Annotated in this window: 54 protein-coding genes (2 of these 54 running past the window's edge); 21 read left to right on the top strand and 33 right to left on the bottom strand. The window is 69.0% G+C overall.

Annotated features, from left to right (window positions below; translation table 11 throughout):
- Positions 1 to 171, bottom strand: the 5' portion of a protein-coding gene (locus AW274_RS13275) for a type II toxin-antitoxin system RelE/ParE family toxin (protein ID WP_062431301.1). It extends 210 nt beyond the left edge of the window; the window shows 171 of its 381 coding nt (coding positions 1–171); its start codon is at positions 169 to 171; its stop codon lies beyond the left edge, outside the window.
- Between the two features lie 932 nt (positions 172 to 1,103).
- Between AW274_RS13275 and AW274_RS13270 the strand changes: the two genes are divergently transcribed.
- The 3 genes from AW274_RS13270 (at position 1,104) to AW274_RS13260 (ending at position 2,870) form a co-directional block, all read left to right on the top strand.
- Complete coding sequence (locus AW274_RS13270) at positions 1,104 to 1,334, top strand: DUF433 domain-containing protein (protein WP_062431300.1); 231 nt, start codon at positions 1,104 to 1,106, stop codon at positions 1,332 to 1,334.
- Positions 1,222 to 1,698: a DUF5615 family PIN-like protein gene (locus AW274_RS13265; protein WP_369408628.1), complete on the top strand. Its 477-nt coding sequence runs from the start codon at positions 1,222 to 1,224 to the stop codon at positions 1,696 to 1,698. Before AW274_RS13270 ends, AW274_RS13265 begins: the two co-directional genes overlap by 113 nt.
- A 626-nt stretch (positions 1,699 to 2,324) precedes the next feature.
- Positions 2,325 to 2,870, top strand: coding sequence for a hypothetical protein (locus tag AW274_RS13260; RefSeq protein ID WP_062431298.1), 546 nt, complete (start codon positions 2,325 to 2,327; stop codon positions 2,868 to 2,870).
- 104 nt (positions 2,871 to 2,974) lie between these two features.
- Here AW274_RS13260 and AW274_RS13255 read toward each other — a convergent pair whose 3' ends face one another.
- Positions 2,975 to 3,271: a hypothetical protein gene (locus tag AW274_RS13255; protein ID WP_062431297.1), complete on the bottom strand. Its 297-nt coding sequence runs from the start codon at positions 3,269 to 3,271 to the stop codon at positions 2,975 to 2,977.
- Between the two features lie 67 nt (positions 3,272 to 3,338).
- Here AW274_RS13255 and AW274_RS13250 point away from each other — a divergent pair, with 67 nt between their 5' ends.
- From AW274_RS13250 to AW274_RS13240, 3 genes are all read left to right on the top strand, one after another.
- Complete coding sequence (locus tag AW274_RS13250) at positions 3,339 to 3,761, top strand: inositol monophosphatase family protein (protein ID WP_083974097.1); 423 nt, start codon at positions 3,339 to 3,341, stop codon at positions 3,759 to 3,761.
- 393 nt (positions 3,762 to 4,154) lie between these two features.
- Complete coding sequence (locus AW274_RS13245; protein ID WP_062431295.1) at positions 4,155 to 4,517, top strand: hypothetical protein; 363 nt, start codon at positions 4,155 to 4,157, stop codon at positions 4,515 to 4,517.
- Position 4,518: 1 nt separating this feature from the next.
- Positions 4,519 to 6,975, top strand: a complete 2,457-nt coding sequence (locus AW274_RS13240; protein WP_062431294.1) for a DUF4132 domain-containing protein — start codon at positions 4,519 to 4,521, stop codon at positions 6,973 to 6,975.
- A gap of 436 nt (positions 6,976 to 7,411) precedes the next feature.
- Here the strand turns inward: AW274_RS13240 and AW274_RS13235 are convergent, their stop codons facing one another.
- Together AW274_RS13235 and AW274_RS13230 are read right to left on the bottom strand one after the other, a co-directional pair.
- Positions 7,412 to 7,801, bottom strand: a complete 390-nt coding sequence (locus AW274_RS13235; protein ID WP_062431293.1) for a VOC family protein — start codon at positions 7,799 to 7,801, stop codon at positions 7,412 to 7,414.
- A 915-nt stretch (positions 7,802 to 8,716) separates the two neighbouring features.
- Positions 8,717 to 9,082, bottom strand: coding sequence for a DUF4279 domain-containing protein (locus tag AW274_RS13230; protein ID WP_062431292.1), 366 nt, complete (start codon positions 9,080 to 9,082; stop codon positions 8,717 to 8,719).
- Positions 9,083 to 9,192: 110 nt separating this feature from the next.
- Between AW274_RS13230 and AW274_RS40225 the strand changes: the two genes are divergently transcribed.
- On the top strand, positions 9,193 to 9,663 hold the full coding sequence (locus AW274_RS40225; RefSeq protein WP_157520114.1) for a hypothetical protein: 471 nt from the start codon (positions 9,193 to 9,195) through the stop codon (positions 9,661 to 9,663).
- 151 nt (positions 9,664 to 9,814) lie between these two features.
- Here AW274_RS40225 and AW274_RS13225 read toward each other — a convergent pair whose 3' ends face one another.
- Genes AW274_RS13225 through AW274_RS13215 form a run of 3 tightly spaced genes read right to left on the bottom strand, consistent with a single transcriptional unit; the run spans position 9,815 to position 12,376 of the window.
- Positions 9,815 to 10,807 carry an ABC transporter ATP-binding protein gene (locus AW274_RS13225; protein ID WP_083974093.1) on the bottom strand — a complete coding sequence of 331 codons (993 nt, stop codon included), beginning with the start codon at positions 10,805 to 10,807 and terminating at the stop codon, positions 9,815 to 9,817.
- Entirely contained in the window at positions 10,804 to 11,505 is a 702-nt protein-coding gene (locus AW274_RS13220; protein WP_062431290.1) for an ABC transporter permease, read from the bottom strand. The genes AW274_RS13225 and AW274_RS13220 overlap by 4 nt, the downstream gene beginning before the upstream one ends.
- Before the next feature lies 1 nt (position 11,506).
- Positions 11,507 to 12,376 carry an ABC transporter substrate-binding protein gene (locus tag AW274_RS13215; RefSeq protein WP_062431289.1) on the bottom strand — a complete coding sequence of 290 codons (870 nt, stop codon included), beginning with the start codon at positions 12,374 to 12,376 and terminating at the stop codon, positions 11,507 to 11,509.
- A gap of 62 nt (positions 12,377 to 12,438) precedes the next feature.
- Here AW274_RS13215 and AW274_RS13210 point away from each other — a divergent pair, with 62 nt between their 5' ends.
- Positions 12,439 to 13,356, top strand: coding sequence for a GntR family transcriptional regulator (locus tag AW274_RS13210; RefSeq protein ID WP_062431976.1), 918 nt, complete (start codon positions 12,439 to 12,441; stop codon positions 13,354 to 13,356).
- Between the two features lie 4 nt (positions 13,357 to 13,360).
- Here AW274_RS13210 and AW274_RS40220 read toward each other — a convergent pair whose 3' ends face one another.
- The 3 genes from AW274_RS40220 to AW274_RS13195 all read right to left on the bottom strand — a co-directional run bounded on the left by AW274_RS40220 (position 13,361) and on the right by AW274_RS13195 (position 15,912).
- Positions 13,361 to 14,092 carry a barstar family protein gene (locus AW274_RS40220; RefSeq protein WP_157520111.1) on the bottom strand — a complete coding sequence of 244 codons (732 nt, stop codon included), beginning with the start codon at positions 14,090 to 14,092 and terminating at the stop codon, positions 13,361 to 13,363.
- 61 nt (positions 14,093 to 14,153) lie between these two features.
- The gene (locus tag AW274_RS13200) at positions 14,154 to 15,299 is read right to left on the bottom strand and encodes a hypothetical protein (protein WP_062431288.1); all 1,146 of its coding nucleotides are present in this window, start codon (positions 15,297 to 15,299) and stop codon (positions 14,154 to 14,156) included.
- Between the two features lie 70 nt (positions 15,300 to 15,369).
- Entirely contained in the window at positions 15,370 to 15,912 is a 543-nt protein-coding gene (locus AW274_RS13195) for a hypothetical protein (RefSeq protein ID WP_062431287.1), read from the bottom strand.
- Positions 15,913 to 16,013: 101 nt separating this feature from the next.
- Here AW274_RS13195 and AW274_RS13190 point away from each other — a divergent pair, with 101 nt between their 5' ends.
- Together AW274_RS13190 and AW274_RS13185 are read left to right on the top strand one after the other, a co-directional pair.
- Positions 16,014 to 16,610, top strand: a complete 597-nt coding sequence (locus AW274_RS13190; protein ID WP_198169161.1) for a TetR/AcrR family transcriptional regulator — start codon at positions 16,014 to 16,016, stop codon at positions 16,608 to 16,610.
- Between the two features lie 54 nt (positions 16,611 to 16,664).
- Positions 16,665 to 17,366: a hypothetical protein gene (locus tag AW274_RS13185; RefSeq protein WP_062431285.1), complete on the top strand. Its 702-nt coding sequence runs from the start codon at positions 16,665 to 16,667 to the stop codon at positions 17,364 to 17,366.
- On the opposite strand, the gene AW274_RS13180 is transcribed toward AW274_RS13185, so the two are convergent.
- The gene (locus tag AW274_RS13180) at positions 17,332 to 18,288 is read right to left on the bottom strand and encodes a DUF1152 domain-containing protein (protein ID WP_062431284.1); all 957 of its coding nucleotides are present in this window, start codon (positions 18,286 to 18,288) and stop codon (positions 17,332 to 17,334) included. The two genes, AW274_RS13185 and AW274_RS13180, sit on opposite strands and share 35 nt — an antisense overlap.
- A gap of 60 nt (positions 18,289 to 18,348) precedes the next feature.
- On the opposite strand from AW274_RS13180, the gene AW274_RS13175 reads away from it, so the two are divergent.
- Genes AW274_RS13175 through AW274_RS13165 form a run of 3 tightly spaced genes read left to right on the top strand, consistent with a single transcriptional unit; the run spans position 18,349 to position 20,216 of the window.
- Positions 18,349 to 19,029 (top strand): NADPH-dependent F420 reductase, encoded by a 681-nt coding sequence (locus AW274_RS13175; protein WP_062431283.1) that lies wholly within the window; start codon positions 18,349 to 18,351, stop codon positions 19,027 to 19,029.
- A 9-nt stretch (positions 19,030 to 19,038) separates the two neighbouring features.
- Positions 19,039 to 19,425, top strand: coding sequence for a hypothetical protein (locus AW274_RS13170; protein WP_062431282.1), 387 nt, complete (start codon positions 19,039 to 19,041; stop codon positions 19,423 to 19,425).
- A gap of 56 nt (positions 19,426 to 19,481) precedes the next feature.
- Positions 19,482 to 20,216 (top strand): dienelactone hydrolase family protein, encoded by a 735-nt coding sequence (locus AW274_RS13165; RefSeq protein ID WP_083974091.1) that lies wholly within the window; start codon positions 19,482 to 19,484, stop codon positions 20,214 to 20,216.
- Here the strand turns inward: AW274_RS13165 and AW274_RS13160 are convergent.
- Both AW274_RS13160 and AW274_RS13155 read right to left on the bottom strand, forming a co-directional pair.
- Complete coding sequence (locus AW274_RS13160; protein WP_062431280.1) at positions 20,213 to 20,629, bottom strand: HIT family protein; 417 nt, start codon at positions 20,627 to 20,629, stop codon at positions 20,213 to 20,215. The two genes, AW274_RS13165 and AW274_RS13160, sit on opposite strands and share 4 nt — an antisense overlap.
- A complete protein-coding gene (locus AW274_RS13155; protein WP_062431279.1) occupies positions 20,626 to 21,438 on the bottom strand; it encodes a sugar nucleotide-binding protein in 813 nt (270 codons plus the stop codon). Before AW274_RS13155 ends, AW274_RS13160 begins: the two co-directional genes overlap by 4 nt.
- Before the next feature lie 67 nt (positions 21,439 to 21,505).
- Here AW274_RS13155 and AW274_RS13150 point away from each other — a divergent pair, with 67 nt between their 5' ends.
- The 3 genes from AW274_RS13150 to AW274_RS13140 are packed head-to-tail and all read left to right on the top strand — an operon-like array spanning position 21,506 to position 23,817.
- Positions 21,506 to 22,396 (top strand): aminoglycoside phosphotransferase family protein, encoded by an 891-nt coding sequence (locus AW274_RS13150; protein WP_062431974.1) that lies wholly within the window; start codon positions 21,506 to 21,508, stop codon positions 22,394 to 22,396.
- A 42-nt stretch (positions 22,397 to 22,438) separates the two neighbouring features.
- The gene (locus tag AW274_RS13145) at positions 22,439 to 23,134 is read left to right on the top strand and encodes a HEAT repeat domain-containing protein (protein WP_083974089.1); all 696 of its coding nucleotides are present in this window, start codon (positions 22,439 to 22,441) and stop codon (positions 23,132 to 23,134) included.
- The gene (locus AW274_RS13140) at positions 23,131 to 23,817 is read left to right on the top strand and encodes a phosphatase PAP2 family protein (protein WP_062431277.1); all 687 of its coding nucleotides are present in this window, start codon (positions 23,131 to 23,133) and stop codon (positions 23,815 to 23,817) included. Before AW274_RS13145 ends, AW274_RS13140 begins: the two co-directional genes overlap by 4 nt.
- Here the strand turns inward: AW274_RS13140 and AW274_RS13135 are convergent.
- Entirely contained in the window at positions 23,759 to 25,012 is a 1,254-nt protein-coding gene (locus AW274_RS13135) for an SGNH/GDSL hydrolase family protein (protein ID WP_062431276.1), read from the bottom strand. The two genes, AW274_RS13140 and AW274_RS13135, sit on opposite strands and share 59 nt — an antisense overlap.
- 146 nt (positions 25,013 to 25,158) lie before the next feature.
- Here AW274_RS13135 and AW274_RS13130 point away from each other — a divergent pair, with 146 nt between their 5' ends.
- Positions 25,159 to 25,380 (top strand): hypothetical protein, encoded by a 222-nt coding sequence (locus tag AW274_RS13130; RefSeq protein WP_157520108.1) that lies wholly within the window; start codon positions 25,159 to 25,161, stop codon positions 25,378 to 25,380.
- 4 nt (positions 25,381 to 25,384) lie between these two features.
- On the opposite strand, the gene AW274_RS40215 is transcribed toward AW274_RS13130, so the two are convergent.
- The 8 genes from AW274_RS40215 to AW274_RS13090 form a co-directional block, all read right to left on the bottom strand.
- Positions 25,385 to 25,894, bottom strand: coding sequence for an SMI1/KNR4 family protein (locus tag AW274_RS40215; protein ID WP_157520105.1), 510 nt, complete (start codon positions 25,892 to 25,894; stop codon positions 25,385 to 25,387).
- Positions 25,891 to 28,227, bottom strand: coding sequence for a DUF4132 domain-containing protein (locus tag AW274_RS13120; protein ID WP_062431273.1), 2,337 nt, complete (start codon positions 28,225 to 28,227; stop codon positions 25,891 to 25,893). The genes AW274_RS40215 and AW274_RS13120 overlap by 4 nt, the downstream gene beginning before the upstream one ends.
- 127 nt (positions 28,228 to 28,354) lie before the next feature.
- On the bottom strand, positions 28,355 to 34,927 hold the full coding sequence (locus AW274_RS41235) for a discoidin domain-containing protein (protein ID WP_198169160.1): 6,573 nt from the start codon (positions 34,925 to 34,927) through the stop codon (positions 28,355 to 28,357).
- Positions 34,924 to 37,440, bottom strand: coding sequence for a glycoside hydrolase family 2 protein (locus tag AW274_RS13110; RefSeq protein ID WP_083974087.1), 2,517 nt, complete (start codon positions 37,438 to 37,440; stop codon positions 34,924 to 34,926). The genes AW274_RS41235 and AW274_RS13110 overlap by 4 nt, the downstream gene beginning before the upstream one ends.
- Positions 37,437 to 38,249 (bottom strand): carbohydrate ABC transporter permease, encoded by an 813-nt coding sequence (locus tag AW274_RS13105; RefSeq protein ID WP_062431272.1) that lies wholly within the window; start codon positions 38,247 to 38,249, stop codon positions 37,437 to 37,439. The genes AW274_RS13110 and AW274_RS13105 overlap by 4 nt, the downstream gene beginning before the upstream one ends.
- Complete coding sequence (locus tag AW274_RS13100) at positions 38,246 to 39,115, bottom strand: carbohydrate ABC transporter permease (protein WP_083974085.1); 870 nt, start codon at positions 39,113 to 39,115, stop codon at positions 38,246 to 38,248. The genes AW274_RS13105 and AW274_RS13100 overlap by 4 nt, the downstream gene beginning before the upstream one ends.
- Before the next feature lie 68 nt (positions 39,116 to 39,183).
- Positions 39,184 to 40,452, bottom strand: coding sequence for an ABC transporter substrate-binding protein (locus AW274_RS13095; protein ID WP_062431271.1), 1,269 nt, complete (start codon positions 40,450 to 40,452; stop codon positions 39,184 to 39,186).
- Positions 40,453 to 40,537: 85 nt separating this feature from the next.
- Positions 40,538 to 41,380 (bottom strand): LacI family DNA-binding transcriptional regulator, encoded by an 843-nt coding sequence (locus AW274_RS13090; protein WP_198169159.1) that lies wholly within the window; start codon positions 41,378 to 41,380, stop codon positions 40,538 to 40,540.
- A 69-nt stretch (positions 41,381 to 41,449) separates the two neighbouring features.
- Here AW274_RS13090 and AW274_RS13085 point away from each other — a divergent pair, with 69 nt between their 5' ends.
- Together AW274_RS13085 and AW274_RS13080 are read left to right on the top strand one after the other, a co-directional pair.
- Positions 41,450 to 42,652, top strand: coding sequence for an ROK family transcriptional regulator (locus tag AW274_RS13085; protein WP_062431968.1), 1,203 nt, complete (start codon positions 41,450 to 41,452; stop codon positions 42,650 to 42,652).
- Positions 42,653 to 42,728: 76 nt separating this feature from the next.
- Positions 42,729 to 43,382 (top strand): hypothetical protein, encoded by a 654-nt coding sequence (locus AW274_RS13080; protein ID WP_198169158.1) that lies wholly within the window; start codon positions 42,729 to 42,731, stop codon positions 43,380 to 43,382.
- Here the strand turns inward: AW274_RS13080 and AW274_RS13075 are convergent.
- The 8 genes from AW274_RS13075 to AW274_RS13040 form a co-directional block, all read right to left on the bottom strand.
- Positions 43,368 to 44,840: a serine/threonine-protein kinase gene (locus AW274_RS13075; RefSeq protein ID WP_063813258.1), complete on the bottom strand. Its 1,473-nt coding sequence runs from the start codon at positions 44,838 to 44,840 to the stop codon at positions 43,368 to 43,370. The two genes, AW274_RS13080 and AW274_RS13075, sit on opposite strands and share 15 nt — an antisense overlap.
- Positions 44,841 to 44,929: 89 nt before the next feature.
- Complete coding sequence (locus AW274_RS13070; RefSeq protein WP_062431267.1) at positions 44,930 to 46,291, bottom strand: sensor histidine kinase; 1,362 nt, start codon at positions 46,289 to 46,291, stop codon at positions 44,930 to 44,932.
- Positions 46,288 to 46,971, bottom strand: coding sequence for a response regulator transcription factor (locus tag AW274_RS13065; protein ID WP_062338085.1), 684 nt, complete (start codon positions 46,969 to 46,971; stop codon positions 46,288 to 46,290). The genes AW274_RS13070 and AW274_RS13065 overlap by 4 nt, the downstream gene beginning before the upstream one ends.
- A 44-nt stretch (positions 46,972 to 47,015) precedes the next feature.
- Entirely contained in the window at positions 47,016 to 47,546 is a 531-nt protein-coding gene (locus tag AW274_RS13060) for a hypothetical protein (protein ID WP_062431266.1), read from the bottom strand.
- A 76-nt stretch (positions 47,547 to 47,622) separates the two neighbouring features.
- Positions 47,623 to 48,399, bottom strand: a complete 777-nt coding sequence (locus AW274_RS13055; RefSeq protein WP_157520102.1) for a neutral zinc metallopeptidase — start codon at positions 48,397 to 48,399, stop codon at positions 47,623 to 47,625.
- 63 nt (positions 48,400 to 48,462) lie between these two features.
- On the bottom strand, positions 48,463 to 49,233 hold the full coding sequence (locus AW274_RS13050) for a hypothetical protein (RefSeq protein WP_062431264.1): 771 nt from the start codon (positions 49,231 to 49,233) through the stop codon (positions 48,463 to 48,465).
- Positions 49,234 to 49,319: 86 nt separating this feature from the next.
- Complete coding sequence (locus AW274_RS41945; protein ID WP_232320097.1) at positions 49,320 to 50,930, bottom strand: glucuronyl esterase domain-containing protein; 1,611 nt, start codon at positions 50,928 to 50,930, stop codon at positions 49,320 to 49,322.
- Positions 50,931 to 51,478: 548 nt separating this feature from the next.
- Entirely contained in the window at positions 51,479 to 52,234 is a 756-nt protein-coding gene (locus AW274_RS13040; protein WP_062431263.1) for an inositol monophosphatase family protein, read from the bottom strand.
- A gap of 45 nt (positions 52,235 to 52,279) precedes the next feature.
- Between AW274_RS13040 and AW274_RS13035 the strand changes: the two genes are divergently transcribed.
- Positions 52,280 to 54,127: an AMP-binding protein gene (locus AW274_RS13035; RefSeq protein ID WP_157520099.1), complete on the top strand. Its 1,848-nt coding sequence runs from the start codon at positions 52,280 to 52,282 to the stop codon at positions 54,125 to 54,127.
- Here the strand turns inward: AW274_RS13035 and AW274_RS13030 are convergent.
- Genes AW274_RS13030 through AW274_RS13020 form a run of 3 tightly spaced genes read right to left on the bottom strand, consistent with a single transcriptional unit; the run spans position 54,124 to position 55,367 of the window.
- Positions 54,124 to 54,549 (bottom strand): type II toxin-antitoxin system VapC family toxin, encoded by a 426-nt coding sequence (locus tag AW274_RS13030; RefSeq protein ID WP_062431261.1) that lies wholly within the window; start codon positions 54,547 to 54,549, stop codon positions 54,124 to 54,126. The genes AW274_RS13035 and AW274_RS13030 overlap by 4 nt on opposite strands.
- Positions 54,546 to 54,785, bottom strand: coding sequence for a hypothetical protein (locus AW274_RS13025; protein ID WP_062431260.1), 240 nt, complete (start codon positions 54,783 to 54,785; stop codon positions 54,546 to 54,548). The genes AW274_RS13030 and AW274_RS13025 overlap by 4 nt, the downstream gene beginning before the upstream one ends.
- 42 nt (positions 54,786 to 54,827) lie before the next feature.
- A complete protein-coding gene (locus AW274_RS13020) occupies positions 54,828 to 55,367 on the bottom strand; it encodes an NUDIX domain-containing protein (protein WP_062431259.1) in 540 nt (179 codons plus the stop codon).
- A gap of 158 nt (positions 55,368 to 55,525) precedes the next feature.
- Here AW274_RS13020 and AW274_RS13015 point away from each other — a divergent pair, with 158 nt between their 5' ends.
- Positions 55,526 to 55,965: the beginning of an amidase family protein gene (locus AW274_RS13015; protein ID WP_198169157.1), read on the top strand. It continues 2,719 nt past the right edge of the window; only the first 440 of its 3,159 coding nucleotides appear in the window; the start codon lies at positions 55,526 to 55,528; its stop codon lies beyond the right edge, outside the window.

The raw sequence follows: 55,965 nt of genomic DNA, 5'->3' as shown, positions 1-55,965 counted from the left end.
GTGGTACTGGCTGCCCTGCACCCGGTCGACCAGAGGACGGCGCGCCGTCGGGCCTTCCTCTGCGAGCTGATCGATCGCGTCCTTGATCAGGTCTGCAGTCTCTGGATCGGTTGCGCATATGGTGAGATACCACGCCTCGACCTCCGGATGAAGGCTAACCTCCCAGCTCATGCCACGATTATAACCATCTAGTCATATTCTCCATGTCCGCATTCGATGCAGCCCGCCTCTCACTTGAGGTTGCGCTAGGAGAGCCTCGCGTCGAGCCGATTGGATGCGCAGGCTCACTGGTCAGACAGGAGGTGTGCCCGTTGCGTCTCCCATCCGAGGTTCCCCCGTGGCCCTGACCCGCTTCCCTTAGGGCGGATCGGCCGCAAGGTGATCAGGCGGGCAGAGGGTGCGCATCGCGCGAGAAGCACCAGATCGCTGGCTGATCGCCGTGCCATTAGCGTGCCATTAATCTCGGTAAGACAAGGGCACTCACGGCCGCTCATGACCGGCCCCAGCCACAGGTCACAGCCGTCACGAGGCATGTTTCCTACAATTCCCAAGCTGACAGCGCGGGTTCGATTCCCGTCACCCGCTCGCGACGAGCCCTGCTCGGTGGTTACCCACCTTCGGCGGGGCTCGCTTTGTGTTGTCTGGGGGGCGACCCTCAGACCCCCGATACGAGAGGGCTTGCGCCCCCTCGCGCTCCCCCTGGTCCGCTATCGCGTCCCCGTCGTCGCTTCGCTCCGGGTCGCTCTCGCTCCTGGCGAAGGGCTCCGCCCCTCGCGTTCCCTGGCAAGGCCTCGCTTCGCTCGGGATGCTGCTCGCTTCGCTCGCTCAAAACTTTCTTCCGTTACGGCTCCGCCTGGTCTGCCACTCGACCCGTTCCAGCCACCAGACCACTATGCCGACGTAGTGATATCTGCCGGATCCGGTCATACCTCATGGGTTATCTAGTCGCTTGCAGGGCTGAAGGCGTGATCCGGTCGGCCAGCATTGACGCGCGTCCTGGCGGTCGATCGGAAGATCGGGGCCGGACTTTGCTGGTCCTCCCGACGCATCTCAGTCGCTCCCCCACGATCAGCCTGGCAGTATCAAAGCAGAGGGGAGACATCATGAACTTCGACCGGATCAGCGTCGAGCCCGACAAACTCGAGGGCAAGCCCACAGTCCGGGGTCTGCGTATCAGTGTTGAGACCGTGGTGCGACTGGTCGCCGCGGGATGGGCGTTCGATGAGATCCTTGCCGAGTACCCTGACCTGGAACGCGAAGACATCAAACAAGCTCTTGAGTATGCGGCGGCGTCCACCAACGTCCACTTCTACCGCCTCCGCGAGCCAGCGTGAAGTTCCTGATCGACGAAACCTCTCACCTCGCGTGGCCGAACTGCTGACCAAGGCCGAGCACGATTCGGTTCACGTCCGTGATCTCGGAGCAACGAGTGCGCCAGACGTCACGGTCATGGCACTCGCGGTGGCCCAGGACCGCGTCATCATCTCAGCCGATACCGACTTCGGAGCGCTGTTGGCCCAGACCCGCGCGGCAAAGCCATCAGTCATTCTGGTGCGGGAACTACTGGAGCTTCGAGCACCAGACCTGGTCAACATCATCGTCGCCAATCTCGACGTTCTCGAACCGCATCTTCAGGCGGGTGCAGTCGCCGCGTTCACCACCTCCGGAATCCGCGTCCGAGCACTACCTCTGCGCTAAGTCAAGACCTCGTCCACTACCCAAATGGCTCGCACCCACTGACTCGTGACCAGTTGTCAGATAGTTGCCGACAGAGCGAAGGGGTAGACCAGCCGACCCGTCCTTGACCTCCAGCCGGATTGCCAGCGGAACCAGTGACCGTTCGTCCACATCACCGGTACGGCTCGGCCCACACCCACGCGTCGCTCCACTCGGCGAAGCTGGGGCACGGTCGGTCTGCCTGGAGGGCCCGAAGACCGGCGGGGAGCTACCGCCAAGTGCAGCCGGAGGTGCCATTCAGGCAGCCATCCACTCGCCGCCTCCCTGAAACCATGTCTCGACGGGGGCCACCCGCTGCGAATAAGTCCGACAGTTCACCAGGATCCAGCCGGTCCAAGAACGTCGTAACAACCGGTCTAACCACTGACCAGTAAACGAGACGCTGTCCGGACCAGTGGACCGTCACCGCCACACCGATCCTTGTTCCTCGACCTTTCCGATCTCGGCGTTCGGTCATGGTGAGAGACGCCGGCCGGACTCTGGCTGATGCCAGCACGGTCCGCCGTTTCGTGCGGGTCGGTCGGCCCTCGGCGTAGGCTCACGGGCGCACCGTCGAGCGATGGCGAAGCCGAGAGGAAACACCGTCCGTGCATGACTCCGACGACCCGTCCTGGGGGCCGTTTCCCGTCCGCCATGGGGCACTGCGCTGGCTGCTGCTTCTCCCCCTGACCCTGGTGTTTCTGCCGCTGTGGTGGGTGGTGTGGGTCGTCCTCGCGATCTGCTTCCACTGCGTAGCGCCGGTGGTCCAGCTGATCGTCGACATGGTGCCGCGTACCGAGAACCGCGCGATACGAATACTGGACGCCACGTTAGGCCGGATACCGTTCGTCCCGCTCTGGTGCGTGACCCCGGTGGCTCTGGTGCGGGAGGGCGACACGGCGTACTACCAAGCGCGCGTGGACCGGCGCATCGAGAAGCAGACCCGGCGCGTGGAGACCTCCCACCACCGTCGCGAGTACCACCGCGATCTGGAGCTCGGCGCACACTACTTCCGGGGCGCCGGTGCCGGTTACGCCCTACGCGTCGCCTCGGAGCAGGGCTGGAACCTCCACCCGGTGCTGCGCTCACATCCGCGGCGTCGGCTCCAGCTGCGTCACAACGGCCGGCCACGGCCGGACCTCAGGGCAGGATGACCTGCCCGCCCTCGCCGATCGGCTCTTCGAGCCGGGTTAAGTCTTCCGCCGAGACGGTGACCGTCGGCGTGGCGATGACATCGTCCAGGCAGCCGGCCTCGGCTTCAGCTGCGGGCGCGGATCAGCATGACCAGCCCGGCGATGAACGACCCGAGCAGGACCGGCGACAGGACCGCGAGCCCACCCCACACGAAGAGGCCGATATAGCCGAGCGCGGACGAACCGTGCGTCGGGTCGGCATCAGCGGCTGCGAACAGCCCCAGGCCGAGGATGATACCGACCACCGTGATCGCGATCGGCGTCCACAGGAGCACGTAGGCCCACACACGGTAGGTCCGACTGTAGACCCGCCGGGCCGGCCGCACGTTCGGCCGTGGAGGATAGCCGGCGAGTTCGCTCATGCCGTATTTGTACCAGCCCGCGTGGACCCCGTATCGCAGGGTCGGCCGTGGCGTATAGGGGTAAAGCGTGTGGCGATCGAGGCAGACGCAGCCACTTCGGCGCGGAGATCGCCGACATCCTCCCGCCAGCAGAACGGACGCCCTTGACGCCGCGATCGTGGCCATTGGGGACTACGCCGTCGAAGCCGACGCCGAGGAGAAGAACCGGCTCCGTATTCCGCTCAACTACCACCTCGCCACGAGAGTTCAGCGAGTACGGATGTACGGGTCCGCCGCTGTCGATCTGGCGTGGGTTGCCGCCGGGAAGACGGACGCATGCATCATGCTCTCCAACAAGCCATGGGACACCGCCGCCGCTCGCGAAGCTGGAGCGGCAGTTGTAGAAATCGACGGCAGCCCTCACACGATGGCTTCAAGCGCGACCATCGCCGCAGCGCCCAAGCTCGTGGCTGACCTCATGGGCCTGATCGACCAGGCGCGACGGAGCTAAGCGGCCAACTTGCCGAACAGCACCCCGCGGCGCGCCGCCGCAATCGGTCCTCTGCCGCCCGGGCATGCGGTGTGGGCGCCGGTCCCGGACAGCAGAGGCTCGGGCCATCCACCTACGCGCATTTCCGATTGCGGAACGGACCCGCCATAAGTCGGCACGCCACCGCCTCCCCTGAACCTGCTGGCAGCACAACCCATGCGGGCCGAAGACACGGACCGAGTACGACAGTGCACAGCGAACTCTCGTGCACGCACGTGCGCTCACCGGGACCGTCAAGAGCACGGAGCGCCACCTCCTCCGGCGGATGCCGGACGTGGTGGCCTGAGTGTCTTTCTGTCGGACTGCGTTGCTATAGATGGCACTGTCACCCCCCGACGATCAAGGGATGTAGCAATGGCGCTGGTCACCTTTCGCGACGAGACCGCGACGGGTCGGGCATTGGAGGAACGTCCCCTGCCCGATATGCCCGAGCGGATCTCGGCCCGCGTGAGCCAGGAGGTGGTCTGCCACAACACCGCCCCATCCCACCACTGCCGTAACCTGGTCAAGCCCGCCAACACCGGGGCCGGCCTGAACAGCTACCGGATGCGCACCGCCCCCAGGCTCGGCTGGGAGAAGCAGACCGACGCCGCCTTCACTCGCTACGGATTCCTGCCGGTGGGCGACCGGCAGATCGAGGACGTGAACACCGAGGTCGACCTGGCCTTCGAGCCGGTCGTGTCCTTCATCAAGCTCGTCCCCCTGGTCGGAGGCTGACGTGGGTGTCATCGACGAGCTCCCCGCCGCGCACCGCGGTTGGCTGGACGGCCTGGACCAGACCGTTCTCGACGTCTTCGCGCAGCTGGATGCGGTTTACGCGTACGACTATGTGTGGCCGCAGCCGGCGCTGGTTGACACTCCCATGGGGAAACTGGCCCAGGAGTGGGGCGACACCGAGTGGCGGGCCATGGGCATCTGGGCGCAATTGCGCATGCATATCCTTTGGCAGAGCCGTAACGGGCCCGGATACTGCTGGATCCTGACGACCGTTCCACCGGCGGTCGCGCGCCGCAAACTCGGCTGGACTCCGGCGGAGATCAAGTTGCTGTGGCAGACAGCCGCGACCTCACTGGGCAATGGGCAGCAGCGCGAGGAGATGTTCAAGGTTCCCGTCGCCGCCCTCAAACGGCTGCCCGCTGCCGAGCGTGAGCCGTACCTGGAGGACCTGCGCCGGGCACACGCCAAGCTGAACGGAAACAAGTGGACCGCGAAATGGTCCGCCAAACGCTTCCTCGACAACGCGCTGATCGAGTATTCGGCCGCCGACTCCACCACCGCGGCGAAGAGCCTTCTCACCACCCATGACGAGTTCGCCGTGCTGCTACGCGAGGAGTACGCCGATCGCCTCGGCGCCGCGGACGTACTTCCCCTACTACGGCACTGGACCAACGCCACCTCCGCCAAGCCCACCGCCGCCTGGCTCAACCGGACCGCGGCCCTGCTGACGCCGGAGGCCACGGCTCTGATCAAGGACGTGCTCAGCCGTGTACCGGCCTACCGTGAGAGCGTCATCCGGCGCCGGCACGACGATTACGAGTGGACCGAGGTCGTCTACCTGCACGAGCGCACCGCCGTACCGCTGCGAGGCATGGTGTGGACCTGCGAGCTGATCGACGAGCCATGGGTGACGGCGTTGCTGGGCGATGTCGCCGTGGCCGCCGGCACCGGGATCGGCGGGTCGGGGGCCAACTCCCGCAGCGAACTGCTGGCCAACGCCGCGGTCGGGGTGCTGGCCCGGCGCGGCGGCCTGGAGGTGGTCGGCCAACTGGCACGGGTGCAGGCCAAGGTTCGCAAGAAGACGATCCTGGCCGGGGTGACCAGAACCCTGGACGCGGTTGCCGCACAGATCGGCCTGTCCGCTGAGCAACTGCTGGAACGCACCGTCCCCACGTTCGGCCTGGGGCCCGACGGCACCCGCACCGAGCACGGCCTGCGGCTGAGCATCGACGGGGCCGTGGACTTCGTCGGCCCTCTCGGCGCGATACGCAAGACGATCCCCAAGGCCGTCCGCGAGGAGCACAAGGAACTGCTGGCTGAGCTCAGGGCCACCGCCAAGGAACTGAAGAAGGCGCTACCCGCCGAACGCTTCCGCATCGAGCGGGCGCTGGCCACCGAACGCGAGTGGCGCTGGCACGAGGTGTGCGCGTTCTACCTCGACCATCCGGTCACCGGTCACTACGGCAGATCCCTGATCTGGGAAATCCTCGAAGGACCATCGGGGCTTCCTGTCCAGGTCGACGGCGTCTGGGAGCTGACCGATCCGGCGGGACACCGGATCCAACCCGAGCCGGACACGACAATTCGCCTCTGGCACCCCATCTCCCACACGGTGGACGAGGTCCGCACCTGGCGCGACCACCTGATCGAGACAGGCCTGCGCCAGCCGTTCAAACAGGCCTTCCGCGAGGTCTACCTACTCACCCCGGCCGAGGAGCGGACGTCTGACCACTCGCGCCGCTTCACCGGTCATCTGCTCCGCTACGGCCAAGCCAAAGCCCTGCTGACCGAGCGCGGCTGGACCGGGATGTCCCTGGGCCACTGGGGCTGGGAGTACGGCTCCGACCAGGCCGACGCCGCCAAGGAACTGCCCGGTGGGCTCACCGCGCATTGGGGGTTCCACCTGGACGAGGAGTCCGCCGAGCGGGACAACGTCGGCCCCGTCTCCATCTGCGTCAGCGGGGATCTTCGTTTCACCGACGACCGTGGATCCGTGGTCCCGCTGGCCCAGGTCGATCGCCTGCCCCTGTCGGAGGCGCTACGCGACGCCGACCTGGCCGTCGGTGTGACCTCCACCGGCCTCAACCCTGAGGGACAAGGCGACTACTGGCAGTCCTACGGCTTCGGCGATCTGACCGAGACCGCCCGCACCCGGCGCGACGCGCTGGCCCGTCTCCTGCCCCGGTTGAAGATCGCCGATCAGTCGGAGCTGACCGACCGGTTCCTGCGTGTGCGCGGAGACCTGCGGACCTACAAGATCCACTTGGGGTCGGGCAACATCCTGATGGAACCCAACGACGCCTACCTGTGCATCGTCCCCAGCGGCACCGGCGACCGGGTCTTCCTGCCCTTCGAGGAGGAGGGCGGCATGCTGTCGGTCATCCTGTCCAAGGCGTTCCTGCTCGCCGACGACACCGCCATCACCGACCCGTCCATCACCCGCCAGCTCACTGGATGAGACACGGCCGACGGTGGCAGGCCTGGACGAGATTCGCATCGGCGGGCATGACCTGAGCCGGGGCCACGCGGCGACCTCGCCCAGCGAAGGCCATCTGGCCTCCGGAGTTGGTCACGGTCTTTCACGTCCGGCCTGAGAACTCCGTTGACCAGGCGATCCGAGATGCGGTCCCCGTGATGGCTGCGCCTCTCAGGCTGACAGCGCGGGTTCGATAGGTCGTCCGATGGGTTCGCAGGCTTGGCTTTGATTCCGTGAAAGCTATTGGAGTGCCATGAACGCGCCATCAGTTTCGTGGATCAGCGGACGGGGCGGATGAACGGCTTGATCGGCCATCCGGTCCGGCTTCGAGCCGCCGACTGACCGCCCAGGTAGTGAACACGAGGCGTTCTTCGCCGCCAGAACGGTGTGCGCGCATCCGTTCCGGTGTCAGGCGATGTCAGCTGTCCCAGCGTTGAGCGTTGTCGTCGTTCAGAGAGCCCACGGGCTGGGGGATGATGCAGAAGGGCAGCCCGGCGGGATCCTCCATGACCCGCCAATGGTCGTTCACCAGCCGCAGGGGTCGAGCGCCGAGGGCCTCCAGACGCGCGGTCTCCGCCTCCAGGTCGTCGGTATGTATGTCGAGATGGACGCGCGCAGGGCCTGTCCCGATTCGCTGAATGAGCATGGCGAAGACGTCGCCGGGCAAGAAGGCGCCGTGGTACTCCGGGTACCGCTCGAACGGAGTCAGCGTCTGACCGGTCGCCTCCTGCCAGAACGTCAGTTCCTTGTCGTGATCGCCCTCGGGCACATCGATCACGACCTTGTAGAGCCTGCTGTAGTGCGTCATGTCCCCATCCTCGTCGCTGGATCTTGGACCGAGGGCTGGATGTTCGCCGGGTCCTGGTCGACGAGTGAGTTCCTGTGCCAGATCAGGCGGGCAGCCGCGGTCCTTTCACGGAACTCGTAGTCAGTCCCCCCTGTTTTCTCGAAATCAGTGGATGATCCCCAAGCGGACAACGCGGGCGATCATTTCTTCCTGCTACCGACTCAGTCCAGGTCCTGTCCGGGGGCGAGAATACGATCAGCCGACTCTGCTGTATCAACGGCGCCATCGCGGCTGACGCTAATGGGAGTGGCTCGACCATTAGCGTGGATAAGCCACGCAAGTACCGCCTCGGTCTCCGGAGTGCCGTCGTACCCGTCGTTCCAGTGAGCTCGCCATCCGCCTCCTGGAATGGTCCCTACGACACGCTCTCCTCGTTCTAAATGAGAGAAGTCAGACCACTCGGTGACAGGACGCAGCGCACCTCGTTGGGGGTTCACGACAAGCGCCACCCCCGTAGTCGGATCCCAGGCTTCCACCGGTCGCGCACGTCCGACCTCGGTCTCCGTTCCTGAGAAGATCGCCATCCAGCCTGTCGAGCTGAAATATCGCATGATCAATAATTGCAGCACCGCTGCCCACCAACAAGAAGGCGGACGTCCCACCAGCGGGTTGAGCATCTGGTGCCCGTCATTCTGGCGCGCAGACCTGGCTCTCCAGCCTGAACCTCAGCGGTTGCTGCCAGGATCTGCGGTGGTGAGCGGAGATGTATCCCTACTCGAACTTGAGGAAATTGGCATCTACAGCCTCCGTTTATGGCCGGGGCCGGCCCTTGACGATCAGCCAGTGGCTTGCAATGTGGGAGGCCGATTAGCTCCATGCATACAACCCCGACCTAAGCGGAGGGCAGCGTATGTGGGCTGAACCCGCCTTAGATCTCTACTTGGGTCTATCGTCTGCGCTGGTCTCGTCGTATTCGTCGAACCACACCGATGCGTCGACCTCGGCCAGGAATTTGATCACGGATACGTCGAGCATGAAGCACAGATGTCCCACTCCAGGTCCGAGCAGGCTTCGGGTGAGAAAGAGCTCCACCTTGGCCCCTCGATCGACCAACTCTCTGATCTTGTCCGCTTGGCCGAGCAGGGGGGTGACGATCTCGTTGATCTGTGTCTCGAGGGAGACCGCGGAGTCGCCCGCGGAGGATTCGAGCTTCCAGTCGTCGGATGAAGCGCTTTGTGGGGGCCAGATGCCCAGCAGCTCGGAGATCTGGGCAAGATCCAGCCCGCTGTCGATGATTCGCAAGGATGCACATTGCTCGACTCGCACCACCCTCACGGTATTGGGTCCCTCCCTTCGCATGCGCTGCGGATAGCGAAGGGACTGGCCTTCTCCGTCGGGCTGGCGTGATGCTGATGCGATTTGTTGAGTGGACAACCGCGCGCGGCAATCCCGCCCTGGCGTTCTGGCTTTTGGACGAACGTCATGCTGAGCACACACATCTGTTCACTGGTGAGGAGGGGGCTTGTGGGGCCGAGCACCTCACGGTGTTGCGCTTCGAAGATTCGGTTCGTAATCGTCCCGCGATGTATTTCCGAGTCGGTCAGCTGCGCGCTGTGATCATGGACGCTCTTCATTCCGGTGAGGGGGAACACCCGAACGTCGGGGTCGAGATCACCCGTGATCTGCGCTTCACCGTAACTCTGCACCATGTCGCTGACGAGAGCGGTCGGCCTCGGTTGAGTTTCTTCGACTCCCTGCTGAGTCAAAGTCGGTGGGCACCGGCCTCAACAACCATCGAGGTGTGCGCCAGCGACTGGTCGCCGCACTACCCGTCGACGTACCGGAAGAGTGCGTGCCCCATGCGCCGCAAGGCACTCGATTGACATGCGACCTCGATCCCGGGTTCTTCGTGTCCGGAGCGACGATCTCCGTTGAACGCCCGAGGGAATGGTGCGGAGACGAGGCGATGCCTGGAAGCCTCACGGTGAAGGATCTGCGGGCACTCTGAGACGCCCTATGAGGATGCCTTGATCTCTAAGAGCGCGCCGTCAGCGACCGTGTCTCCCGAATCCTGACGTGGACGTCGCTGCCTACCGGAGGAAGCTCGGTGGCGAGCAGGTCGCCCGGGTGCAGGCAGGTCAGAGGGCCGCTGGACGTGTCGACGTCGACGCGGGTGGCGATGCCCAGCGCGACCGTCCGCCGGAGGGTTCCGGGTACCAGCCCTGCCTCGTCGGTTTCGTCCCGGACGAGTTGGGTGTGTTCGGGGCGCGCTACCAGGGTGTTCGGGCCGCCGGTGAGAGCTGGTGGGAGGAGGTTGGTGTAGCCGAGCAGTCTTGCCGTATCGACGTCGCCGGGGTTGTCCAGGACTTCGGTCGTCGGGCCGTGTTGGCGGATGCGGCCGTCGATCAGCAACGCCGTGTCTTCGGCCAGCGCTAGGGCCTCGTGCCTGTCGTGGGTGACCAGGATCGTCGCCGTCGGCTGGCCCGTCAGTGCCGCGCGTAGGTCGGCGAGCAGGTCGGCTCGGGTGGTGTTGTCGAGTCCGCTGAACGGCTCGTCGAGGAGCAGCACCCGGGGGCCGACCGCCAATGCTCGGGTGATGCTGACTCGCTGGGCTTCGCCGATGGACAGGCTGCGGGCGTCGCGGTCGGCCAGGGCGTCCAGGCCGAGGGCTTCGATCCATGGCCTCGCGCGGGTCTCGGCTTCGCGGCGGCTCAGGCCGCGGAAGCGCAGGCCCGTGGTCACGTTGGCGGCTACCGTGCCGCGGCGCATGATCGGTCTCTGGAGGACGGCTACCACTGCTTCGCGCATCTCCGCTCGTGTCGCGGGGCGGGCGTCCAGGAGGATCTCGCCGGTTACCCGGTGGGTGCTGAGGTGGCCCAGGGCGCGGAGCAGGGTCGATTTTCCCGCGCCGTTCGGGCCCAGGACGGCCAGTGTGCGGCCGGACGCCACGTGCAGGTCCGGGACTTCGAGCAGCTGCCTGCGGTTGGCGTACACGCGGAGGTTTCTGCAGCCGATTCCGGTGCTCATCTCGGGCTCGTCTGCCGTTGCTGGATCAGGGTGAGTGACAGGTTCACGCAGAACGCGATCAGGAGCAGGATCAGGCCGAACGCGATCGCCAACGAGAACTGGCCCCGGCTGGTGGCCAGGACCGCCGCGGTGGTCAGGACTCTCGTCTGGCCGGCCAGGTTGCCGCCGACCATCTGGGCGGCGCCCACTTCGCTCACCACCGCGCCGAACGCGGCCATCGCGGCGGCCAGCAGCGGCAGTCTCGCTTCGGCCAGCAGGGCGGCGAAGGCTCTGACCGGGGTCGCGCCCAGGGCCTGCATCTGGGCGCGGAAGTCCGGGTCTACCTGTTGCAGGGCCGCCGCTACCAGGGCGATCACGATCGGGGTGGCGATCGCGGCCTGGGCGATGACCATCGCGGTGGGGGTGTAGAGCAGGCCGAGGCTGCCGATCGGGCCGCTGCGCCACAGCAGGACGGTGACGAACAGGCCGACCACCACCGGGGGCATGCCCATGCCAGTGTTGGCCGCGGCCAGGGCCACGCGGCGGCCCGGGAAGCGGGCCAGGGCGATGGTCGCGCCCAGTGGCACGCCGATCAGCAGGGCGATCACGGTCGCGGTCAACGAGACTCGCAGGGTCAGTGCGGTGATCGACCAGCTGTCCTGGTCGCCGGTGAGGAGCAGTCTGACCGCGTCTACGAGACCGTTGAGCAGGACGTCCATGTCACTGGCCCAAAGTCGACTCGTCCTTGCCGGCGTCGGGGGTGAACAACGGCTGGCCGAACTTGGCGCGGCCGAACTCGCCGATGATTTGCTGCGCCGGGGGGCCGACGATCCAGTCGGCGAACGCCTTCGCGCCGTCGGGCTGCACCAGCTGGCCGGCCTTCTTCGTCATCTCGATGACGTGGTAGACGTTCAGCAGGCCCGGATCGCCCTCGCTGAGCACGTCAAGGGCCAGGCTGCCGCGCTGCGACAGATAGGTGGCGCGGTCGGAGAGGGTGTAGCCGGCCTTCTCGCTGGCGACCCGCAGGGTCTCGCCCATGCCCTGGCCGGTCGACTGGTACCAGGATCCGCCGGGGGTCACGCCGGCCTTGGTCCAGAGGCCCTCTTCCTTGGCGTGCGTGCCCGACTCGTCACCTCTGGAGACGAACACGGCCTCGGCTGCGGCGATCTTCTTCATCGCCTCGGACGCGGCCGCGCCCTTTATGTCGGCCGGGTCGTCTTTAGGGCCCACCAGGACGAAGTCGTTGTGCATCACCAGTCGTCGCGAGCCGGCGGTGCCCTCGGCCATGAACTCCGTCTCGGCGGCGGGCGAATGCACCAGGAGGGCGTCGGCTTCGCCGCGACGTCCAAGCTCGATGGCCTGGCCGCTGCCGACCGCCAGAGTCTTGACCTGCCAGCCGCTGTCGCGGGTGAAGGCGGGCAGCAGTTCGTCGAGCAGGCCGCTGTCTTGGGTGCTGGTCGTGGTGGCCAGGATCAGGGACTTGTCTGCGGGGGGTGCTGACGCCGCTCCGGTGGGGGTGGTGGTGGTCCCGCAACCTGCCAGCAGGGCCGCCGCGATCCAGGCCGAAAAGACAGTCAGTGTTTTACGCATCACGGTGACCCATTCTGAGGTACTACAGACCAGTGCAAGAATCAAGTATGCAGTATGCAAGCGTGACTCGATACCGGGAGATCTGCGCCGATCTCGCCCACCGCGTCAGCGCCGGGACGCTTGAGCCCGGCGACGAACTGCCGGGGGTGCGTGACCTCGCGCAGCAGTGGGGCACGACGACGTCCACGGTCAGCCGGGCGCAGCGGCAGCTGGCCGACGCGGGGGTGCTTGAGCTGGCCGATCGGCGGCGCGCCCGGGTGGCTGCTGGCGCCGTGCTCGCGGCTCGGCGGTTTCTGCATGGTGATTCGGTCTTCACGCTTTCCGGCAGCGACGATCCGGCCCTGGGGCTCGTGTCCGGTGTCTTGGACGGGAGGCTGCGGCTCCTCGCCGGGGAGGGCAGCGTCGCCGGGCTGGGGGCGGTGCGGCTTGGCCGGGCCGACGGGGCCGCGATTCATCTGCTGCACCACACCGGGGTGTACAACGCGCCGTTCGCGCGCGGGATGTTGCGGGGGCTCGATCCGCATCTGATCCACCTCTGGCGGCGGGAGCAGGGGTTGATCGTGCGGCCCGGCGACTCCATCGGCGGCATCGGCGATCTGGTGGGGCGGCGGGTGTCGGTCCGGCGTCCGGGGACCGGGACGCGGCTGCTGCTCGATCGGCTGCTGCTCGCGGGCGGCCACGACCCCGATGGGCTTCGGGGGCCTGAGGCCGGGTCGCATCTCGAGGTCGCTCTGGCTGTCGCCACGGGCACTGTGGACGTCGGCCTCGGAGTGCGGTCGGCGGCTGCTGACATGGGGCTGGAGTTCGTGCCGCTGGCCTGGGAGGAGTTCGACATCGCGGTGGCCGGCAATGCGCTCGGGCCGGCTGCTCAGCTCGTCGCGGCGCTGCAGACGGCGAGTTTGCGGGACAGGGTCTCTTCGCTTGGCGGGTACGACGTGTCCAGGTCGGGGGAGGTCACGGCGCTTTCGAAGGGCGGATGAGTTTTTAGAGTCCGCTGTTCTCGGCGAGGGACTGGAGGAACTCGCGGAGCTCGGGTTCGGATTCCGCTCTTTCGTCGATCAGGGCGATCAGCCTGGTTCGGGCTTCGGTCGGCAGGGTGCCGAGCTTGTGAGATATCCACTCCATTTGCTTCACCGCATCATCGGGATCGACGACCGAGTCGTCGCACGATTCGAAGAACCAGGCCATATCCATGACCAGTTCGGCCAGGGTCCGGACCAGAACGTCGTCCCTGTCAAGGCTGTTCCAGCTCGCGTCCACCGGCTTGGGGTCATCGGACTGGACCAGGCAGAACAGGCGGTGGCCGAATCTCATCGCCGACAGGGCATTCTCGGCGACCACGTCGAGCGTCGCCTGTGCGACCTCATGGTGTCGCTTCGCGAAGTCGTCGTAGCCGGTGAGCACCAGGGCGAGCCCGGTCGCGTCGGGTGAGCTCCCGTAAGCGCCGGCCGCGACGTCGCTCAGGCAGTCGTTCAAAGCGGCCATGTTGGCGCCGTAGTAGTCGGGGAAGTCGAAACCGCGCGCGAAGTCGCGATGGAGATCGGCCGCCGTCGTCCACGTTGATGCGTCCATGCGGACGATCTCGTAGCCGTGGGCTCGCAACCAGTCGATCGCCTCTTCCAGGGCCGTGTGACGGTGAAAGAGCGTCACGCGGTTCTTCGCCAGCTCATAGTCCAGCGAATGGGAAATGAGCGCATCACGATCGAAAGGGGCCACGGTCGGCAGCGTAGTCACTGCTGACTTTCCCGCCGACGTCGTCGAGGCAACTCTGGGCGCCTCAGACGGGATCCGCCTCGGCGACGATGGAGGCCGTCAGGTAGAAGCCGTCCGCGGCGATTCGCGTCACCGCATCGAGGCGGACCATCCGCTCGCCTGTCGTCACCACATGCGCCTCGAAGTACGAATAGCTGAGGTCCGTCGACCAGATTCGTTCGAGCTCCGCTGCCAGTTTCGCGACCGAGCAGCCCGGCACCGGCCGGATCGTGGCGGCGATCAGGTTGTTCGGGTCGCCGGTATGACGAACGGACACCTCTTCGATGAGAGGTGAGCGCCACAGGTGGGCGTCGATGTCTGTCGACATGCCGTCGAGGTCGTCTCCGGCGCTCGGGATCGCCTCGGTCATCACCTGCTGTTTCACTGCGGCGAACTCTGTGGTGTTCGTTTCAGCTCCCAGGACGTCGAATCTGTGGTGATCATCAGTCGATCGCCCGTCACGGCATATCGTCCAGACAGCAGTTTTTCGCCCTTGCTCAGCCACGTCTGCCAGATCGTGATGGTCGAGGTCGCCGGGTCGACCTCGAAGTGGTGGGTCTGCCACGTCAGACCCCTGCGCACGACCATTTGGTAGGCGCGGTTGTGTTCGAAGTAGACGCGCTCGGCCGGGCCCGGGAGGCCCGGCGGTTGGAAGACGCCCGAGGTCACGTAAGCGGTTGTTGTGGTTCGCCACGTAGTAGGAGCACGACGCCGGGACCGCCAGCAGGAGTGCCACGAGGATCAGGTGTGTCCGGCGCGGGGCGGGGTGGTCGGGCCAGAACAGCGCCGCCAGTTTCGACCGGTGCCGCCACAACACGTAGGCGGCGCAGCCGGTGCCGATCAGGGAGACCGCCAGGGCGTCGAGGGCGATGCCGTAGGAGACGTTGAGGATGGAGATGCCCGCCAGCAGCGGGGCGGCGCCCGCGGCTCCGAGCAGGGCGGTGCGGGGGAAGGCCAGGGCCAGGCCGAGGGCGATCTGCAGGAGGGCGAACAGGGTGCCGAAGAGGGGTGAGTAGCCGAAGTAGTACCAGGTCAGCCAGAATCCGCTGACCGTGCCCATCGGCTTGTCGAGCTCGGAGGCGAGCACGGTGAACTGGGCGCCGAAGAGTTTGGCGAAGCCGTATTGCACCAGGATCAGGGCGACGATCCAACGGCAGATCGGGTACGTCATGAGCCTGCTCCCGTCGACGCAGGTGCGGCGGTTCGAGCTTCGCCTGCCTGCCCGGGTTGCGCAAGGCGCCCTAGCGTGCGGCCCGGCCCAGGCGCAGGGCCGAGACGAGGAAGAAGAGGCCGCCCAGGGTGGCGTAGCCGGCCAGGTTGAGCAGGGACGCTCCTTCCTGGGACGCCTGCAGGACGAACGAACTGCCGGCGAGGACGGAGATGCCGCCGCTGAGGATCATCGGCCAGTGTCCGTCGAGGTTGCGGCGGATGACGCCGACGACCAGCTGGGTGACGCCCGACACGACGGCCCAGGCGCCCCACACGCGCAGGACCGCGGGGATGCCCGATGAGGCGGCGACGGCCAGGCCGGCGGCGGTGAGCCAGCTGACGGCGATGTTGGCGTACAGGCTCAGTGCCGGGCCTTTGTCTTTGGACGAGCGGGCGTCGACGACGGCGGCGACGCCGTCGAACAGGGGGTAGAGCACCAGCAGGGCGATGGCGACCGGGCCGAGGCTGGCGGCGGTCGTGGCCAGCAGGGCGGCCCAGATGAGGGCGAAGGCGAAGCGCACGAAGTAGAGGCGGCGCAGGGAGGCGGCGACGTCGGCGGCGGGGACCGTGTGCATGGGGAGATCCTTTTTCGAGGGAGAACGTTCGGTCTCATTTAGCGTGGCAGGGTCATGCTCGCCAGTCAAGACCGAACGTTCTATCTGCTAATGTCGGCAGCGTGAAGAACACTCGGGTGTCCGAAGCGCGGTCGCGGCTGCTCGGGACCGCCACGCGGCTCTTCTACATGGAGGGGCTGCACTCCGTGGGGGTCGACCGGATCGTCGCCGAGGCGAAGGTGACCCGCGCGACGCTCTATCGGCACTTCACCGGCAAAGACGAGCTCGTCGTCGCCTATCTGCGCGAGGCCGACCAGGCGATCCGCGATCGGGCCGGGGCGGCGCTCGGCAGCGGCCTGCCGGCGGCCGACGTGCTGCGGCTCATCGCCGGGGGGATCGCCGACGACATCGGGAGACCCGGGTTTCGCGGGTGCGCGTTCCTGAACGCCGTGGCCGAATATCCCGATCCGGAGCACCCTGTCCACCAGGCCGTTCTCGAGCACCGGCGGTGGTTCCTGGAGACCGTCACCGAGTTGCTCGGGCAGATCGGGGAGACGCCGGCCGAGTTCGCCGGGCGGCATTTCGTCATGTTGCGAGACGGGGCGATGGCGGCGGGTTGCCTGTCCGATCCGGCCGCGGTGTCCGAGACGTTTCTGCAGGGAATCGACGGGATTCTGCGGTCCCGCGCCATTTCGTCAGACGGTGACTTCATGCGCTGATCGTCCAAGAACGACGACAGCGACCCGGGCGGCTGCTTCGTTAGGGTCTGGTCCGTGGACTCCCTCTACGCGGCCTTCTCCCGCCACCCGCTGCCCGCCACGATCGACGTGTGCGACCACTGCGTGACCCCGGAGGAGGTTCAGGCGACCCGGGCGGCTCCGCTGCGTGTGCTCACGGCCTCCGCGCTGGCGCCGTATGCCGGCAACGCGATGTCCACATGGGGCGACGAGGAGGAGTTCCGCTACTTCCTGCCCCGGCTGCTGGAGCTCTTGGTCCTCGACGAGTTCGACGACTGGCTGGCCGACCATCTGATGGTCCAGGTCGGCGTCCGGTGGGACGACTGGCCACAGCGGGAGCGGGACACGATCCTCGACGTCGTCGGCGTCTGGTGGGAGGCCACGCTGAACCACTATCCGCGTGAGGTCGACGTCATGGGGATGATCGAGATCATCGGCGGCAACCTGGGGCTCGACCTGGCTCCCTACCTGGCCGCGTGGGAGTCGAACACCACCGAGGCGGCGGCCCGGCACATGGCCTGGCTGATGCACCACTACACCGTCGGGGTCGCCCACAACGCCGGGTGGTACACGGCCCTGGCCGGCTGGATCACCGGACCGGCGCCCGCGGCCATCCTGGAGCGGGCGTTCTTCTCCGCCGGTTCGCCCGAGGTGGCGCAGGCCCTCTCCGACGCCCTGGAGACCCATCGGGTCTGGAGCGCCGTCAGTGCGGGAAGGTCCGGCGCGGTCGGGGGCTGATCTCCCCTCGGAAAGCCTCGATGATGTTGGAGATCTGGCGCATCAGGACGGTGTCTTCGAGGCGGTCCAGGTAAAGCGAGCGGCGGGCCAGGGCGTCGGCGTCCACGGCCCAGTAGAGGCTCATGAGGGGGTTGACGAACAGCTCGCTGCCCTTGGTGCGGGTGGTGAACTGGACGTCGCCGAAGTCGCCGGTCAGGGCCGCTGCGATCGAGCCGTTGACGATGCTCGGGTGGTCCGGGGTGTCGGCCTGGGCGCGGGCGACGGCGTCCAGATAGAGCTCTGCCGCGCGGCTGGCGCGCGGGATGGAGAAGGCGCCGAGGTAGGCGCCCTCGCGGTCGAGGGCGGCCAGGTTCTCCAGCACCTGGACGTGGTTGACGCCGTGGTAGGCGTCGACGCCGAAGCCCAGGCAGACGACGATCTTCTCGGGTACGTCGAGCCCGTGGACGGCGGCCAGGCTGGCCATGTCCTCCTCGGGGGTGCCCAGGCCCGCTTCGTCTCCCCTGAGGAGGATGTCGGTGCCGCCGTCGACGAGCACGACGGCGTCGAGGTCCAGGCGGGCGGCCAGGGTTCGGTAGGCCGTGCGCAGCGGGGTGACGCCGACCTTCGGGAAGGCGTACACGGTGGAGGGGAGGCCGTGTTCGCGGAGGGTGCGGGCGAGGGAGGGTTCGGGGAAGTAGGAGTCGCGGCTGACCGTGTCGGGGACGATCTCGGCAACGTCCTCGTCGAGCCAGACGTCGAGGTCGAGGCCGTGGAGGCGGCTGAACGACAGGTTGGCGAGGTGGACCTCCTTGCCCGCCGTCCACAGTTCGACGGCGAGCGGGAGCCCGGCGAAGACGTCGAACCCTCCCCCGGCGCCGGCCACCAGGATGCGGTGTGCCCGCTTGAGCCGGGCGAAGAGCGGGGGTTCGGTCAGGGAGAACACGCCGGGAAACTACCAAGGTCGGCCGGAATGCGGAGCGGGACGCGCAAGTTGGCAGCTCATATGACAACAGTTGCATTCATCGGCAGCGGGCACATCGGCGGCACGGTCGCCCGGCTCGCGGTCGCGGCAGGTTACGACGTCGTCCTGAGCAACTCGCGTGGCCCGGAGACGCTGGCGGAACTGGTCGGGGAGCTCGGCCCCAAGGCCCGCGCGGCGACCGCCGCCGAGGCCGCCGAGGCGGGCGACCTCGTGGTCGTCAGCGTTCCGCTCGGCGCCTACCGCAAGGTCCCGGTGGAGCCGCTCGCCGGCAAGACCGTGCTCGACACGAACAACTACTACCCCGACCGCGACGGGGTCTTCCCCGAGCTCGAAGCCGGCTCGACCACGTCGAGCGAACTGCTGCAGGCGCACCTGCCGACGTCCAAGGTCGTCAAGGTCTTCAACAACATCTTCTACGTGCACCTGCGCGCGCTGCCTCGGCCCTCGGGAGCGGCCGACCGCAGCGCCCTGGCCATCGCGGGCGACGACGCCGAGGCGAAGGCGGCGGCGACCACGTTCCTCGACCTGATCGGCTACGACGCCGTCGACGCCGGCAAGCTCGCCGACAGCTGGCGCTACCAGCCGGGCGCCCCCGCCTACGGCGGCCTCTACGCCGGGAACATCGAGAACTTCTGGGAGTCGCCGGGCGTGCCCACCGACGCCGCGTCCGTCCAGGCGAAGCTCGACGCCGCCCAGCGCTGACCCGGCCAGATGGACATCGCGGAGTTCCTCCGCCGGGAGTGCGCGGCCGACGCGGTGCGGGAGTGCGTGTGCCGGCCGTGCGGCGGGCGGTCGTTCGAGGTGTCGGTCTTGGACGCCGAGAGCGCCGCCCGGCGGACCTGTCTCAGCTGTGGCGAGCATGAGTTCATCGCCGACAGCGCGGAGCACTGGGACGCCGAGGCCGAGGCCGAGCAGTACTGCGCCTGCCTCTGCGGCGACGAGAGCTTCGCCGCCGCGGTCGGCTACTCGCTGCGGGAGAGCGGAGACGTGAAGTGGATCCACCTCGCGCTCGGCTGTCTGACGTGCGGTTCGATCGGCCTGTACGAGGACTGGAAGATCGACTATCTGCCGAGCGTCCACCTGCTCGACCAGGCGTGACCCGCGCCTTCCGGGCCGTCGTTGACGGTCCGGAAGGCGCGGCGGATAGTGGCCGCATGCGTGCGCGTGATCTTCTCCTGGTGCTCGTGATCGCCCTGGCCGGGTGCGGGCAGCAGGCGGAACCCCCGGCTGCCGCCCCGGTCGTCACCTCGCCGGGACCGGAGCTCGTCGGGTGCAACGCGGGGCCTTCGGTGGCGTTCACGCCGCTTCCCGTTCCGGGGCTCGCCGCCGGGATCGCGGGAGACGGGCCCGTGGGCGTGGTGATCGCCAACACGATGCAGGGCTATCACTGCGACTGGCTCGTCTGGGCCGACCACCTGGTCAAGGGCGGGTTCCGGGTCGCCGTCTTCGAATACGGCTTCGCGCCCCGCGCGGTCGGGGCCGAGGCGATGCTCGAACGCGGCGCCGGGGAGATGACGGCCGTCGCCGCCGCGCTCAGGAAAGCCGGGGCGCAGAAGGTCGTGTACGCCGGAGGTTCGCTCGGCGGCGCGGTCGCGCTGGCCGCGGCCGCGAAGCCCGAGGCGGGGGCCGCCGGGGTCGTGTCGTTGTCGGGCGGGGTCGAGGGACAGGCGGGCACGGCCGGGAGGCTGACCGTACCGGCGATCTACGCCGTCGCCGAAGACGACACCAGCGGCGGGGCCGCGACCCTCGCCAAGGAACTGCACGAGGCCACCGGCGACAGCGAACTGCGCGTCTATCCCGGGCTGCTGCACGCGGGCGAGATGTTCAACGACCCGAAGTACGGGCCCGAGCTGCTGGCCGACCTCGACGCCTTCTTGCGGAAGGTCTAGCCGGGGAGAGCGCGCCTGATCGCCTCGGCTTCCCTATCGAGCAGGGTCCGCTCCCTGGTGTTCCAGTCGGCCTCGATCCGGAAGCCGTCGCCCTCGTAGCGGGGGAACACGTGCAGGTGGACGTGGAAGACCTCCTGGAAGGCGGCCTCCCCGTCGGCGAGGAAGACGTTCACGCCGTCGCAGCGCAACCCGGAGCGGCGCAGCGCGCGGGCCATGCGGTGGCCGATGCGCCAGACATGCGCGCCGGTGTCCTCGTCGAGGTCTTCGAAGCCGACCGCGTGGGCACGCGGGATGACCAGCAGGTGCCCGGGGGTGACGGGCGCGATGTCCATGACGACCATGACCCGGTCGTCGGCGTAGGGCACGCTCGCCTCGGCCTCGCCGCCCACGATCGCGCAGAACACGCAGGTCATGACAGGAACTCCCGGGCGCCCCGCAGCCGCGTCTTCAGATGTCTCCGCGTCAGCGCACAGTCGAGGCGCACGTCGCGCCGCCCCGGCAGCCCGACGTCGGCCCGCGTGCCCGACGGCAGCCGCGCCGGGTCGAGGCCGTCTCGGGCGGCGATCAGCAGGCCGAGTTCGTAGCGGCTCAGCGCGTCGGTTCCGGCCAGGTGGTGGACGCCCGCGCGGCCGGAGTCCGCGAGTTCCAGCAGCGCCGCCGCGAGGTCGGCGACGTGGACGGGGCAGCGCACGTCGTCGGTGAACAGGATGCCGGGCCGGTCGCCGTCGGCCAGCGTGTGCACCAGGGCTTCGTGCGGCGAGCCGCCGTCGCCGATGATCAGCGAGGTGCGGGCGACGACCGCCGTGGGGTTGGTGGCCTGGACGACCACCTCCGCCGCCGCCTTGGCCGCGCCGTAGGGGCTGTCGGGGTCGGGCACGGCGTCCTCGGCGTAGGTGACCGCCGCGCCGGAGAAGACGGCGTCGCTCGACACCTGCACCAGACGGATGCCGGACGCCGTCGCGAGCGCCACGTTGGCGGCGCCCACGGCCGTGATGTCCCAGTCGGACTGGCGGTAGGCGGCGTTCACGACGACGTCGGGGGCGACGTCGTCGACCAGGCGCCGCACGGCGGCGCGGTCGCGGACGTCGAGCGTGCGCCAGTCGGCGTCGGGGGTTCCCGGGCGGGTGAAGGAGGTGGCGGCCACGACGTGGCCGAGGGTCGTCGCCTGCCGGACGAGTTCGGCGCCCAGGAAACCGGTGCCGCCGACGACCAGGATCTTCATGCCTGCGACCGTAACAGGACGGAAAACACCTTGCGTGACGGGCCGGACGGCCGGAACGCTCGTGCGGATGCAGGCAAACCAGCTGACGGTGTCGCCCCGGATGGTGCGCGCGTTGGTCGACGAGCAGTTTCCCCACTGGCGCGACCTGGCCGTCACGGGCGTCGTCTCGCACGGCACCGTCAACGCCATCTTCCGTATCGGCGACCGCTACACCGCGCGGTTCCCCCTGCAGCCTCCTGGCGGGGTCGAGCCGACGCGGCGCTGGCTTGAGGCCGAGGCCGAGGCGGCGCGGGAGCTGGCCGGGCTGACGCGCTTCCGCACGCCCGAGCCGGTCGCGGTCGGCGAGCCGGGGGCGGGTTATCCGGTGCCGTGGTCGGTGCAGACGTGGTTGCCCGGGGTCGTCGCCAGTGACGACCATCCCGGGGAGTCGGCGGGGTTCGCGCACGACCTGGCCGATCTGGTCACCGACCTGCGGGCGATCGACACCCGGGGCCGCACGTTCTCCGGCGGCGGGCGGGGCGGGGAGATCGACGTACACGACGAATGGGTGGAGACCTGCCTGCGGCAGAGCGAGGCGCTGCTCGACGTGCCGAGGTTGCGGAAGATGTGGGCCGATCTGCGGGTGCTGCCGCGGCGGTCGGCCGATGTGATGACGCACGGCGATCTGCTGCCCGGCAACGTGCTGGTGGCCGGCGGCCGGTTGACGGGGGTGCTCGACGTCGGCGGGTTCGGGGCGGCCGATCCCGCGCTCGATCTGCTGAGCGCGTGGAATCTGCTCGAAAGCGGGCCGCGTCAGGTCTTCCGGGAACTGCTGGGGGTGGACGACCTGGAGTGGGAGCGCGGGAAGGCGTGGGCGTTCGTGCAGGCGATCGGGTGTGTCTGGTACTACGTGCGAAGCAATCCGGTCATGTCGCATCTGGGCAAACGTTGCCTCGACCGGTTGCTGGCCGACGCGTAACCCGCTTTACACGGCCGGGCGCTTCTTTTCACACTTGCCGATATGACTGCGCCGATCGAGGAAATGGTCAGGAGAGCCCTCACGCGTCCCGACCGTGACGACGCCGAGCGGTGGGAGACGATCGCGCGACTTCACAAACGCGGCGACGCCGAGACCTTCGACGCGGCGGCCCGGCTCTGCGCGGGCGAGCGGAGCGAGGAACGTGAACTCGGCGCCGACATTCTGGCGCAGCTCGCATATCGGCCCGGCCCGCGCCTGGCTGTTCTGCGGGAGATGGCGCGGCGGGAAGACGATCCCGCGGTGCTCCGTTCGGTGTTGTTCGCGCTGGGGCACATCGGCGACGAGAGCGCTTTCCCCGAGGTGCTGCGGTCGGCCGGTCATGAGGATGCCGGTGTCCGGTACGCCGCCGCGTGGAGCCTGCCGGAGGTCATGCGCCACGACGACGCCGAGGCCGTCGCGGCGCTCATCCGGATCAGCCGGGAAACAGGCGACGACAACCGCGACTGCGCGACCACCGGCCTCGCGGGGCTCGACGCCGACGACGCGGCCGTTCGCGAGGCCCTGGCGGCCCGGCTCGACGACGCGAGCCTGGTCGTCGCGGCGGAGGCGGCCTACGGCCTGGCCAGGCGGGGTGACCGCCGGGCGGAGCGGGTGGTCCGCCGCCGCCTCGACGGCGACGAATACACGCGGTCGCTGCTGGAATGGACCGCCGACCTGCTGCGTACAGGAACCGCATGAGCACGCTTTCCCGCCCGCTGAAAATCTTTGGCGAAGTCGCGTTGTTGGTCGTCGGGGTGCTGCTCTTCTCGATGCTGCACGCCGCCGCCGGGAAAGGCGTCGCCGAGCGCGCGACCGCGAACGCGCTCACTCTCCAGTCGTGGGAACACGCTCTCGGGCTGGACGTCGAATTGACCGCCAACCAGTGGCTCGTCGATCATCCGGCGCTCATCCAGCCGGCCGTCGTCTATTACCGCGGCTATTACGTCGTCCTGGCTGGTGTTCTGATCTGGCTTTTCCTGCGCCGCCGGGACGTCTACGTCCAGGCCCGCCGCACCATTCTGCTGATGGCCGCGCTCGCCCTCGTGGTCTTCTTCACGATTCCGATGTCGCCGCCGCGGTTCGCCCTTCCGGGAATCGTCGACATCGTCGGGTCGCGAGGCGCGAACCTCTATTCCGCGTTTCCCAGCCTTCATTTCGGCTGGTCGCTCTGGGCCGCCTACGCCGTCTGGGCCGCACGCCCACGCCTGGCGATCCTGGCGTGGGCGTTTCCCGTCGGGATGGCGGTGGTGGTCGTCGTCACCGGCAACCACTACGTGCTCGATCTGGTGGCGAGCGTCGTGCTGCTCGCCGTCGCGGTCGGGCTCAGGAGATGGTCAGAGTCCCATTTGAGTTCCGTGCGCACGTCACTACCGTCCGGGTAGCGGCGGTCAGCGCGCTCGAGAGGCACTGGCCCAGAACGGTGTGGCCGGCGGCGTTCGGGTGCCACGACTCCTGGCAGGTCTGGAAGTAGCTCACGCAGGCGTTGGCCGCGCGCTGGATGCGGATCTTGTCCCAGCCCGACAGGCTCGTGACGTGGGTTCCGGTCGGGCCCTCCATCACCCTGACCGGCGTGGCGAGGGTGCCCGACGGGCTGCCGGGGTTCTCACACAGGCGGGCGCCGTCGAAGGCCCGCTGCACGTCGAGCACGCGCAGGTTGGCCGACGGGCGCTCGGCGGCGAGGGTGGTGTACGCGTTCTTGACCAGGTCGCCGAGGTTCGTCGAGAAGACGTGGCCGGGGGCCAGGCTCGCGCGGTGGATGGGGCAGCCGGCGGCGTACCGTTCGGCACCCAGGTCGCGGAACTTGTCGCGGGTGTCGGTGCGGCCGTCTTCGTCGCGGTACTGCGTGGCGACGTCCAGAGGCAGGGGGTTCGTGTACGTCTGGAGCACGACCTGGTGCACGCCGTCGGCGTCGACCTGGGCGAGGGTGTCGAGGATCTGCCGCAGGGCGGCGGTGGTCTCGTTGGTGGCCGTGACGACCTCCGCCGGGCTGCCGAGGTCGGAGACCGTGCACGGCTCCTGCGGGACGTCTCCGCCGAGGTAGGCCCAGAACTCCCACCAGCCGGTCCAGGCGTCGGCGATGAAGCGGTTGGCGCACAACGTGGCGACGTCGCCGAAGGTGAACTGGCTGTTGTTCGAGCCGAGGCCGATCAGGACGACGTCGATGTCGTGCGTCTGCGCGACGGCGCGCAGCTGGTCGAGCTGCGACTTGACGGTGCGGCCGTTGGCGCGGGAGCTGGAGGCGTTGGCGACGTCGTGGGGCTGGCCGCCGGAACAGGCCAGGTTGAAGCGGTCCTGGATGCCGGGGAGGTTGGCCTTGAACAGGGAGGCGTTGGCCGAGCGGTGGCAGAAGTAGGCGTTGTTGTTGGCCGCCGACCAGCCGGGGAAGCCCTGCGCGGTGCCGTTGGCGTCCACGACGGGCTGGTAGTCGCCGGCCCCTTCGCCGCTGACGAAGCTGTCGCCGAGCGCGATGGCAGCGGTCGGAAGCGCGGCTTGGGCCGCGCCGCTCTGGATGACGTGCAGGCCGGCCGTGGCTAAGAGGAGTGCGGTGGTGATCGCTGCCCGGCGGAGTATGCGCATGCGGAATTTCCTATCTAACCGACAGGTAATGGAGGGTATTCCGATGACAACACGACTCACTTGCGCAGTCAAGATCCTGTGAAGACCGCTCCCCCCACAAGACCGCGTATCGGCCTGATCGTCAAGGGGTGCTGTACCGTGCCGTGATGGATGCGATCGCCCTGCTCGACTGGCTGCTGGAGTGCGAGGTCAACGCCCTGTTGAGAGTGGACGCCGACCGCGGCGGCGTCCGCCCGTGGACGTTTCACGCCACCAACGGCGACTGGTTCGTCCGTGTCAACGCCTTCTCATCCGACGAATGTCTGGAAAAAGCCCTCAAGGCCCTCGCCGACCACGGGCTCGTAGCGCCAGAGTCGCTGACCTGTTGATGGGTCACCACGGCGCGCACATCAGCGAGTGACCTTCGCCGCCCGTCGCGAAACCGCTGTTGTCATAGCGGTCGCCGGACGCCCAACCGGCCAGCCATTCGGTCATGGTCTCCTCCTGAAGCAGATTCGCGCCACCGTGGAGGACGAGCATGACGGGCCAGTTCTCCGGTTCACCGACCGTCATCCAGCCGAATTCGTCGCCGTCGATGGTCGTGCCCCACCGCAGGAAACCTTCGGGCTCGGGCCACAACGGCATCCCGAGGAACCCGTAACCGTGCATTCGTCTCGCGAGCCAGCGGCACTCCTCCGGCGTGTCCCTTCGCGGGTCCGCGATGCCGAGCCAGTTCGCGAACTGGCATTCCCCATAACGGTCGATGAAGGCGACGAAGTCATTCGGGAGACGGGTCCCGAGGGCGGCGAAGAAATCGTCCCAGGGAAGGGCGCGCCGACGGGGCTCGGCCGGCGGGGGAACCCGTGCGGTGAGGCGATCGAGCGCGGAGAAGTCACCACTCACAGCGGGACCCTGGCCGCGTTGATCTGGCGGGTGATCGTCGGGTCGGTGATGGTGGTGTCGGCGGCCAGGAGGAGGGCCTTCGACAGGATGACCGACAACATGCCGCCGTTCTCCTCGAAGGGCAGGAAGACCTGGTTGCGGTCGGCGCCCGGGACGATGCACAGGTAGGCGTCGTCGGGTTCCATGAGGATGTTGCCCGAGCCCAGGTGGATCTTGTAGGTCCGCAGGTCGCCCCGCACTCGCAGGAAGCGGTCGGTGAGTTCGGCGCGGTCGGCGATGTGGAGTCTCGGCAGCAGGCGGGTCAGGACGTCGCGCCTCGTCGTGGCGCTCTCGGTCAGTTCGCCGAAGCCGTAGGAGTGCCAGTAGGTCTCGTGGCCGCCCGTCGCCTGGGCGTCGCGGCCGACCGAGGCGACCCCTACGGCCAGGTCGCATTCGCGCAGGAGCTCCGAGAAGATCAGCGGCGGGATGTCGCGCACGTCGGCCGAGAAGGTGATGCGGTCGGTGGCGCAGAGCGACGCCTGGCCTCCGTTGTCGTCGTAGTAGCTGGACGCCAGGTGCATGTCCCAGGCTGCCCGCCAGCTCTTCAGGTCTCTGGTCACGGTGCACCGTTCGCCGTCGCCCGAGGAGCCGAAGTGGCCGAGGGTCAGGCCGGTCCAGCCCCGGTCGAGCAGCAGGGTCTTGGTCTGGCCGTAGCGCAGGACGTGGCCGGCGAAGCGGCTGGAGTAGCCACCGGTCGCCTCTTCCGCGGGGGTCACCAGGTAGAGCTCGCGGAAGACCTGCTTGAACGGCTGGCGTACGCCGGTCTCCAGGAGGTGGTCGCGCCAGGTGCGCACCTCGTCGGCGGTCGCGTGGATCGGGTGCCACATCCTGACCGGGGTGGTCGGCTCGTGGCGGTCGCCCTGGAGGGTGGTGAGCGCCCAGCCGGTGTCCGTCCTGACCGGCAGGCCCGTGGTTCCCGCTGCCGTCTGCCAGACCAGGGTGCGGGCGTAGTTGCCGGTGAGGGGGTGGTCGAGGAGGTGTTCCGTCACCTCGTGCCACGGCCATTCGCGTTCGTGGACGAGCGCCCGTTCCAGGCGGAGCCGTTCGGCCGCCTGGGCCTGCCGGATCTCCTTGAGGACGATCTTCAGGTCGGCCAGGACCGGGTCTTTCCTGATCGCCTGCGGGGCCGACTTCACCGGCTTCCCGGCGGCGTTCACGTAGGTCAGCGCCGGGCCGTCGACGTTCAGGCGCACGGTGTGGCCGTCGATCCGCTCCTCGCGCAGGCCGTGGGTGTCGAGGCCGAAGGTCGGCACCGTGCGGTCGAGCAGCTGGTCGTGCGACAGTCCGGTCTCGTCGGCCACCGCGGCGAGCGCCTTGGTGAGATTGTTCTGTACGGATCTCGACCGCGCCTTCGCCTGGATCCGGGCCAGCGGCACGATCACGCCCAGCCCGCCCCGGCGGCTGAGCACGCCGACGACCGCGTTGGCCAGCGGTTCGCAGCGGCAGGTGGAGCCCATGCCGTTGCCGCCGGTGGCGCAGGTCAGGCCGACGTTCGTGAGCAGCGAGTTCACCCAGCGGTCTTCGATCACATGGCAGGTCCAGATGAGGCCGCGTACCGGGATGATCGTGCGTTCCTTCAGGAAGCCGCCCTCGTCGTTGCGCTCCCGGTGGGCCGCCAGGCGGGTCAGCAGGTCACGGACCAGGGCGGTCGCGTCGGGGGTGAGCATCGAGGCGGCGGTCCTCAGCCATCGGGCGCTCGGCTTGGTCGAGCGGGCGGTCTTCCAGTGGCGCAGCAGCGGCAGGACCTCGACCAGGCGGTGGCCGTAGTCCTCCGCCATGAGCCGGGCGAAGGGGTCGCTCGCCCAGATCTCGTTCCTGACCACTCCGGCCGGGCCGTGTTCGGCCGGTTCGGTGATCAGGGCGTCGATCTGGTCGCCGATGGCGCTGCGGATCTGCTCCTGATGGGGGCTCCACGGCGCCCTGTACCGCGACCGGAACTCCGGGTCGAGCCAGTCGAAGAGTTCGCGACGCTCCTGGTGGTCGAAGCGGGCGGCCGCCACGAGGGGGATGTGGAAGAGCTCCTTGTATCGGTTGAAGCCCGCCCCACCGATGGCTCCGGCCCGCCAGACGAGCCTGCGGAGATCGGCGAGGCTCCAGTCGATGTCGCGCTCGGCCACGTGGCGCACCCGTTCGAGCACCTGCTCGTCGACGACCGGGCGGCCCAGCTGGAACTGCGTCCAGCGTGCGTAGAGCGGCCAGTCTCGTTCGTCTTCGGGAAGGTGGCCCTCGTCGAAACGGGCGTAGGCCTCCCGGTCCTTGTGGCTCATGAACTCCTGGTGATACATGAAGATCATCGAAGCAGCCGGTACCGACAGAAAACGTCCCCGCCGCCGATCGCTCAGCGGCGGGGACGCGCCGACCGCCGGGTCTCGGTGACGGAACCCGGCATCCGGTGCGGCGGCGGCCCGCCGCGCCGGACTTCTAGTCAGGCCGGTTGGCCTCGATCAGGCTGGCGGCGTCGCGGTGGAACGTCGCCTTCACCACCGGGTCGGTGACGAGTTTCGGGTCGTCGACCGCCTCGGCGAAGCGGTTCAGCTTCTTGACGATCTTCTTCTGGTCGCGTTCGCGGCCCTTGTCCTCCGAGACCATGACCTTGGCGATGTCGTCCGCCAGCTTCAGCGCGCCGGTGGCCGACAGGTCGCCCTCGGTCTTGAAGCGCACGATCAGGGCCGAGATCTCGTCGGTCGAGGTGACCGTCGTGAACGTCAGCGACTGCTCGAACGCCGCGCCCGTCGTCGTCTCGGCCCGCACGGTCAGCAGGTGCTCCCCCAGGCCGAGCTGGTAGAGGGGCTGGACCGCGCCGCTGGTCAGCGGCCGGCCGTCGAGGGTGCCGGTGACGGTGGTGACGCCGCTTCCGGTGACCTCCCAGCCGATGGTGAGGTCGCGGCTGTCGCCGTACGACGCGCCGTCGTCGACGCCGGAGACGAGGATGGTGTTGCCGGTCTGCGGGATCGAGCCGTACACCTTCAGCTCGTAGATCGAGTAGCCCCACTGGCCCGACTTGGTGACGCCCTGCATCCGGATGTACCGGGTGTCGACCCCGAGGTCGACGACGTCGGAGCCGCCGTCGCCGTCGGTCTCGGTGAACACGTCGGTCCACGCCTGGCCGTCGGCCGAGGTCTGGATCTTGTAGCCCTTCGCGTAGGAGTCCTCCCAGTCGATGGCCACGCGGTAGACCTGGTACGTCTCCCCCAGGTCCACCTGGAGCCAGTTGTCGGCCGCCTCGCTCGCGCTCCAGCGCGACGAACCGTCGCCGTCGAAGGCCGCGGCGGCGGTCTGCGAGGCGTTGGACGCCGACGACGCGGCGGCCGTCTTGCCGAGCGCGATGTTCGGCGCCTCTTGGCCGTAGACCTCGAACTCGTGGAGCGAGTAGCCCCACTGGGTGGCCTTCTCGACGCCCTGCATCCGGACGTACCGGCCCTGGGCGTTGACCGGGATCTTCTCGGTCCCGCCGCCCCCGTTGGCCTGGGTGAACACGTCGGTCCAGCGCTGGCCGTCCATGCTGACCTGGAGCTTGTACCTCTTGGCGTAGGCCGCCTCCCAGAACAGGTCGACCTCGGTGAGGGCGTAGATGCCGCCCAGGTCGACCTGCACCCAGTTGGCCGGGTCCTCCCCGGCGGCCCAGCGGGAGACGGGGTCGCCGTCGAACGCCTTGGCGGGGGCCTGGTCGGCGTTCGACTGCGACATGGCGGTCGCGGTCTTGTTGAGGGCCAGGTTGACCCGGCTGACGTCGCGCAGGGTGAGGTCGAGCGTGACCGGCTGGCCCGCCTTCAGCGGCACCACCCGGGCGATGCCGCCCAGCGGCGAGTTCTGCACGGGCGCGCCGGTGATCTGCTCGATGCCGGCCCGCTGGATCAGGGTGAGGTTCTGGTCGACGTCGGAGGTGATGGTGACGCGGGCCTTGTGGTTGTCCATGTCCCAGGTGAGCTGGTCGATGGTGAAGCGGCTCTTGCCCTTCATCCCCGAGATGCCGCCCTTCTTCAGGCCCTTCGGCAGGGCGGGCAGCAGTTCCAGGGAGCCCGGGTCGCTGAGCGCCAGCATCTCCATCATGATCGTGGGCACCGAGTTGACCACGTCGGTCGCGAAGACGCCCTTGTTGTTGTAGTGGCTGGTCGCGAGGCTGCTGTAGTAGTAGTCGTCCTTCGCGAAGCGCATCAGCTTCGCGTTGACCGAGTCGGCGTTGTTGAGGTTGGCGGCGATCAGGGCGCCGTGCAGCAGGCCGTGGCCGGCGTTCTCGTAGTTGCCGCCGTCCTTCTTCTGCAGGAAGACCTTGGCCGCGTCGTACAGGGGCTTGTTCTTCTCGGGGGTGACCTCGCCGTAGGGCCAGACCGGCATCAGGCCGCTGGAGTGGCGGTGCTGGTAGGCGTTCTTGTTCGCCAGGTCGGGCCAGGCCCACTCGGCGAGCGCGCCGTCGTTGTTGACCAGGTAGGGCGGGAGGTTGTCGAGCTTCTCCTGCCAGACCGGGATCTTGTCGGCGTCCCTGCCCAGGGTCTTGCTGGTGGCGATGAGGGTCTCCAGCGCGAACCGGGCGCCGGCGATGTCGTACACGGAGTTGACCGACAGCGGCACCCCGCCCGCCGGACGGTTCTCGGGCGAGATCGACCCGGCGAAGACGTACTTGCCGTTGGCGTCCTTGGTCTTCAGGAAGTCTTCGTAGAAGTCGCCCATGTCCCTGATCAGCGGGTAGTACTGCTGCTCCAGGAAGGTCCGGTCGCCGCTGATCTGGTAGTACTCCCAGAACGGGTAGAGCAGCCACGACTCGCCGCCCGTGACGTACTGGTACGGGTAGTCGAAGTTGATGTTGGAGATCAGGCCCTCGCCGTTGGGCGTGTTGCCGCCGGTCAGCATGCCCCGCGTGCCGAGCAGTTTGGCCGCGTTGGTGCGGAAGTCCTGCTGCCACGCCTTGTTGATCGCCCAGTAGCCCCGCATGACCTCGGGCAGGTCGCCGATGTTGCCGCCGGAGATCTGCAGGTTGAGGTTGGCGTCGAGGTGGTAGTAGCCGTCCCAGCCGACGTTGCTGTCGCCGGTCCAGTTGCCCAGCAGGTCGGGCGGCGCGGTCGCGCTGCTCGAACCGATCAGGTGGTAGCGGCCCGAGTTGAACATGCGCTCGAACAGGGCCAGATTGGGCGTGACCGAGGTCTTCTGCTCGGCGAGCAGGTCCTCGTTCGACTTCGAGCGGTCGGCCGCCGACGCGCCGAAGTCGACGGCGACGCGGTCGAACATCTCGCGGTGCTTGGCGACGTGCCGGTCGCGCAGGACCGCGTAGTCGTTCGGCAGCGCGGCCAGCTTCGTTTGCAGCAGGTTCCTGTTCCAGTCCTGCTCGGCGGGCACGCCGCCTTCGTAGGTGCCGTCGTAGCGCTGGGTCAGGGTCAGCAGCAGGACGTAGGTCGCGCCGCTCACCTGCACCTCGTCGCCCACCTTGGTACGGGTGCCGTCGGTGACGATCCGGGTGACGCCCTCGTAGCCCGCGTTGTAGCTGCCGTTCGGGTACTTGACCCGCAGGTTCAGGTAGTCGACCGACGAGTTGTCCGTCGCGACCAGGCCCTTGTTGAGCAGGTTCATCCCGGGATCGATCGACAGGCCGAGCCGCACGTCGAGCTTCTGGCCCGACGGCGCGGGCAGGTACTGCACGGCCACGTGGTCGGCCTGCGACACGAACGCGTCGCGCCGCCAGTCGCCCTTGTCGTCGGTCCAGTTCACCGACACGACGCCGGCCGAGTAGTCGGTCGAGCGGACGTAGTTGACGACCTCACCCGATCCGGCCGTCCGCATGGTCATCTTGAAGCCGGGGTGCTTGGACCCCTCGCCGCCGCCCTGGTAACCCTGGACGTCGGCCGCGAGCTGGTTGGCCTGCTGGTACTGGCCGCCGATCAGCAGGTCGCGGATGCGCTGCAGGTTGCCCTGGCTGACGGTGTTGAAGGTGCGGTGCGGGCGCGACTCGGTGCGGGCCATGAAGAAGTCGCGGTCGGTGAAGACCGTGGTCTCGTCGCGCGGGTCGCCGAAGACGATGAGGCCCTGCTTGCCGTCACCGGCGAGCAGCCCCTCCTCCCAGTCGGCGTAGGTCTTCGGGTAGGTCGTCGACAACGCCCGCGTGGCCGGGTTGCCCGGGGTGGTGAAGGTCCTGCTCAAGGCGGTGCCGCCGACCGGGACGACCTTGACCGTGTAGGTCCGGCCCGGCGACAGTCCGGTCAGGTCGACCGAACGGGCCTCCGCGCCCAGCGTCGCCTTCAGCGCGGCCCCGAGGTAGACCTGGTAGCCGGTCACCGTGCCCGACGCGGCGGGCCAGGTGGCGGTGCCCGCGGTGCCGGTCAGGTTCGAGATCGCGATCTGCGCCGAGGCGGGCCAGGCCGGACCGGCGTCGGCGGGCTTCGCCTTTCCGTACACCTCGAACTCGTAGAGCGACAGGCCCCACTGGGTGGCGGCCTTGACGCCCTGGACCCGGAAGTAGCGGCCTTCGACCGGCTGGGCGAAGGTGATCTCGTCGGTGCCGCCGTCGCCGGTCTGCGTGGACACGTCGGTCCACTGCGTGCCGTTCGCGGAGGTCTGGATCTTGTACTGGGACGCGTAGGCCGCCTCCCACTTCAGGACCACCTTGTCGACCAGGTTGGACGCGCCGGTGTCGACCTGGAGCCACTGCGTGTCGCCGCCGTCGGAACCCCACCGGGTCGCGTCGTTGCCGTCGAAGGCGCGGAACGCCGAACGGTCGTTCTGCGGCTGGCTGTCGGTCGGCCCGCTGCCGTCGTTCGACTGCGACGACGCGGTGTACGCCGACGGCGCGCGGTTCAGCGCGAGGTTGACCGGGACCTCCGGCTGCACAGGGGTGCCGTAGATCTCGAACTCGTAGATCGAGTAGCCGTACTGGGTCTGCGGCAGCACACCCTGCATGCGCACGTAGCGGGCCTGCTTGCGGACCTGGATCGTCTCCACGCCGCCGGCCCCGGCAGTGGTGGAGAAGGCGTCGGTCCACTGGTCGCCGGTGTCGGAGATCTGCAGCTTGTACGACTTCCCGTAGGCCGCCTCCCACTGGAGCACCACCCGCGAGACGTCGTAGACGTCGCCGAGGTCGACCTGCACCCAGGCGTTCGGGTCGTTGCTGTGGTCGCTCGACCAGCGCGAGGAACCGTTGCCGTCGATGGCGTTCTTCGCCAGATAGGCGCCGTCCTCGTAGGAGGCGCTCGCCTTGGCGTCGGCCCCCCGCGACAGGTTCGTCGGCACGTCGGCCGGCGGCGCGGGCGGCTCGGGCACGGTCTGGCCCGCCGGGGGCCACAACGTGACCGAGTTGGCGCCCTGGGCGGCCTCGGCGAACGGCCCGGCGACCCCGCTGAACGGCTTGCCGAAGAAGTCGGTGGTGACGTCGGCCGCGATCGACTCGTTGGCGAGCGGGATGACCCCCACCCGCGCCCGGGTCGCCGGGGTGGCCCCGGTGCCGCCGGTCAGCGTGAAGTCGAGCTTCACGCCGGTGTTGGTGGCCGCGACCTGCACGTTCGAGAGCGCGCCGGTGGCGTTGCCCTCCTTCACGTGGGTCTTGTTCGTGGCGTCGACCGGCAGCGTCATGCCCTGGACCAGGTTGTTGAACCAGAAGAACTTCTGGACCGGGTTGGGGGCGCTGGTCTCGTTCATCGTGCCGGGCTGGAAGTAGTAGTTGTCCCGGCCGCCGCCGTCGACCGCGAAGCGCCCGCTGTCGAGGAACAGGTTGTTGGCGTAGACGACGCCGGTCGCGTCGAGCATGCGGATGTCGCCGTCGCCGATGAAGACGTTGTTGTCGACGAGGATCGGGCCGTGCACCGCTTCGGCGTAGTAGCCCCAGGGCGCGTTCAGCACGATGTTGCCGGTGACCCGCACGTTCTGGTTGCCCCAGTCGGTCCAGATGCCGGCGGAGTTGCCGCCCTTGGAGTTGCGGACGTAGTTGCCCTTGATCAGGCCCTCGTTCATGTAGTGGACCTTGATTGGGGCCGTCTCGGCGCCGCTGAACTCGCCCCGGTAGTTGGTGTCCTCGATGAGGTTGTAGAGGAGCTCGGAGTTCCACGAGAACACGCCCGCGATGCCCGACTGCCCGGCCTTGCCGATGTAGTTGTTGCGGACGATGTGCGAGCCGTACTTCGCGGTGTCGCGGAAACTGGTCCGGGTCGTGCCGGGCCGGTTGCCGGCCCACTCGTCGCAGCCGAGGCCGATGTCGATGGCGATCGTGCGGGCGTTGATCACCTTGTTCTGCTCGATGATCCAGCGCAGCCCGCCGTTGACGCTGATCGCGCCCGCCTGGCGGCGTTCGGGGCTGCTCGGGAAGTCGGAGTAGGTGCCGGCCGCGTGCTTGACCGTGAAGCCGCGGACGGTGATGTAGCCCAGCCCCCACGCCTCCGGCGCGAAGACCTGGCGGCGCACGTTGATCTCGGCCAGTTTGGCGTTGGGGTCGGCCCCGTCGAAGTTGGCGTAGATCGTGGTGGTGCCGCCGCCGGCCTCGGCGAACCAGGTGTTCGCCGCCGACGTGACCGCGCCGAGCGAGGGCTTCTGGTAGTACGCCTGCTCGTTCAGGTAGACGTCACCGGCGCTGTAGCCGGGGAACGAGCCGCCTTCGCCGCCCTGCCACTGCTTGGCGGTGTAGGGGTTGAACGAGCCGAAGTAGGAGTCGGGGAGGGTGACCTTCCAGACGTCGCCGCTCTGCCGCGTCCAGGTGTCGATCTCCTCCGAGCCCTTGATCGTGACTTCGCCGTCGCCGGCGCTGGTGTACGTGATGCGGGCGTCCTCGCCGGTGCCACCGCGCGCCGGGCGCACCCACTCGCGGTAGAGGCCCGCGTGCACGACGACGGTGTCGCCGGGCTGGGCCTCCTGGGCGGCCTTGCCGATCGTGAGGTAGGGCGCCTGGGCGGTGCCCGTGTTGTCGTCGTTGCCGGTCTTCGCCACGTGGAGCTGGCGCGCGGCGGCCGCGTACGTCGGCGTGACCGTCGTCGCGACCAGGACGGCGCTTATCAGGCCGCCGAGTATGGCCTTGAGTTTCATCGGTTTCCTTTGCGATGCGGCCCGGTGACCTCTCCGAAGGACCGGACCGATGCGTCGAGCAGGGGGTGAGGGAGAACGGCCTGGCCGATTTCATGACCGTCTCGGCGGGTGACTCGGAAGGTGTGGCTCTCGCCGGGCAGCAGCGTGACGAGAGCGGTGTCCACGACGAGCGTGTGCGGTTCGAGGCCGAGGTGACCGGCGAGCCGGTCGGCGGCCACGCACACGTCGCGCAGCGTGGTCACGGCGGTGACCGTGACGTGCAGTTCCCCGTCGGCGACGGTGACGCCGACGGTCTGTTCCGGCCGCGGCGCGGTCTGCTCGCGGTCGGGCCGGTAGGCCCAGGTGGTCCGGGTCCCGTCGGCCTCGACCAGCAGGATCTCGGCGGCGGGGTCGTCGGGGGCCAGGTCGACGGCGTGCTTCACCAGTTCCCCGGCGGGGCACCTGAGGGGGATCGTGACGGAGGCGAGCTCGCGGCCGTCGAGGCGCACGCGCCTGACGACGACCTCGGTCTCCCAGCCGTCCGCCGTGTCGTTGACCAGCACGATCTCCAGGCCCGCGTCGCCCGTCGGGTCGTGGGTCGGGCCCGGGTGCACCGGCTGCACGGTCACCAGCCGGGGGGCGAAGGCGTGGCGGAGGGCGTACCAGAGCGGCTTTTCTATGCCCGCGCCGTCGACGGCCGACCAGCTGATCACCGGCCAGCAGTCGTTGAGCTGCCAGACCACCGCGCCCGCGCACCGTTCCCGCGACCGCAACCACTCGACGCCGGCCGCGACCGCGCGGGCCTGCACGATCTGGGTGGCGAAGTGCCAGTCGGCGTCGGTGCGCGGCGCGGGCACGTGGGGCTGGAGGCCGCGGGTCAGCTTGTGCAGGCCGTCGATGGCGCGCAGGTGGTGGCGGGTGAGCGGCGAGCCGGGGCCCGGCTCCTCCCCCGGCACGGCCCGCTGGAGGGTGGTCCAGGCGGGCGGGCCGCACCAGCCCATCTCCGACACGAACGACGGGTCGTGGTAGCGGTAGTGGGCGTAGTCGCGCTCGTTCCAGGCGTCCCACAGGTGGCTGATGCCGTGGGTGTCGACGGCCGGGTCGCGGTCGATCGACCCCGACCAGGGCGAGTTCGCCACGTAGGGGCGGGTCGGGTCGAGCCGTTCGAGCACCTTCGGCAGCAGGTCGAGGTAGTAGCGGGCGCCCCACCCCCTGACCCCGACCTGGTCGGCCCAGCCCCAGTGGTGCCAGCCGAGCACGGTCTCGTTGCCGCCGCACCAGATCACCAGGCTGGGGTGGGCGGCCATCCGGGCGACGGCCTGCTCGGCCTCGGCGGTGACCAGCTCGACCATCTCGTCGTCCTCGCAGTAGGCCGCGCAGGCGAAGAGGAAGTCGTGCCACACCAGGACGCCGCGCTCGTCGCACGCGTCGAGGAACTCCTCGGTGACGAAGTGACCGCCGCCCCAGACGCGCAGCAGGTTCGCGTTCCCGGCGACGGCCTGGTCGATGCGCTGGGCGGTCCGCTCGGGCGTGGCCCGGCTGGCGAAGGTGTCGTCGGGGATCCAGTTGTAGCCCCGCACCTTGACCTTCCGGCCGTTCACGACCAGCGCCCAGCGGGTGCCGAGCTCGTCGGGGCTCTCGTCGATCGCGACGCTGCGCAGCCCGAAGCGGGTGGACGCGGCGTCGAAGTCCCCGAGCGTCACGTCGAGCCGGTAGAGCGGCTGGTCGCCCAGCCCGACGGGCCACCAGAGCCGAGGGTCGCCGACCTCCACGAGCAGCCGCGCCTCGTCGCCCTCGACGAACCCGACCGCCTGGGCCAGGTGGACCCCGGACGGATCGGTCAGGTCGGCCCGGACCTCGGCGCCCTCGGGCGCGTCGACCCGCACCCGCACGTCGACCAGCGCGGTTCCGCCCGTCAGCGTGACCAGCGGCCGGACGTGGTCGATGCGGGCCGTGTACGTCTCCAGCCGGATGTCCCGCCAGATCCCGGCCGTGACGAAGTGGGGTCCCCAGTCCCAGCCGAAGTTCGCCGCCGCCTTGCGGACGTGGGCGTAGGGCTCGTCGTAGGGGCTGGGCAGCGGGCCGTGCTCGTGTTCGTGGGCGAGCGCCGCCTCCCAGGCGGAGGCGAACCGGATCTCGACCGTGTTCTCGCCGTCGACGAGCACGTCGTCGACCCGCCAGCGGTAGGCGAGGTGCTGGTCGCGGGCGCTGCCGACCTGACGGCCGTTCACGTAGACGTCGGCGACGGTGTCGAGCCCGTCGGCGACCAGGTCGGTGCGGCCGGTCCGCACGTGGTGGAAGGTGCGGCGGTAGACCCACTGCGAGTGGCCGACCCAGTGTTGGGCCAGTTCGTTGAGGCCCACGGTGGGGTCGTCGAGCAGCCCGGCCGCCATCAGGGCGGTGTGCACCTCGCCCGGCACGGTAGCCGGGATCGTGATCGAGCGCTCGGGCCCCGGGCCGCCGGCCCAGGTCAGTTCCCACACGCCGCCGAGGTCGTGGCGGACGGTGGTCGGAGTTTCGGTTGTCTGAGTCATCCCTTGACCGCCCCCGCGGTGAGTGCTTCCTGCATACGACGGTTGAGCAGCGCGTACGCGACGTACACCGGCAGCACGGTGAGCACGGTGCCCGCGGCGAGCACGCCGAGGTCGGTCGCGTCGGAGAGCAGAGTCGGCAGAGCGACCTGGACGGTCCGGACGTCCGGCGCGGTGCCGGTGATCGTCAGGGCGAACAGGTACTCGTTCCAGAAGGTGAGGAGCTGGAGGATGGCCACGCTGACCACCCCGGGCATCGCGATCGGCACGTAGACCCTGGTCAGCAGCGTCCAGTGCCCGGCGCCCTCCATCGCGGCCGACTCCGCCAGGGCGGGCGGCACGGTCAGCATGAACTGCGTCAGCAGCAGCACCGACAGCGGCAGCGCGCTGGCGGGGAGGAAGAGCATCTGGAACTCGCGGGTGCCGTACAGGCCGAGTTCGATGGCGAGCACCACGGTCGGGATCAGCGCCGCGAACGGCGGGATGAGGAACCCGGCCGAGAACGTGCCCGTGACGACCCTCGCCAGCCGGTTGTCGGTCCGGGCCAGCGCGTAGGCGGCGGGCACGGCCAGCGCCAGCGTCAGCACGATCGCCACGCCCGACACCAGCACCGAGTTGAGCAGTGCCGGGCCGAGCCGCGCGGTCTCCCAGGCGGTGGCGAAGTTGTGCCAGAGCCATGTCGCGGGCAGCGCGAACGGCTCGGTGAAGATCTCGATGTTGGTCTTCAGCGCGCTGACGGCCAGGTAGTAGAGCGGCACCGCCAGGATCAGCGCGTAGAGCCACGACAGGACGGTCGCGAAGCGCGGCTTCACCGGCTCTCCTCCTTCGTCCGGAACAGGGCCCTGATCAGGAACATCCCGGTGACGCCGACCAGCAGCAGCACCACGCCCACGACCTGGCTGTAGCCGAGGTCGCGCTGCGAGAAGGCCTTGGCGTAGACGAGGTAGGACAACGTCGTCGACGAGGTGCCCGGCCCGCCCTTGGTGAGCAGCAGGATCAGCGCGGCCGAGGTGAACAGCGTCCAGAGGAACTGGAGCATGGTCAGGGTGCGGACGTAGTCCTTCACCATCGGGAACGCGACCCGCCACATGGTGCGGAACCGGCCCGCGCCGTCGATCTGCGCGGCCTCCAGCACCTCGCCGTCGAGGCTCGCCAGCCGGGCCGCGAACAACACGGCGGTCCAGCCGACGCCGCGCCACAGGTCGACGGCGATGAGGGCGGGGAGCGCGGTGGCCGGGTCGGCCAGCCACGCGGTGGCGAGCGAGTCGAGCCCGACCGCGCCCAGCAGGCCGTTGACGCCGCCGTTGGGCGACAACACGCCGTAGAAGATCATGCCGGTGGTGGAGATCGAGATGAGGCCCGGCGAGAAGTAGAGCACCGACAACACGCGGTAGCCGCGCGGCCGGGTGTTCAGGTGGTAGCCGAGCATGAAGGCCAGCGGGATCATCACCGGGATCGCGACGGCGACCTGGATGAGGCTGTTGCGGACGGCCGCGTGGAAGGCCGGGTCGGCCAGCACCTTGGTGACGTTGCCGAGGCCGATGTACGCGGGCTCGTACAGCAGCCCCTTCCACTTGAGCGTGGCGATGGCGAACATCGCGACGAGCGGGCCGACGGAGAAGACGGCGAACCAGAGGAGAGACGGGACGGTCAGCCAGAGCAGGCGGGACCTGGGCATGTGGATCCTTGAAGCGGGGGTGGGGCCGCCGCGGCGCACGGCGGCCCCTACTCGGCGGGGGTGGTCGCTCAGCCCTGCGTGGCGGTGTCGAGGCCCGCGCAGATCTCCTGCGGCGTGGCCTCGCCATAGGCTCCGGCCAGGACGGTCGTGATCGGGTCGGAGGCCGACCCGATCCAGACGTCCGGCAGGACCGCGTAGTCGACGGCCCCGTCGAGGCCAAGAGACGCCTTCAACAGCGGGTCGGTCGCGTAGGAGGCGAAGTCGCCGGTGGTCGGCGGCACGATGCTGCTGTCCTTCACGAAGTCGCCGACCGTGGCGTCGTCGTAGAAGCGGGTGACGAGCTGCTTGACCAGGTCGATCTTCTCCGGCGAGGCGCCCCGCTTGGTGATCATGAAGCCGACGCCGGTGAAGCCCTGGTAGGCGGTCGGCTTGGTGAAGGCCGACCCGCTCGGCACGGGGAACCCGCCGAGGGTGGTGCGGGTCTCGATGCCGGTTCCCGCCGCCTTCGACTCCGTGTACGCCCACGACCCGGCCGACATGATCGCGGCCTTGCCGGAGTAGTAGGACGCGTACATGTCGTCGGCCGACAGGCCCGCGACGTTGTCGACGAACACCTCGGCGTCGCGCAGGTCGGTGAACAACTCGATGCCCTTCAGCACCGACGGGGTGGCGCAGTAGCCGCCCTCCCGCATGACCTTCTGCATCGTCGCGGCGTCGGTGAACGACTGGGCGATCTGGTAGAAGAGCTTCTGGCCGGTCCAGTCGTTGCCGCCGACGGTGATCGGGCCGATGCCGGCCGCGCGCAGCTTCTTGGCGGCGTCCTTGAGCTCGTCGGTGGTCTTCGGCGGCGCGGCGACCCCGGCCTTGGCGAGCAGTTCGGTGTTGTACCAGAGCGGCCAGCCGAACCCGGAGTAGGGCAGGCCCTGGACGCCGCCGGCGGCCTTCCACTCGTTCAGCGCCTCGGGCTTGATCTTCCCTTCGAGGCCCCAGTCCTTGACGTACTGGTCGACCGGGACGGTGACCCCGGCGTCGAGCCAGCCGACGGTCTTGTCGAAGAGGTTGACGATCACGAGGTCGGGCGACTTGCCGGCCGCGACGGCGGTCTCCACCTGGTCGTCGATGGCCTCCAGGCCCTCGGTCAGGTTGACGGTGATCCCGGTCTCGGCCGTGAACTTATCGAAGACCCGCTTCTGGGCCGCGGCGGCGGAGTTGCCGGCCGTCCAGCGGGTGACGACGTCTATGGAGCCGCCCTGGGCGGCCGGGGGCTCCTCGGCGGAGGTGCCGCAGGAGGCGAGGGCGAGAACAAGAGCTCCGGCCGCGAAGGCGATGCGACGCATGGGGCTTCCTTTGCTGCTGGGGTGTGCTGCACCACAGCAAACAGGACCGGACGCCCCGGGGTCAATAAGAAAGATTAGTAATCTATTAAATGCTCGACCCTCGGGTCACCAGCGCCGCGGGCACCGCCCTGATCACCTTCGCCGGGGCGCCGGCCAGGATCTCCCGGAGCGCCTCCCCCACCAGTTCGCCGAGAGCCTGCACGTCGTGGCTCACCGCGCTGAGCGGCGGCTCGGCCAGCTGGCAGAGCGCCGAGTCGTCCCAGGCGATCAGCGAGAGCACGCCGGGCACGGTCATCTGAAGACGGGCCGCCTCCTGCAGCGCCCCCAGCGCCATGACGTCGTTGTCGAAGACCAGCGCGGTCGGCCGGTCGTCCATCTGCGCCAGCGCCGCGACGGCCCGGACCCCGGCCGCCTCGGAGTAGTCGCCGTCGAACGTGGTCGTGCGCACGCCATGCCCGGCCGCGACCTCGTCGAACGTGCGGCGGCGGATAATCGTGTGGGCCATCTCGGCCGGTCCGGCCACGTGGCCGAGGTGCCGGTGGCCCTTCTCGACCAGCTTCGCGACCACCTCGCGCATCGCGACCTCGTCCTGCGTCCACACCGCCGGCAACCCCCGCGCGGTGACGGGGTCGCCGATCACGACCGCCGGCAGGCCCAGCTCGCCGACCAGCGCCACCCGCTCGTCGCCCGGCAGCAGGTCGATCAGGATGACCCCCTGCACCTGGTCTGCGGCCGCCCACTCCCGCATCCGCCCGGACGCCTGCGCCACCGTCGCCACCACCTGCAGCAGCACCGGCACGCCCAGCGGCACCAGCACCCGTTCCATGCCCGCGATGAACTCGTGGAAGAACGGCTCGGCCCCGAGGACCTCTGCGTCTCGCACCAGGGCGAGCCCCACCGGCGTGCCCGCCCGCGGACCAGCGACCATCGACAGCCTCCTCGTGAACTAACCTCGTGGCACGTAAAGGTAATGCCGGTGAAGGTGGAAGGGGTCACGTTGGCCAGGCGAGAGTCCGCGGCTGCGGGACCCGGGAGCCGTGCGCTCGTCGTCGACCTCATCCGGTCGTCGGGCCCGATCAGCCGGGTGGAACTCGTCAAGGCGACCGGCCTGACCCAGCCGACGATCTCCAACATCGTGCGCCGCCTGCTCGACGACGGGGTGGTGCGGGAGACCGGCGACACGGTGGCGACCGGCGGCAAACCGCGCACCATGCTGGTCATCAACTCGCGCTCGGCGTACGGCGTCGGCATCCGCGTCGGCGCCGACGCGCTGACCTGCGTGGTCACCGACACCCGCGGCGGCACCATCGGCCGCGAACTCGTCGCGGTCTCCGACGACCTGGTCGCGCAACTGGCCGCGCTCTACCACCACGTGACCGCCGGGCTGGGCCTCGCCCCGCAGAGCGTGGCCGGGCTGGCCGTCGTCGCGCCCGGCCCGGTCGACGTCGCCCGCGGCCGGTTCCTGGCGGTGCCCGGCCTCGAAGAGCTCGACCTGCGGCGTGAGCTGTCGGCGCTCGGCGTGCCGGTGCTGGTCGACAGCGACGCCGCCGCCGCCTCCGTCGGCGAGTTCTGGGGACGCCAGGTCTCCCGCGACCGCACCTTCGGCTGCCTCTACATGAACTCGGGCATCGGCTCGGGCGTCGTCCTCGACGGATCGCTCCAGCGCGGCGCCAGCTCCAACGCGGGCGAGATCGGCCACGTGTCGGTCGTGCGCGACGGCGCCCTCTGCCGCTGCGGCAACCGGGGCTGCCTGGAGCTCTACGCCGCCCCGGCGGCCCTGGTCGCCCGCGCCCGCACCATCCCCGGCCTGGCCGACCGCCTCGGCGTCCGCCCCGACGACCCCTACCCGCGCGCCTTCGACGTGCTCGCCCGCGCCGCCGTCTACGGCGACGACCAGGCCCGCGCGCTGATCGACGAGTCGGCCTCGCTGCTGGCCGACGGCGCGCTGACCCTGGCCAACCTGTGGGACCTCGACACGCTTGTGCTCGCGGGGCCGGGCTTCGCGGTCGCCGGTTCCCGGTACGTCAGCGAGATCCGGCGCCGGCTCGGCGAGAGCGCGTTCTCGCGGCACGTCCACCCCGTGCAGGTCGACCTGTCGAGCAACCCGCGCGACTCGGCGGCCATCGGCGGCGCGGCCCTGGTCCTCCAGGGCTCGGTCGCCCCCGGCCACGGCCCCCAGGTGGCCGCGCCCCAGGATTAGCTGAGCTTAGGCTGGCGGGGTGGCCGTCGACCGAACAGTTCTTCTGCAGGGCGAGAGATCCACCACGGGAACGCTGGTGTTGAATCCCGGTGAAGAGGTCACGTTCGGGCGTGGCGCGGAGAATCATCCCGTCGATTTCCCGCTGGCCCATCCCGAGGTGTCCCGCCTGGCCGGGGCCGTCACGGCCGTGCACGACTTCTGGATGCTGACCAATTTCAGCCACGACTCCACGCTGGTCGTGGAGAATCCGGAAGGCGGCGGCGAATACGTCAAAGTGGCGCCGGGAAGGGCCGCCGCGCCCATTCCCTTCGAATTCGCGCGGGTCGTGCTGCCGGTCGCCGTCGGCGAATGTTCGTTTCTCGTGTTCGCCTCGCAGCACCGTTTCGTCGACCGCGCCCGGCCTCATCACGGCGAGCCGACGTTGTCGATGTTCTCGCTCGACGAGTCGGCGAAGTACTTCCTCGTCCTGGTCGCCCTGTGCGAGCCGAAGCTGCGCGACTGCGCGTCCACGGTGATCCCGACCGTGCCGCAGATCCTCGACCGGATCGGCGGCGCCGACCTGACCCGCAGCGGGGTCAACTTCCACATCGACTACCTGGCGCGCACCAAGCTGCGGGTGAAGCCCGACGGCGAGACCCGCAAGGCAGACTGGCAGCGGGCCTCACTCGTCTCGATCGCGCTGCGCTTCGACCTCGTCCGCGAGGAGCACCTGAAGCTACTCGACGGCTGACGTGGGCAGATAGCGGTCACGGGCGGCGCGCACCTTCTCGACGTGGGCGCGGAAACGCTCGGGCACCCCGTTCTCCCTTCGGATCACGTCGTCGGAGCTGCGGAAGGCCGCCGCGCCCAGCAGCCCCGGGTCGCCGGGCACCGACGACATCAGCGGCAGCCTGACGCACAGGTACCGCCCGACCGCCGGGATCGAGTCGTGCACCGTGAGCGGCGGTTCCGGCACGGTGCCCCGCCGGTCGTTCGGCAGGTAGTACTGGAGCACGCTCGGCGTCCAGCGGGCGATGCCGTATTCGTGGTTGTCGGGGTCGGACAACGCGGGGTCGAAGTCGCTCTCGGCCTTCAGCATGCCGGCGACCAGCGCCGGGCTGAGCCCCGGCTCCTCGCACATCGTGCCCGCCTCGACGATCAGTTCCTTGTACTCGACCGGGATGTCGGTCGCCGCCGGGTTCAGCCACCGCGCGAAGGGGTCGTGATAGAGGTCCTGGACGGTCGAGGCCGCCGTACAGCCGATGACCAGGAGCCCGGCCACGACCGACCGGGCCAGCCGCCTCGGGAGCGGGGTGGTCGGGTCGGGCGCGCCGTTGAGCACGCGCGCTCGGTGCAGCAGGTCGAAGGCGGTCGGCCGGGCCCGCGCGTCCCGGGAGAGGCACGCGGCGATCCACGCCCGCCAGCCCTCGGGGATCGACGCGGGCAGGTCGAGGCCGCGGTGCCCGGCGGCGTACTCGGCCGCGGCGACGTAGCGGCCGCGCGCGGTCGGCGCGGCGAACGGGTAGCGGCCGGTGAAGAGCTGGCAGGCCGTGACGCCGAGGGCCCAGATGTCGGCCGAGGTGCGGACCGCGTTGCCCTTCACGGTGAGGGGCTCGCTCCAGCGTTCGGGCGGCAGGTGGTCCATCGACCCGATCGGCGGCAGGTAGCCGTGGGTGCCGTGCAGTTCGGCGCTCAGCCCGAAGTCGGCCAGCCGCACCGAGCCGTCGGCCATCAGCAGGATGTTGCTCGGCTTCAGGTCGCCGTGCACCCACTTCTGCTCGTGCATGTGCGCGAGACCCTCGCAGATCTCGGCCAGGATGCGCGGCGTGCGCCGTACCGCGACGCCGTCTTCGACCAGATCGGCCAGCGACCGCTCCGCCCGCTCGGTGACCAGCACGCACGCGCCGTCGAGCTCGGGCCGCGCGGCGTCGTCGACCGTGATGATCTCGTGCAGGCCGATGAGCCGGTCGTGCCGCAGCTGGTCGTGCAGCCGGATCTCGCGCTGGGCCATGTCCCGCAGGTGGCGCACCTGCCGGCGGGTGACGGTCCCTGTCGGCAGGAACTTGAGCGCCGACACCCGCCCGCACGACCGCCTGCCCTCGTAGACGCTGGCCCAGCTCCCCGAGGCGATCGGCCGCGTGACCTCCCACTCCCCCACCTGATAGCCGGCTGGAACCGTCACAGCCCAGGCGTCGTCGACCACTGACATGACACCATCCCCGATTGGCGCTGACAGATCCTTGTCAGTGTGCCGCGCTTATCGGGCGAGACCGGTCTGTGACCTCACATCTGGCGCGTTCAGGCAACGCCCTTCTGGTGCAGCGACAACCATGACAATCCGTCGCTCGGCCCGTCGGGCCGCCACGCGATCGGCATCTGCACCAGGACCGACAACCCGCGTCCCGACGACGGCTCGATCTCGACCGTGCCTCCGTGCAGAACGACCTGCTGGTGGATCAGGGTCAGGCCGAGGCCCGTTCCGGGGCTGCCCGCGCGGCGGCTGAAGCGGTTGAACGCCTCCTGGTGCAGTTCGCGCGGCATGCCGGGGCCGTCGTCGGCCACGCGGAGCAGGGCCACCGTGCCCTCCACGCGGACCGACAGCTCCACCCGCACCGTTCCGTGGGGGCCGACGCCGTGGACGGCGGCGTTCTCCAGGAGGTTGTCGACGATCATGCGCAGGCCCTCGGGCCAGCCCCTGACCATGGCCGCGTCGGGGAGGTGGGCGACGAAGCGGGCGTGGCGGTGCCTTCGGGTCGCCTCCTGTACGGCCACCTCGCTCACCCCCGCCAGGTCGACGTCCTTCAGCGAGTCGGGTTCCATCAGTTCGCCCCTGGCCAGCTGGCGGAGCATCGTGATGAGGCGTTCGACGCGGGCCTGTTCCATGGCCAGGTCGCGGATGACCTCGACGCGGTCCTCCGGCGGCAGGGTCGGGTAGCCGAGCAGGGCGATGTTGCCGCCCATGCTGGTCAGCGGGGTGCGCAGTTCGTGGGCGGCGGTGGCGGCGAAGGCGCGGGCGGTCTCCAGCGCCTCGGCGGTGCGGTGCACGGCCTCGTCGCGGCGGTCGAGGAGGCGGTTGACCAGGCCGGCCAGCTCGTCGATCTCCCGGGCGCGGGTCTTGCGGGTGAGCCGGCCGTTGCCCGCCTTCACGTCCTTGGTCAGGCGGGTCAGCGGGCGGAGCGTGAACCGGCCGAGGGTCAGCCCGGCGGCGGCCCCGGCGGCCAGCGCGATCAGGGTGGCGATCAGGAGCTGGTCGTACAGGTCGGAGATCTGGGCCTGGAGAGGGCCCTGCTCCTCGAAGATCCACAGGCGGCCGCGGCGGCCCAGGTCGGTGCTGACGTAACGCCAGGTCCCGTCGGTCGCGGGCGCCGTCGCCGGGGGCGGCAGTTTCGGCGGGACGGCGCCGATGACCAGCGGCTGGCCGCGGACCGGGTCGACGTACACGCCCTCGGACGACTCGCCCTCCGGGGGGCGCAACCGGAGCGGGCGCTGGGTGTGGTTCAGGGCGAGCGGGGTGAACGCCTGGAGGCGCTGGGTCAGCCGCGCGTCGCGGGCGGTCTCCAGGTCGTCGACCGACAACCGGACGAACAGCAGCCCGGCCAGCCCGACCAGCAGCGGCATCAAGAGGGCCACGCCCAGCGCGAACCGGGTCGACAGTCTCACGACCGGACCCGCAGCACGTAGCCGACGCCGCGGACCGTCTCGAGAATCCGGGGCTCGCCCTCGGCTTCGAGTTTCCTGCGCAGGTAGCCGATGAACGTCTCGACCGCGTTGGCGGTGACCGCGAAGTCGTAGCCCCAGACGCGTTCGAGCAGCACCTCGCGCGACAACACGATGCCGTGGTTCCTGGCCAGCACCTCGAGCAGGTCGAACTCCCGCCGGGTGAGCGAGAGGGGGCGTCCGTTGAAGACGGCGTCGCGGCCGTCGGTGTCGAGCACCAGCCCGCCCGCGCGCACACCCGAGCCGACGGGCGCCGCCGCACCCGCCCGGCGCAGCAGCGCCCGCAGCCGCAGCGCCAGTTCGGTGAGGTCGAACGGTTTGACCATGTAGTCGTCGGCCCCGGCGGTGAGACCGGCGACGCGGTCGGCGACCTCGTCGAGGGCCGACAACATGAGGATCGGCACCTCAGAACCGCGGCGGCGCAGTTCGGCGCACACCTGGATGCCGGTCACGCCGGGCATCGAGACGTCCAGGACGATCGCGTCGACCCGGTCGGCTATCTCCAGGGCGGCCTGGCCGCCGCCGGCCGCCTCCACGGCGAAGCCTTCCAGGGTGAGCCCGCGCCGCAGCACCCGGAGAATCGCCGGGTCGTCGTCGACGGCCAGGATCCGGTGTGCGCCCATCTGCTCTTACCTCCTCCGGCCGAAACGTGGCCGGACCTGGCAGTTTAAGCCTTGCGGTGCACGGTGAAGGGGATGGAGGCCGGGTGGGCCTTGGTCTTGCCCAGGTAGACCTTGCCGGCCGGCAGCGCCTTCGTGTTGATGGTCAGCCCCGAGACGGTCAGGCTGTCGGCGCACGAGGTGCGGAACGAGAAGCCGTCGACCCAGCCGTGGTTGACGACCTTGAAGGTGATGGTCAGCTTGTCCTCGGACAGCACGACCGAGTCCTGCTTCTCCTCGAGCTTGACCCACTTGAAGTCGCGGATCGGGGTGTTCGAGGTGATGGTGCCGGTGTAGGTCGTGGCCTTGCGCGGCTTCTTCTGGGTGATGCGCAGGTGGAAGCCGGCCTTGTCGTGCCAGAAGTAGTTACCGGCCCGAGCCCCCGGGGTGAGGCCCTTGGGCTTGCCCTGAACCTGGCCGATCCACGGCGCCTTCTCGCACGGGGTGCCGGTCGTCGCCGAAGCGGGGGCGACGCCGACCAGGGTGGCGCCGGCCAGAGCCGCGCCGAGCAGAGCGGGGACGAAGGTACTACGCCGCATGGGAGGGATTCCCTTTCGTGTGAGCGTTCTTGGCGCTCGGGACGATAGGGACCCTTCTTGGCAAGATCCTGAGATTTCAGGCGACCCGCCAGTTCTCCGCTCGCCAGGTGTTGCAGTCCTGCAGGTCACGCGTGGTGAAACCCTGGTTCAGCCAGTACGTGATGTTCTCCGCGCCGCCCATGTGGCGCTCCTTGGTCCGTTTGCGCACGAGGTCCGTCCAGTCGGACTTCTTCCGCGGCATCGACGGATAGACGCTGGCCGTGAAGGCGGCGCCGAAGCACTCCGCCTGCAACAGCACCCGGCGGACGATGTCGTCCTCGTCCTCCTCGAAACCGAGGTCCTGCGGCTCGGGAAGGGCCCGCACCCACGCCTTCTCGATCCCGGCGAGCCGCTGCACGTGCTCGCCGTAGAGGGCGGCGGTGAGCGTGAAGAGCGACAGGTCGTCCGGGTCGCGGTTGAGCATCCGCCGGTCGAGGACGACGGTGATCGTCCGGTAGTCGCCGCAGTAGCCGGACGACCAGCGCTTATCCCATTTGAGGTCGCAGAACCACACCGGGTTCTTGGCGAGCAGCTGCAACTTCGGCTTCTTGAACGGCAGCTTCGCCTTGGCGAACTGCTTCGACCAGACCCGGTCGAGACAGGCGGCGACGAACGTCACATAGGCCCTGGCGGTCGGGACGTGGTTGCGCCGCTTGATCGGCTTCTCCGCGCAGGAGGAACGCGGGATGGGCCCCGTCGAATAGAGGGCGTTCTCGGCGAGCAGCGGGTCGGACTGGGGATGCGCGCCCGCGGGTGAAGCGAGCCCGGTGAGGGCGAGGGCGGACACCAGACCGGGGATGAGGGCTCGTCGCACAAATCCCCGATCGTGGTGGTTCGCCGAAGATCGCGCAAGGGCGGGCGGCGAAGTCGGGCGTGGTTAGGCAACCTGCGCGTTCGGGGCGGACCAGGTGTTGCAGTACTTGGGGTTGCGTGAGCTGAACCCGCGGTTCATCCAATAGGTGACGCTCTTGGCGCTTCCCATGGTCTTGTCGCCGGGCCCGGCCCAGTCCTTCACGACGCCCCGCCAGTCGGACGCCCGTCGCGGCATCGACGCGTAGACGCTGCCGGTGAAGACGCCGGTGAGGCAGTAGGCCTGGAGGAAGGTGCGCCGGAGGGTCTCGTCGAAGCCGGGTTCGCCCTCCTCCGGGAGGATCTTGAACATGGCCCTCTCGATGCCGGTGAGGTACTGCACGTGCTCCGCGTACCTGCTGGCGACCGTGACCCAGAGCCACAGGTCGTCGGGGTCGACGTTGAGCAGGGTCCGGTCGAGGACCAGGAGGATCTCCCTCTTGTCCTCGCAGTAGTCGGAGTAGTCGTTCTTCTCCCACTTCAACCGGCAGTAGCTCGCCGGGTCCTTCGTCAGCAGCTTGACCTTGGGCTTCCTGAACTTGACGCCCGACTTGGCCAGTTGCTTCGACCACACGCGGTCGAGGCAGCCCATCAGGAGGGTGACGTAGGCCTTCGCGGCCGCCACGTCGTTGCGCCGCTTGATCGGCTTCTCGGCGCAGGTCGACCGGGGGATCGTGCCACCGGTGTAGAGCGTGTTCTCGGTCAGCTTGGGGTCATCGGCCGGGTCGGCGTGGGCGGGCGTCGCGAGTCCTGCCAGGGCGACGGTTAAAACCAGTCCGGGGATGAGGGTTCGTCTCACAAGCCCCACATCGTGCCGGGACGGCTGTAAAGCGGCAAGTCACGAAATGGGCCCGTGTCGCCACGGGCCCACTCATCGCGTGAGGATCACGGGCTGGTGCAGGTCAGCGTAGGTGTGGCGGCCGTGCCGGCGCCGGTGAAGCCGAACGTGGTGGTGGCGTTCGGGCCGAGGTTGCCGTTGTAGGTCTCGTTCCGGATCTGACCGGTGCCCGACCGCACCCCGCCCCAGATCTGGGTGACGGTCTGCGAACCGGGCCAGGTCCAGGTCACGGTCCAGCCCTGGATGGCGGCGGTGCCTGCTCGTACCGTCACCTCACCCTGGAAGCCCTGCGGCCAGGTGTTGACCTGCCGGTACGTCGCCGAGCACGCCCCGCCGGGGGTCGGGGTGGGCGTGGGGGTCGGCGTCGGGGTGGGGGTCGGCGTGGGAGTCGGACTCGGAGTGGGGGTGGGAGTGGGGGTCGGGCTCGGGTATGGGCCGTCGGTCAGGGTGGGGGTGGTCCAGTCGCGCCACTCGGCCAGGTTGCCCGACGCCCGGGACGAGACGCGGATCGCGCCCGCGTCGTTGCCCGTCTTCAGCAGGTGTTTGCGCAGGTTCTTGGTGAGCTGGTCGCGCCACTCCGTGCGGTTGGCGCAGTGGGTGCCGTCGGCGACGTCCGACCAGTAGGAGATGTTCTCGCCCGCGCCGAGCGCCTTGTAGACCTCGGCTCCGGCCAGGGCCGCGACGCTGGCCGAACGCGGGCCGAGGTTGGCGATGTGCGGGTTGTCCATGACGTACAGGCCGCGCGGAGCGATCATGGCGACGACCGAGTGGGTGTCGACGGGCAGCCGGTTCGGGCTGCCGGTGAACGAGCCGAACGCGTCGCCGAACCACGGCTGCTCGCCGTAGGCGCTGCTCAGGCTCTGCGCGCCTTCGCCCGGCACCCCTCTCAGGATCGGCACGCCGGCCGTGCCCGACTCGATCGGCATGGTCAGCGCGATGCGCTGGTCGAAGGCGCCCGCGACGAACGCGCCCTTGCCGAAGCGGGAACAGCCGGTCACGCCGGTCGCGTCGGCCTTGAGGATCGAGCTCCCGGACGCCTCGATGACGTCGATGATGCGGGAGACGCCCCAGCCCCAGGCGGCCAGCAGGCCGGTCTGGCTCTGCGCGCCGTAAATGCTGTAGAAGGCGCCCTGCTTGTTGGTGCGCGGGGTGCCTTCGCGGCCGACCGTGTAGGGGTCGTACCTGATGACGGCCACCCCGGCGGCCTTGATGGTGTTGATGTCGGCGCCGAATCCGCCGTACACGACCACGACGGGGAACGGACCGTTGCCGCTGGGCACCTCGACCGGGGCGGAGAAACTGGAGCTGCGGCCCTGGTGGGAGACGTTGACGGTGATGCTCGTCCGGGAGACGGTGCCGGTGACGCTCGACGGCTTGCCGGGCTTCTCACCGTAGATGAAGCGCTCCGAGAGGCGCTTGATCTCCTCACGGCGGCACCGCCAGTCGGCCTTGCTGGTGATCCGGGTGTTGTTCAGCCGCCGGAACGGGTCGGGCAGGCGGGAGTTGGTCGGGAGCGACCCGGCGTCGGGCAGGGTGACGGCGCAGTCGGCGCCCTCGTTCTCGACCGTGGAGGCGGCCTCGGCTGGCGACAGGGCGACCGCTCCGGCGATCGTGAGGACGGCCGTCGTGAACACGACGGCCATCGAACGGAAGGACACTGGGCTCTCCCTTCGGGAGGGGGGTCTTGGGTGGCTGGCCCAGTGTGTGAAGGGGTCCGAAAGTCGTCAACGTTGCAGCGAAATCTTTCGACCCACCAGACGGCTGTGAACTGCTTCGATTCTGTTGTACGTTTCAGCGTCGGTCGAAAATAGCTGAAATCATCGGTTTTCAGACGACCTTCGGATCGAAATGTTTCGGGGACCCCCTCCCCGAAAGCGCTCGAACGGATCGCGGTCGGCGGATGCCCTTCCCGCGGCGCCTGGCAGCAGCGGAACGCGCCCGGTCCCTTCGCGTCGATCGAATCTCCGGAGCCACCTCTAACGGGATTCTCCCGTCAGTGGTCCGCGCAGTGGTATTCGGGACCGGATTCACAGAAGCACTGTCAGGGCCGAGGCGAGGTCTCCAGGAATTGCATGATCTGGTAATCCCCGAGATCCGGCTCCGAAGACCTCGCCACCCAGAAAGCGCCCGCCGCGGCGATCAGCCCGACTACCGCGAGGGTGTGAATGATTGATCGCCGCATGGAAGGGAGGCTATAGGGCCTTTTTCATCGGCCGGACAGGATCAGGCCCAGCAACGCCTCGTGCGTCTCCCGGTCGGCCGCCACCAGCAGCCCCTCCCCCGTCTCGAACGGTCCCCCGTTGAGGTCGGTCACCACGCATCCCGCCGTCCGGCAGACCGCCAGGGCCGCCGCGAAGTGCACGCTGTCCCGCTTGTCGCCGTCACTCAGATAAGCCGCCCGCCGGCCCGCCGCGACCCAGAAGCAGGCCAGCGACGTCGACATGACCCGGGGGCTGAACCGCTCGGCGAAGCCGGGGGCCGCGATCACCGACAGCAGGTCCCCGTAGGGCGGGTCGAGGTTGAAGTCGACCAGCTTCGAGTCGGGCGACGGCGTCAGCACCTGGTCGCCGACCTGGGCGCGGACGCCGTCGGTCCAGAAGACCTCGCCGCTGATCGGGTCGGCCGCCGCCGCGGCCACATCTTGGCCGTCCACACGCAGGGCCACGTTCACGGCGATCAAGGGGGTCTGGGCGGCGAAGTTCAGGGTGCCGCACAGGGGGTCGACCATCCACGTCCGGTCGGAGGAGCCGCTCAGGCCGGTCTCCTCGCCCAGGAAGGCGTCGTCGGGGCGGTGTTTCCTGATCAGGTCGAGGATCGCCTGCTCGGCTTCCAGGTCGGCCTGGGTGGCGAAGTCGACGGACGTCTTGTCGTATCGGGGCACCGGCTTGCCGTAGAGGGAGCGGACGACGGAGGCGCCCGCTTCGGCGGCGGCGATGGCCAGTTCCGCATCAGAAAGACTCATATGTCCATCCTGACCCCCGGACAGCGCAGGCGTACTGTGAAGTTCATGGCCGACTATCGAGACGTGTACCGGCGCAGCCTGGCCGATCCGGAGACGTTCTGGCTGGAGGCCGCCCGCGCGGTCGACTGGGTCACCCCGCCCTCCCGTGCCCTCGACGACTCGGCCGCCCCGCTCTACCGCTGGTTTCCCGACGGGGAGCTGAACACGGCGTACAACTGCCTCGACCGGCACGTCGCCACCGGCCGGGGCGGGCAGACCGCGCTCATCTGGGACAGCGCGATGACCGGGCAGGTCAGGCGGTTCACCTACGAGCAGCTCACCGACCAGGTCGCCCGGTTCGCCGGGGGGCTGCGGTCGCTCGGCGTCGGTGTGGGCGACCGGGTGGTGATCTACATGCCGATGGTGCCCGAGGCCGTGATCGCGATGCTGGCCTGCGCCCGGATCGGCGCGATCCACTCGGTCGTGTTCGGCGGCTTCGCGCCGCGTGAACTGGCCGCCCGCATCGACGACGCCGCCCCCAAGGCCATCGTGGCCGCTTCGTGCGGGCTGGAGCCGAACCGTACCGTCGAATATCGCCCGATCATCGACCAGGCCCTCGGCCTGTCCCGGCACCGCCCCGACGTCATCGTCATGCTCCAGCGCGACCAGGGGGTCGCCCGCATGGACGAACGCGACGTCGACTGGTTCGAGCTCATGTCGAGCGCGTCACCGGCCGACCCGGTGCCGATGAAGGCCACCGACCCGCTCTACATCCTCTACACCTCGGGCACGACCGGCCGCCCGAAGGGCATCGTCCGCGACACCGGCGGCCACGCGGTCGCGCTGGCCTGGTCGATGCTGAACGTCTACGACGTCGCCCCCGGCGAGGTCTGGTGGACCGCCTCCGACGTGGGCTGGGTGGTCGGCCACAGCTACATCGTGTACGCCCCCCTCCTCATCGGCGCCACCACCGTCCTCTACGAGGGCAAACCCGTCGGCACCCCCGACGCCGGGGCCTTCTGGCGGATCGTCGCCGAACACGGCGTGGTGACGCTGTTCACCGCCCCCACGGCGCTGCGGGCGATCAAGCGCGTCGACCCCGACGGGAAGCTGATCGGCGACCTGAAGACCTTCCGCGCCCTCTACCTGGCCGGCGAACGCCTCGACCCCGACACCTACCACTGGGCGGGCGAACGGCTGGGCGTGCCGGTCGTCGACCACTGGTGGCAGACGGAGACCGGCTGGCCCATCGCCGCCAACCCCCGCGGCCTGGACCCCTTGCCGACCAAGCCGGGCTCGGCGACGGTCCCGCTCCCCGGCTGGGACGTCCAGATCCAGCCCGACGGCGCGATCACCTTGAAGCTGCCGCTGCCGCCCGGCTCCCTGCCCACCCTGTGGCACGACGACGAGCGCTACATCCGCGAATACCTGACCCGCCACCCGGGCCACTACCTGACCGGCGACGGCGGCTACGTCGACGACGACGGCTACCTGTACGTCATGGGCCGCACCGACGACGTGATCAACGTCGCCGGCCACCGCCTGTCGACCGGCACCATGGAAACGGTCCTGGCCGCCCACCCGGCTGTGGCCGAATGCGCGGTCATCGGCGTGTCAGACCAGGTCAAGGGTCAAGTGCCGCTGGGCCTGGTGGTCCTGAAGGCGGGCGCCGACATCACCCCGGCCCGCCTCGCCGACGACCTGATCCACGCGGTCCGCCGCGAGATCGGCCCGGTGGCGGCGTTCCGCGACGTGGCGGTCGTCCCAGCCCTGCCGAAGACCCGCTCGGGCAAGATCCTCCGCCGCTCGATGCGCGCCCTCGCCGACGGCCGCGACGAACCGGTGCCGTCGACGATCGAAGACCCGTCGGTCCTGGAGAACCTGCGCGCGGTGCTCCGACCCGAGGTCTCCTAGGGGACGGTCTCGGGCAGCAGGTGGAACGCGGGGGTGTGGCGTGGACGTACCAGGCCGAAATCCCGGCGATCCAGGGTCGCTATCTGCTTGACACCCAGCCGCTCGGCGATGGCCATGACGGAGACGTCGGCCGTGTCGAGACACGCGGACCTGTATTGGCGGACGAGTTCCGCCATGCGGCGGATGTCAACGGGGCCCAACTCCACGAGCTCGAACTCCTCGACCGCGAGCTCAAGGAAGCGGGCGTGCACCTCGGGGCCAAGCCTGTCATTGATGATCCAACCCGCCTCAGCCAAGATCGTCGTAGGCAAGAAGATCCGCCCCTTGAGGTTCTCCAAGAGACGCAGGCACAGGAAGTGGTGCTGGTCGTCACGATCAACAAGGGCATACAGAGGGCTGGTGTCGAGCAGCGTTATGGTCACACTGAGCGATTGAACCGCTCCGCTGTGATTTCTTCGATCCGTTCGGAAATATCACTCTCGCCGGAAGCGCCGATGCCGGCGATCGTCAGGTGACGCTGCGGGCTCTCGGCGACCGGGTCTTCGGTCGCCGGGTCGGCGAGTTCGTCCTGCACCAGTCGCAGCACGCGACTCGCCTGGCCGGGCGAAAGCCGGTCGACCAGGTGGTGCAGCTCTTCGTAGGCGGGATCGGCACTCATGGCGCCAGTGTAACCCGGCCCAAAATGGCTGGCAGGAAGGTTTCAGAGCCTCATCTGATAGAGCCCGTAAGCCGCCACGGATGACGCGTCGGTGACGTCGCCGCGCAGGATCATCTGCTCGAAATCCGCGCGTGACACCCACTTCTGGCGCATGTCCTGTTCCGTCGCCTCCCGGGCCGTCTCGCCCGGGGTCAGGCCCGTCGCCACGAAGACGTGCATCGACTGGGTGCTCAGGCCGTGGGAGTTGTCGAGCCGTCCCAGGAACCGCAACTCCTCAGCTCGCAGCCCCGTCTCCTCCGCGAGTTCGGTCCGTGCCTCGTCGTCGCGGGTGGGGGCCACCGCCGAGCCCTGCGGGAAGCTCCACGAGCGGCGCTTGATCGGGTAGCGGTACTCCTCGACGAGGTGGAAGCCGCCGTTCTCCTCGGGGATGACCAGGACGAAGTCGGCCCGCTGGACGTAGCCGTAGATGCCCGGCGTGCCGTCGGGGAGCACGATCTCGTCTTCGATGACGCTCATCCAGGCGTTCCGGTAGACCTCCCGGGTGGAGATCGTGGTGATCGCGCGTCGTTGCTGGTCGTCCATGGCTGCTCACCCTAGGCGTGGTGGAAGGGTCCAGGGTCTCGGACGTCCGTTAAACCCGTCAGTACGGGCGGTATCGCCCAGGGAACATATATGACATATCACCGTAACGGATGATCTATAGCGTCCAGCGCATTACCGGGTTCCTCAAGGAGCACGTGGTGCGCAAAGTCCTGATCTCCCTCGCTACTCTCTCCCTCACTCTCGTCACCCTGCACGCGCAACCGGCAGCCGCCAAGGTCGAGCTCGACCTCGAGGCGCTGACCGGTGCCGAGGCCATCTCCCTCATGGCCGCCGGCAAGCTGACCTCGGTCGAGCTGACCAAGGCGTACATCGACCGGATCACCGCGCTGAACAAGCGCGGGCCCGGACTGAACGCGGTCACCGACCTCAATCCGAACGCCTTAAGGGAAGCGGAGGCGTACGACCGTCTCCGCAAGAAGGGCAAGTCGCTCGGCCCGGCCATGGGGCTGCCGATCCTGCTCAAGGACCTGATCGACGTCGAGGGCATGGCCACGACGGCGAACAACTGGTCGCTCCGGCAGTCGTTCCCGGCCAGCGACGCCGGCATCACCAAGAAGCTGAAGGAACACGGTGTCGT

The sequence above is a fragment of the Herbidospora daliensis genome (assembly GCF_001570585.1).
Lineage (GTDB): Bacteria > Actinomycetota > Actinomycetes > Streptosporangiales > Streptosporangiaceae > Herbidospora > Herbidospora daliensis.
This window is presented reverse-complemented; position numbering and strand designations above follow the sequence as displayed.

Bases quoted from the DNA above. Each gene is read 5' to 3' on its own strand.
- AW274_RS13270 (WP_062431300.1), top strand. From the start codon at position 1,104: ATGAACTTCGACCGGATCAGCGTCGAGCCCGACAAACTCGAGGGCAAG.
- AW274_RS13265 (WP_369408628.1), top strand. From the start codon at position 1,222: ATGAGATCCTTGCCGAGTACCCTGACCTGGAACGCGAAGACATCAAAC.
- AW274_RS13255 (WP_062431297.1), bottom strand. From the start codon at position 3,271: ATGAGCGAACTCGCCGGCTATCCTCCACGGCCGAACGTGCGGCCGGCC.
- AW274_RS13245 (WP_062431295.1), top strand. From the start codon at position 4,155: ATGGCGCTGGTCACCTTTCGCGACGAGACCGCGACGGGTCGGGCATTG.
- AW274_RS13235 (WP_062431293.1), bottom strand. From the start codon at position 7,801: ATGACGCACTACAGCAGGCTCTACAAGGTCGTGATCGATGTGCCCGAG.
- AW274_RS40225 (WP_157520114.1), top strand. From the start codon at position 9,193: ATGCGATTTGTTGAGTGGACAACCGCGCGCGGCAATCCCGCCCTGGCG.
- AW274_RS13225 (WP_083974093.1), bottom strand. From the start codon at position 10,807: ATGAGCACCGGAATCGGCTGCAGAAACCTCCGCGTGTACGCCAACCGC.
- AW274_RS13220 (WP_062431290.1), bottom strand. From the start codon at position 11,505: ATGGACGTCCTGCTCAACGGTCTCGTAGACGCGGTCAGACTGCTCCTC.
- AW274_RS13215 (WP_062431289.1), bottom strand. From the start codon at position 12,376: ATGCGTAAAACACTGACTGTCTTTTCGGCCTGGATCGCGGCGGCCCTG.
- AW274_RS13200 (WP_062431288.1), bottom strand. From the start codon at position 15,299: ATGACGTACCCGATCTGCCGTTGGATCGTCGCCCTGATCCTGGTGCAA.
- AW274_RS13195 (WP_062431287.1), bottom strand. From the start codon at position 15,912: ATGCACACGGTCCCCGCCGCCGACGTCGCCGCCTCCCTGCGCCGCCTC.
- AW274_RS13175 (WP_062431283.1), top strand. From the start codon at position 18,349: ATGACAACAGTTGCATTCATCGGCAGCGGGCACATCGGCGGCACGGTC.
- AW274_RS13170 (WP_062431282.1), top strand. From the start codon at position 19,039: ATGGACATCGCGGAGTTCCTCCGCCGGGAGTGCGCGGCCGACGCGGTG.
- AW274_RS13165 (WP_083974091.1), top strand. From the start codon at position 19,482: ATGCGTGCGCGTGATCTTCTCCTGGTGCTCGTGATCGCCCTGGCCGGG.
- AW274_RS13160 (WP_062431280.1), bottom strand. From the start codon at position 20,629: ATGACCTGCGTGTTCTGCGCGATCGTGGGCGGCGAGGCCGAGGCGAGC.
- AW274_RS13155 (WP_062431279.1), bottom strand. From the start codon at position 21,438: ATGAAGATCCTGGTCGTCGGCGGCACCGGTTTCCTGGGCGCCGAACTC.
- AW274_RS13150 (WP_062431974.1), top strand. From the start codon at position 21,506: ATGCAGGCAAACCAGCTGACGGTGTCGCCCCGGATGGTGCGCGCGTTG.
- AW274_RS13145 (WP_083974089.1), top strand. From the start codon at position 22,439: ATGACTGCGCCGATCGAGGAAATGGTCAGGAGAGCCCTCACGCGTCCC.
- AW274_RS13140 (WP_062431277.1), top strand. From the start codon at position 23,131: ATGAGCACGCTTTCCCGCCCGCTGAAAATCTTTGGCGAAGTCGCGTTG.
- AW274_RS13135 (WP_062431276.1), bottom strand. From the start codon at position 25,012: ATGCGCATACTCCGCCGGGCAGCGATCACCACCGCACTCCTCTTAGCC.
- AW274_RS13130 (WP_157520108.1), top strand. From the start codon at position 25,159: ATGGATGCGATCGCCCTGCTCGACTGGCTGCTGGAGTGCGAGGTCAAC.
- AW274_RS13120 (WP_062431273.1), bottom strand. From the start codon at position 28,227: ATGATCTTCATGTATCACCAGGAGTTCATGAGCCACAAGGACCGGGAG.
- AW274_RS41235 (WP_198169160.1), bottom strand. From the start codon at position 34,927: ATGAAACTCAAGGCCATACTCGGCGGCCTGATAAGCGCCGTCCTGGTC.
- AW274_RS13110 (WP_083974087.1), bottom strand. From the start codon at position 37,440: ATGACTCAGACAACCGAAACTCCGACCACCGTCCGCCACGACCTCGGC.
- AW274_RS13100 (WP_083974085.1), bottom strand. From the start codon at position 39,115: ATGCCCAGGTCCCGCCTGCTCTGGCTGACCGTCCCGTCTCTCCTCTGG.
- AW274_RS13095 (WP_062431271.1), bottom strand. From the start codon at position 40,452: ATGCGTCGCATCGCCTTCGCGGCCGGAGCTCTTGTTCTCGCCCTCGCC.
- AW274_RS13090 (WP_198169159.1), bottom strand. From the start codon at position 41,380: ATGGTCGCTGGTCCGCGGGCGGGCACGCCGGTGGGGCTCGCCCTGGTG.
- AW274_RS13075 (WP_063813258.1), bottom strand. From the start codon at position 44,840: ATGTCAGTGGTCGACGACGCCTGGGCTGTGACGGTTCCAGCCGGCTAT.
- AW274_RS13065 (WP_062338085.1), bottom strand. From the start codon at position 46,971: ATGGGCGCACACCGGATCCTGGCCGTCGACGACGACCCGGCGATTCTC.
- AW274_RS13060 (WP_062431266.1), bottom strand. From the start codon at position 47,546: ATGCGGCGTAGTACCTTCGTCCCCGCTCTGCTCGGCGCGGCTCTGGCC.
- AW274_RS13040 (WP_062431263.1), bottom strand. From the start codon at position 52,234: ATGAGTCTTTCTGATGCGGAACTGGCCATCGCCGCCGCCGAAGCGGGC.
- AW274_RS13035 (WP_157520099.1), top strand. From the start codon at position 52,280: ATGGCCGACTATCGAGACGTGTACCGGCGCAGCCTGGCCGATCCGGAG.
- AW274_RS13025 (WP_062431260.1), bottom strand. From the start codon at position 54,785: ATGAGTGCCGATCCCGCCTACGAAGAGCTGCACCACCTGGTCGACCGG.
- AW274_RS13020 (WP_062431259.1), bottom strand. From the start codon at position 55,367: ATGGACGACCAGCAACGACGCGCGATCACCACGATCTCCACCCGGGAG.